Consider the following 57,671-nt stretch of genomic DNA (forward strand, 5'->3'; position numbering starts at 1 on the left):
TGGATTATATAAAATAAAGGTGGTTAATCATGAGTACTCATTTTTCGGTCAGTGTGCATTGTTTGTTGTTATTGTCACTCAGCGCGCCTGAACGAATCACGTCTGCACACATTGCAGGTAGCGTGAATACCAACCCTGTCGTCGTCAGACGTATTCTGGGCGGGCTGAAAAAGGTGGGATTGGTGAACTCCTCTCCTGGAACAAGAGGTTTTTACTTAGCGAAGCCATCAAGTGAAATCACATTAGCCATGATCTATCAGGCTGCCAAGGACGAAGGTCCATTGTTCCCGATTCACGGCAATTGTAACCCGGATTGTGAAGTGGGCTTGCATATAGACAGCTTGCTGACCAATCTGTATCAGGTTGCCGAGGCGAAGGTGGAGCAGTTCTTTGCATCCATTACACTCGAAGATATGGAACGTTCCTGTACTCAGATGCAAGCTGTTCCATCACAGACAGAATAGATTGCAATAAGACGAAGGAAAGGTGGGTTGTTATATGAAAATTGTAGTCATCTCTGACACGCATTGTTCACGTAAATCACGGAAGTTACCGACTAGGCTCCTGGATGTATTGCCGAGTGCAGATCTCATTCTTCATGCCGGTGACTGGTCGGATTGGAGTGTATACCCATTGCTTAGTGAGTATGCACCAGTTGAAGGTGTAGCGGGTAATACGGACCCGTCCGAAATCGCTGAAAAACTGGGATATTCCCGTATTGTTGAAGTGGAAGGGCTTCGTCTGGGGCTAGTGCACGGTCATCTGGGATCAAAGGGTACGGAACAGAATGCAATTCATACCTTTGCAGGCCAGCATGTGGATGCTGTGATCTACGGACACTCACACATCCCAGTGATGCATACCGTGGACAACACACTGGTATTTAATCCGGGGTCGCCTACGGATCGGCGTTTTCAGAAGCAATACTCATTTGGCATCATGACAATAGAACAGGGGAAAATACAGGCTGAACACGTTTTCTTTGATCGGGATTAGAGAGATATGCGCTGGTTGCAAGTTGGACGAGTGCAAGAACCAGAACCAGCTACTGAAGTGGCGACTTGATAACGGACAGGGAACCTTTTCCTTAAATTTCATCTTATATATATGATTATTGTACAAGGCATCTTTGAGCAGATTTTAAATCTGTTCCAGGGATGTCTTTTTTGATTTCTGATCACATCATTCTCTTGAGAAGTTATCTCTGAATGGGGAATGTGCTCTGTTCGTTATCTGTCATTCATCTGTTGGCGTTTTCCCCTATGGTGACGTTCAGTGGAGTGATACAATGCCTTTACGACATAAAATGAATACGTTTACATAAGGAGATGGATCATGATGAAACTGTCTGTATTCACCGTGGCTACCCCTGATCTGAATGCAGAAGAATTGGCATCGGCTGCGGCAGCAGCGGGGATTGATGGAATTGAGTGGAGATTCCGTGGAATTCCTGAAGATGCAATGTCTGAAGAGCCGTCTTACTGGAGAAATAATCGATGCTCCGTAGATCCGAGCCGCTGGGAAGAACAGGTTCCTGTTTTTCGTGAAGCAGCGTTAGGGCAAGGTAGAAAATCCATCGCACTTGTACCTTATCTGAACTGTGGAGATCTTTCTGCCACCGAACAGGCGTTTCAGGCTGCGGCTGGGTTAGGAGCTTCAATGATGCGTGTAGGTGTTCCTGGATATGATCGCAAGACCAGTTATCCTGAGTTGTATCGTAAAGCCGTTGATTACCTGAGCGAAGTACAGGATTTGGCCAAACAGTACAACATCAAGGCGATTGTAGAGACGCATCACCAAACGATTGCACCGACGGCATCGCTGGCCTATCGGCTTGTGCAATCGCTCGACCCGCAGCATGTGGGTGTATTGTACGATCCAGGCAACATGGTGCATGAAGGATATGAGAATCATCGAATGGGACTTGAGTTGCTGGGCCCTTATCTGGCTCATGTACATGTAAAAAATGCCGGGTGGTTTGAAGCAGAAGGGAAAGATTCGCAAAAGGCTAATGTGACTGAGAAGAGCAACGGAGTGGCTCTGAATACAGCCTGGAAATGTCACTGGACGCCGCTGACTGAAGGCATGGTCGATTGGGTACAGATGGTGCGGGATCTTCGTGCCGTTGGGTATGACGGATACTACGGAATTGAGGACTTTAGTGGTGCCTTGGAATCCAAGGCGATGTTACAGCATTTTGCAGACGTTTTCGCCGAAATTGAGCGTCGTGTGGACGAGGAGGAGCAGTCATGAGTATCGTACGAGTAGCGGTGATTGGTATAGGAAACATGGGAGCAGCACATGCCAGAACGTTGGTGGCTGGAGAAGTACCCGGTGCAGAGCTGGTCGCCGTATGTGATGTAAGAAGAGAGATGGAGAGCTGGGTATCCAGTCACCTTCCGGCAACGGTCACCTATTGGCAGGATGCAGAGCAGATGATGGCTTCGGGTACGATTGATGCAGTCATTATTGCAACGCCGCATTATGATCATCCGGAACAGGCCATTCAGGCTTTCCAGCATGGCTTGCATGTCATGATCGAGAAGCCGGCCGGTGTATATACAAAACAGGTACGCAAGATGAATGAAGCGGCCGCAGCCAGTGGCAAAGTCTTTTCCATGATGTACAACCAGCGGACCAATCCACTCTACATTAAGCTGAGAGACTTGATTGCTTCGGGCGAACTGGGTGAAGTACGGCGTACCAACTGGATTATTACGAACTGGTATCGATCCCAAAGTTACTATGATTCCGGCGGCTGGCGGGCAACATGGGCAGGTGAAGGGGGCGGTGTACTGATTAACCAGGACCCGCATCAACTGGATCTGTGGCAGTGGACCATCGGCATGATGCCGGTGCGAATGCGTGCTTTCTGTTCGTTTGGCAAGTATCGGAACATTGAAGTGGAAGATGATGTAACAGCTTATGTGGAGTATGAAAATGGAGCAACGGGTGTCTTCGTAACGACTACTGGAGAAGCACCGGGTACCAATCGATTCGAGGTCAACGGAGACCGGGGTAAAATCGTGATCGAAGATGGAAAACTTACGTTCTGGCGACTTCGGGAATCTGAGCCTGAATTCAATCAGCGGTTTACCGGAGGTTTTGGACAGCCAGAATGCTGGAAATGCGAGATTCCGATTACAGGTGTGGAAACGGGTCACCCGGGTCTGATTCGTAACTGGGTTGATGCGATTCGTACAGGCGTACCACTTATTGCTCCCGGTGAGGATGGTATACACGGATTGACGTTATCGAACGCTATGTTGCTGTCCACCTGGACGGATAACTGGGTGGATCTGCCGATCGATGAGGATCTGTTCTATGAGCATCTGCAGGAACGCATTGCTGGATCAACGACGAAGAAAGACAAGGCATTCAGTGGCAGTCAACCTGCTGATTTGAGTCAGACGTTTAAATGAAGACGATTTGTTATGTAAGACGAGTTCATTGTAATCAACATTTTATAAAAAGGATGGGATGACATGGCTAAAGACGGGATGTTTTATGCACCAAAAAGTGTTACAAAAGAGGTCGTATGTGGTCCGGGTGAGTTCACGATTGCTGCTGTTGCGCTGGATCATGGACACATCTACGGCATGGTTGGGGCATTGTTGGAGGCTGGTGCTACCCTCAAGTGGGTATATGATCCGGACCCGGCGAAGGTAGAGGCATTTCGGAAGCAGTTCCCACAGGCTCAAGTCGCTGGATCTGAAGCGGAAGTGCTTGCAGATGATGAGGTGTTATTGGTGGCAAGTGCAGCGATCCCTTCAGATCGTGCGCCGCTTGGTATGAGAGTTCTGGCCGCAGGCAAGGATTATTTTACAGACAAAGCCCCATTTACCACGCTGGAGCAATTAAAGCTTGCACGAGAAGAAGTGAAGCGAACGGGCAAAAAGTACATGGTGTATTACAGTGAACGACTGCATGTAGAAAGTGCGATCTATGCGGGGCAGCTTATCGAACAAGGGGCAATCGGCAAAGTAGTGCAAGTTATGGGTACAGGCCCGCATCGCTTAAATGCCGGAGGAAGACCCGACTGGTTCTTCAAGCATGAGCAGTATGGCGGTATTCTCTGTGATATCGGGAGTCACCAGATCGAACAATTTCTGACGTTTGCATCATGTACAGACGCTGAGGTAGGGTTCAGTCGTGTGCATAACTTCAATCACCCACAGTTCCCGGAATTGGAAGACTTCGGCGAAGCTTCTCTAATTGGTGATAATGGAGCCTCCGGTTACTTCCGAGTGGACTGGTTCACACCGGATGGTCTGGGCACATGGGGCGATGGGCGTACAGTTATTCTGGGAACGGACGGTTATATCGAGCTGCGGAAGTATATCGACATCGCAAGGGAACCTCAGGGGGATCAGGTGTACCTGGTCAATCATGAAGGGGAGTACCGCTACAATGTAAAAGGCAAGGTTGGTTATCCTTTCTTTGGTCAACTCATTCGCGATTGTCTGGACCGGACCGAGACCGCTATGACACAGGAACATGCATTCAAAGCGGCAGAACTCTGTCTGATTGCACAACATAAAGCGATGAGCGAACGCGTGGTGTGGAGTAGCGGAGCGAAGTAAATGTTTTAGGTGAAGGAGAGCAAAGGTTGATCACTAAAGGTTATCCGTAAATCTTCTTTTGTTGAGTGAAGAAAGAGCAGCCCAAATGTTAAACTGCATCCAACAGGTTAGTTATGTCTAACGAATGGAGTAGTTCACACTGGGGCTGCTTTTTTGAGTATGTTCGTGACTTCGCAGATGGATTAATATGGGTTATATTATATATGTAGTTCGGATATTGTTTGAAAAGAGAGGTGTTTACGAAGTTCGTAGATATAATGTTATAGGAAATCCATGCGAAGTTAATTCAGGAGGGACTAAAGAAGATGAACAAGAAACTATTAGAGCAGTTTGAACATTTCAATAAATTTGTAAAATCAATTGATGATGTGACTTGGCAAAAGTCGATTGCTCCTGGAAAGTGGACGGTGAAGGAAGTCGTGACCCATCTATGGAATTGGGATACATATACTTTAAATACAATGCTCCCACACATAAAAGACCAAGTGAAACTCCCAGGATTCGTCGATCATGATACCCATAACTTAAAAGCAATAGAGAAGGCTAAAGAATTTACAGACAGAGAAAGTATGATTAAAACCTTTATTGAAACTCGAACCCATTTAGTCAACCAATTCCGTGAGGTAGATCATTCAGAAATTCACTTTTTTATAGGCAATGATAAACGACCTTATACCTATGAAAGATATCTAAAAATATTCGTACACCATGATGAACATCATAAGAAACAAATCGAAAACCTATTAGCGTGATTCAGAGAAGACATGGACATCCTATAACATCATATTCACGCTGCGGACATTCGTCCTGGGTCCGGCATACGCCGGACACTCGACATGCGTCGAGTCGTGAATACAGGAACGTTATATGCAACCTGAAAGGCAGCCATATCTGAGAAGGTCAAATTTCAAAGGATCCAATTCTTGATCCGAAACTTTTTTTAGAGGCAACCAAAAGGATTTAAAGCATCAAAGCATATCCAAAGAAAGGCAGAAAAATTGCGGGAAAGATTCGGAACAATAAACGGGACAACGAATTGCTTTAGAATACGAAGAGAGTTGAGAAGGATTACAAAAGCTAAAAAAGTATTACTTAAAGATAGCAAGAAAGCATAAAATTAAATAAGAAAATGTTTGGTTAAGACCATTAGAAATTAGAATATACCAAAAATGACATACGGTTTTTATCTAGTCTTTGCTAAATAACTGGAGTATATTGGGTTATGAAGATAAAAGGGTCACATGAAACTTAAAATAATACATAAGAAATGGTTGGTGTTTTAATGAACATTGAAGAATTGGATGAGTTAAAAAAGAAAACAGTCGTAGATTTACAAAATCAAGAGATGAAAATCAATGAATTTATTAATAGATTTGATACAATAGAAATGCTATCTAGGTTAAGTTATTTTTCTTATATTACAATAGATAGTGAGAAGGGATATAAATATATTCAACCTGCTAATTTAGAACACTTAGCGGGTATTATACTAAATAGAACATTTGTAGTTAAAGAAGAAATACCAAATCCGTTAGAAATAGACGACTTAATAAAAACTATTGATCACTTCATGTCATATTGGAAGATTTCTAATTACTTACGAAAAATAGATTTTGACTTAAGTGAAAAAGAATTGAGTAAAGCAATAGTAGCAGCGAATATGACGAGCAACTATGGAATTGTTAGAGGATATTCATGGTTTACTCCTATGCAACAGCAAATAATAGATCTATTGAATAACTATGACGAGTATTTAGAAAATACTATTGGTTTTACAATAGGAGATTGTTTTGAGTTTTTTGAACATCTAACACAGCTATATTCAGAAAAACTTGAGAAATTAGCAGAAAAATCTATTACAAGAGCAAATGAAATGATACCTTTTATTCTTGAAGATTATAAAAAAGGGGAAATAAGGGATAAAAATATTAAGAAGATAGTGAAAAATTATTCCAAAAATCATAAAAAAGCGATTCATGAACTTGTTCCTTATATATTATTTTCTGAGAGTCTAAAAGATGAACTTTTGTTCTCGAGTTTTGATATAAAAGTTGATGATGAGAAACTAAAGAAATTAAATAAATTCCTTGAGTTTTTCTCTACTAATATCGCTGAAGAAGTTCAAGAATATCGTTTCCCAAGCGATGATAATATTTTTAGAGCTAAACCTATTCTCAAATATGAAGACTCTTATCTTCTGATGTTTCCTAATAGTTTAAGGTGGACTTTACAGGAACAAATGGAAAAAGTTATTCAAGAAAATGAAGAAATGTGGAATGAATATGGACAGATCAAAGGTGATTATTTAGAAAAAGAGACTATTAATGTTATGAGAAAAATTTTACCTGAAGCAGATATACATTCTGAGTTATACTACAAACATAATGGTGAAAGATACGAGCTTGATGGTCTAGTGTTGTATGACAGTAATCTATTTATAATAGAATCAAAAAGTAGAGGTTTTCACTCCCCGGCAAAAAAGGGTGGGCTTGGTCGTTTGAAAAAAAACATTCAAGAGAATATTGAATATGCATTGATACAAGCCAAAAGAGCAAAAGACTTTATTGAAAGCAAGGAAGAAGTCTGTTTCTATAATCGTAGTGGTAAGAAAGTTCTTAAACTTCAATCAGAAACTTATAAAAATAAGTTTATAATGAATACTACCTTGGATTATTTTGCGGATATAACTACTTCTTTAACAAGTTTGAAAGAGGTGGGATTATATAAAGCAGAGGAATACCCATGGTCTATATCTTTGGCTGATTTTAAAGTTATTTCTGATTTTATTGAGTTTCCCACCCAGTTCATACATTATGCTTTTTTACGTACTAGAATGAATGATAATATCGCCTTGAAATCTACGTATGAACTTGATATTTTTGGGTTGTATCTTTTTCAAGACCAGGAGGAGCGACAAGATTACCATGTTGAGGAAATTGATATTGGTAAAGTGATGAAGAATATTATTTTAGGTACTCAAGAAAATGTTTATTCTGAAGTTCTTGATTATTCTCCAATATATAACAGACATTACTATGATAAAAATGTAGGACTATCTTCAGAACCATATAGAAGAAAGTTTAACAATAAATTCAAAATAATTTTGATGGAATTAAATCAACTAAATCAATATGGTCATACTACTATTGGACTAAAATTGATAGATCTTTATATGAATGAACAGGATACCATCATTGAAATGTATGATAGAGTAGTCAAAATGACACAAAACGATGGTAATTTGCATGACATTTCAAAGCCTGTTAATTATGATAAGTTAACTGGTTCTATTTATGGAGTAACTATAATGTCAGGCTATACCAGAGATAGAGTTATTATTTTAGAAAAACTAAAAGCACATTGTGTATTTAAAATGCATCAATCACAAGCCAAGGAATGGATAGGATTATGTACGTTTCTTGATGATAGAAGAAAAATAGTGAACAATTTTGTTTACGTTGATGAAGATATGCTTTCTAGTAGTAAAAAAAATCCGGATTTTATTTCTTTATTAAACATGATTGATCAGGAGACTAAAAAAGTAGGAAGAACTTTATATAAAGCAGGTAGAAATGATCCATGCCCTTGTGGGAGTGGAGTGAAATACAAAAAATGTCATGGATCTGGTATCTAAGTGTTTTAATTATATATTTGTAATGATTTATAAAAATAAGATTGCTTATTTTGGATATATAAAGATTAATAGTGATACATGAATTAAAAGGTAAAAAATTAATATATAGTAATGATAGAAATATAAGAAAGCGCCGAATCATCTATCGGCGTTTTTTGTTTAGGGTTTAAAAATCAAAGAAAATTTAAAGCTAAAAAGACGATTAAATCAGGAGATCGGGGGTTGAAATAGGAAGCATGAAGTGGCTTCAGATCAAATGAGTAGAAAGAGAGATTGGAAAAAGAGTTTTAAGAGAAAATAGATCTAAAAAAACGGATTAAGAGTTAAAAATCATTTTAAAAAGATAGAAAGAAAGCATAAAATTGAAGAAGGAAATAATGAAATAAGATTAAGACAAATTGGAAGGTCACAGGCAGCATATAACATCATATTCACGCGGCGGGCATACGCCCTTGATCCGGCAGTCGCCGGACACTCGACATACGTCGAGTCGTGAATACGGGAACGTTAGACGAAATAGACTGTGAAAGGACATATATATATGATAACAATCTCATGTACCAAGAAGCTATTTGATGCTAGTTCTTTTGTCGAAGAACCAGACAACGAATTAGAGGACGAACTCTACAAGTGGCATGCCAATGTATTTCGAATGGCTAAAAAGAATAATTTAATTATTATGAATAATAAGACAAGGTATTGCTTTATTTTGTTTGGAATAAGAAAAGAGCACTATAAAAACTTTAAAGAGATATTTCTCCATGTACTGATAGAAAATTTAAAAGCAGAAGGAATCTCTGAACCTTTAATTAACAACTATATCAGTCATGCAAACAGCATTAAGTTCATCAAAACGTATGATAGAAGCGTCATTGGATCAATGATAGACATGGTTAAAATGACTGAATTCATGATTGAAGACTATTTACCCATACAAGAAATGAACATCATCGAATTAAATAAAATGAACAACGCGACTCCCTTAGTAAAGCTAAAAAAATTTCCAAACCAATTTATGAGGGAGGCTCTTAGTATGTGAGCCTACAGTCTACTTCGTCTAACATAATATTCACGCTGCGGACATACGTCCTTGGTCCGGCATTCGCCGGACACCCAGCATATGCTGGGTCGTGAATACAGGAACGTTAGGCGAAACCACCCAGGAGTAATTGTATAATTGTATGCGGATCAAGGAAGGGGATAAATTGAATGATATTGAATTTGGAACTAGCGGATATTTTAGAAAAATCTGAAATTAATTATATGGTTGATCGAATGACTGCAATTAGAGAACGAGGAGGAAACCCTGAGGGGATTGAAATAAAACGATTCGGGGAGAGCACGGCGTTTTATAGCAAAACCATGCCCTGGGGTCTATTTAATAATGTAAAGGGAAGAATTTCTGAAGATGTCATTGAAGATATCTTAGACTTTTATAATGAGCGGGAGAGGAATTTTGAGATTCAAGTCATCCCGGGTAATATAAATCAAGAAGTTATGAAAAAACTCCATAATAAAGGCTTTTATCAATCAGGATTTCATACAACGCTTTTTTGTGAACCAGGAAATCTAAATTCGTTTGATCATCATAAACTGGAAATTCGTGAACTACTCGAAGATGAGTTCGATACATATGCAGAAATTCATTGTTTAGGTACAGGATTATCTCTTGATGGGAAAGAACACGTAGCTGCAAATAACCGAGTACTGTTTTCCCGTCCAGGATGGCACTATTATTTGGGGTTGGATCAGGGCTATCCAGTTGCAGTAGCTGTAATGTATATAGAGAACAATGTTGCTTCATTAACATTTGCGACAACACTACCTGAATATCGAAATAAAGGATTTCAAACAAATTTATTACTTAGACGAATTCATGATACCTACAACAATTGTAATCTCATTGTTAGTCAGTGCTCATTTGGCTCGCAAAGCCATCGGAATATGGAAAGAGTGGGTATGAGAATAGGATATACCCGAGCAACATGGACAAGGAATTAATTGTGAGGAGGAATTTAGGCTGGCATCTCCTAACATAATATTCAAGCAGCGGCCCTTCGGAGCCTTGGTCTGCGAGGTGGATTTCGAAGAGGCTTTTCAGCAGACAACCCCTTCGGGGTTCGTGAATACATGAACGTTATCTGACATAAACCTATTACATTTTAGGAGCAAATAATGAATATCACTTTCTCGAAATGGGTGCAATATTATCGAAGAAATAATCAAAATCTCAAATATATTCATTGGGATGACAACTATAAATTAACAACTAATGAAAGAGAAATAATCATTAAGTCAATTCAACAGTTTCAATTAGGAGAAAACTCTGAAGGTAAATATCTAATTAAACGTGCACAAGAATATGTACATCAGACACAAGATCAGGATTACTATGAAGCGCTTATAGAGTTCATTAAAGAAGAACAAAGGCACGCTAGAGATATAGGCAGATTTATGAAGGTACAGGGAATCCCACACCTTCGTAGACATTGGGTGGACAATGTATTTAGAAGATTACGTCGATATGCGAGTTTAGAACAATCAGTCATTGTTCTATTAACTGCTGAGATCATTGCTAAGTTGTACTATAAAGCTTTGCAAAAATCTACAAAGTCAGAAGTATTAATAGATTTATGTAATCAGATTTTAAGTGATGAGGAGAAACATGTTCAGTTCCAATCTGAAACACTTCATAAATTTGCTCAAAATAGAAGCGTTCTCTTTAACAGAATAGTTTATATCCTTCGTAGAATCCTTTTTGAAGGAACGCTAATTGTAGTGTGGTATCAACATAAACCTGTATTTAAAGCAGGGGGATATAAATTCAAAAGTTATTACTATGAATGCCGCCATGAGTTTAACTTAACGAAGAAGATTATAGCTAATTCACAGTAGAGGTTTACGTCAGATAACATTATATCCAAGCTTTGGGTCCTGACGCTCCCTCGGTCAGCCCGAAGGGAATTGGCAGGGAAGTGGAATCTGGCGGACACATCCGCACCGACTAACCGCATCGCGGCCGTCTTTTGACGGAGCCTTAATTCGGTGGGACGTGGTGAATACAGAACTTTATAGGTGATCAGCGTAAAAACAGTATAACAATTCATTATTTTATTTTGTATAGGAGTGAAATCATGCTGGAAGCGGTTATTTTCGATATGGATGGTACACTATTTCAAACAAACAAAATCTTAGAGCTATCGTTAGAAGAAACATTTACTATCTTGAGGTCTCTAAATGAATGGTCGAGTGAAGCTCCAACCCAAAAATATCGTGAAATAATGGGAGTTCCTCTACCAGTAGTTTGGGAAACGTTATTGCCGAACCATTCAAATGAAATCAGACGAATTGTGGATGAGATCTTCCTTGAGAAGTTAATTGCAAATATTAATAATGGCAATGGCGCCCTATATCCGCATGTCAAAGAAATTTTTAATTACTTGAAAGATGAAGGCTATTTCATTTTTATTGCAAGTAATGGACTAAACGAATACCTCAATGCTATCGTTAACTGTTACAAGTTAAATAATTGGGTGACAGAAACCTTTAGCATCCAGCAAATAGAGACTCAGAATAAGGATGACTTAGTCGGTCATATTCTTAAAAAACATCACATCAGCAATGCAACTGTAGTTGGGGACAGGATTTCTGATTTTAATGCCGCAAAAAACAATGAGTTGAAGGCTATCGGTTGTCGATTTGATTTTGCCCAAGAATGGGAGCTTGCACAAGCGGATTTTATTATTGACGACTTACTTGAATTAAAAAATATATTTAAACATCAGGTAAAATAGAATGCTTTTGTAATTATATCGTAGAAGACGCTGACATCCTATAACAAAATGTTCACGCATAGGGCATCCGCCCTCGGTCCCAGTAGCGACTTCGGAGAGTAGTTGCTGCGGACACACCCGCTTTCGCCGAGCGTCGTGAATACAGGGACCTAAGCAGAAACCAAGGGATTCCTTAATTAAATTATAAAGATTAGATATACTATTATTAAAGGACGGGGATTAAAATGAGTAGCTTGTTACTAACATCTTGTGGTTTTTATACTGAAGATATTAAAAATCAATTTCTGGATTTTATTGATGGAGATATTTCTCAATTAAAAGTCTCAATTATTACAACAGCATCCCCTAGAAAAGAAACTAATAGATATGCACAAAGAGCAATGCAAGAGTTTAAGGACATGGGATTTCAGCATATCAATTTCGTAGATATTGAATTTGATGACCCGCAAAATCTCTTACATAGAGATGTTATATATATCAATGGTGGAAATCCATTTACATTATTGTATTACGCTAAGAAAAGTGGTGCTGATGAAATTATCAGAACACTGGCCGCACAGAATGTAATTATAGTTGGAGTAAGTGCAGGAACGTTATTACTGGGGCCGAATATTAACATTGTCGATTTCTTTACTCCACAAATGAACACAATGAATTTAACGGATTTTAAGGCATTAGGAGTAACCGACAAGCTTATTTTTCCTCACTATGATCGAGAGGACATATTTAAAAGTAGTACTAATAAAACAATTGAAGAGAGAATAGTAGAATTTGAATCCAATGAGAACTGTAAGGTGACAAGGCTTAAAGATGAAGAATATATCTCAATCTTAATGAACCAAGCACATTGAATCGAAGAAGCCCCTGAAATCTTGCAAACACCGTATTCACGCTGGGGCTACGCCCCTTGGGCTGTCAGTGGGGTTTCGAGGAAGTAGTATCCAGCAGACAACTCCTGTGAGGATAAGTCTTCGACCCAGTCGCTCCTTTAAGTCTCTCGGGTTCGTAAATACAACAACGGTAAATAAAATAACGAAGCAGTTTATATTGGGAGTTGATTCATTGAAGTATTCAACTGTAGTTCTTGACTTGGACGGAACATTATTAAATTCAAAAAAAGAAGTATCTAAGAGAAACGTAGATGCGGTCTTATCTTGTTATCAGAAAGGAATGAGAATAATATTTGCAACAGCTCGACCGCCCAGGGCGGTTAATTGTTTGCTTCCACAAGGATTAGTAGATATCGGGGCTTTTGTATATTACAACGGAGCTCAAGTGATATGTAAGGAAACCAAGATAGAAATTAATGAATCAATCCCTGCTAATGTAACTACAGAAATTCTTGATTACTGTTTGAAGTGTGACCCTCAAATTGAACTGACTATGGAAGTGAAGGATGAGTGGTTTAGTTTAAGAGAGCTTGATTATATGAGCTCAATGAACACACAATCAAACCCCATAGTAAAACCCTTAAAAGAATTAAAGCAATATGATGCCACGAAGATACTTCTGACTGGCAATAATCACAATTCTGGATTGTTTGAAAAATTCGAGGGTAGAGTGAATATACTAATTACGGATAATAATAAATTAGTACAAATCATGCCTCTTCTGGCATCTAAGGAAATGGCAATTACTAAACTCTGTGAATTATATAATGTAGAATTGGATTCCGTTATTGTATTTGGTGATGATCATAATGATGTAGGCCTCTTTAAGATGGCGGGATATTCTATTGCTATGGGAAATGCGATTAGGGAATTGAAGGAAATCGCTGATGAAATAACCGTTAATAATGATGAAAACGGTGTTGCTGTAAGTCTAGAAAGATTTTGTGGGTAACTCAAGGTTACTTTATCTAACAGTACATTCATACACCGTCGCACTTGCTCCTCGGTCGCCAAGAAGGATATCGGAGAAGTTGATTAAGGCGACACATTCAATCAGCTAAGTCTATTGACTCGTTCCCTACGGTAAGCTGCTTGAACGTCAGGAATACAACAACGTTAGCCGAAAGAAGTTCTTATTTTAGGAGGAGTCTATATGATATTAGAAAAAGTTATAAATAGAATTACAATACAAAGTGAATATAAGGATTTGGTTGATAAGTATATAGATCATATACTTAACGAATTTAAAGGTAAGATTCATAGCATTTATATGTGTGGCTCGATTCCAAAAGGAACAGCTCAACCTTTTAAGTCAGATGCAGACTTTACTATTGTATGTGCAAATCCCGAAGATATTGATTACGAAAGATTGTCAATGATTAAAGACAGGCTTTTGGAAGAATATCCATTCGTCACTAAGATGGATACGATCATTTGCTCGATTGATGATGTATTAAGTAGACCGAATGAATGGGGTTTTTGGATTAAGATCATTTGTGTTTGTATACATGGGGAGGACATTGGTGAAAAAGTACCCCCGATCATAATTTCTCCAGAATTCATTTTAGACTTAAATACAGATACCAAGGAGGAAGTAGATCGTGTACATCGTTCACTTTCTAATGTTAGTGATCACTCAATGAAAACTAGATATATTAAAGGTTACTCTAAGAGATTAATTCGTGCATTATACTCTTTGGTTTTAGAAGATACAGGGGTATGGGAAGATGAAATCATTAAGATGAAGAATGCCATATTAAACTATTGTGAGATTGACTCCGCTTTAGTTGAGTATCTATATGATTGTTACTTGGATAGCAGCAATGTACTTGTTGAAGAGTTTTTGAGAATTGCAGATGAAGTATATCGCTATTTTGAGAACACTCTAAATACAATGGCTGCTTCCAGAAATTCATTTGGCTAACAACATATTGACGCTCGTAGTCACTCTGAGAAGCGATCCAGCCCCCTAAGCACGTCGGGACGTAGTCAATACAAAACGTCTGAAACTGGTCAGATTGAAAGGAGAAAACATGATACTTGGGTTGTATGAAGCACATTTACCAGTGAGTAACTTACATCAATCGATCGAATTTTATTCTAAATTAGGATTAGAGCTGGCCTGGAGAGATGAAGATACAGCTTTCTTCTGGATTGAAAAAGAAAAGAGGTGGGTCGGTCTATGGCAAGGTGCAGAGTATCTCACTTCTTATCATCCATCATTAAGGCATATAGCATTTCGAGTGAGTTATGAAGATCTTAAAGACAGTGTGAAATGGCTTCAAACTATTGAAATAGAGCCTGTTCCATTTGGAAAAAGAGATTCAATAAATCCATTTGTAAGGCCTAATTAGGGAAATGCTTCAGTCTACTTCAATGATCCAGATGGAAATAGTTTAGAATTAATGTGTTTTGTAAGTGTCCCTGAAAACTTAAAGAATATATCCAATAAATTATCAATCGAAGAATGGGAAGACCTTTTGAAGAGATAAAAACTAAAGAATGTTTTGGGGTATTTAAAAGAAGTATCAGCATCAGATAACATAATATTCACGCTGCGGCTCCTTCGGAGTCTTGGTCTGCCAAATGAAAACGCTTCATCATACGCATTCAACTAAGTTGAACGTATGAACACAGAAACGTTAGGCGAAATAAATGCTAGTGGAAGGAGATTTAAATGCATATTAGAGGAATAATTCTTGAAGGATACTCAAATGCCGGGAAGACTTCAGTATTAAAAGCAATTAAACGATATCAATCACAAGAAGAATCCTCAGAACGGAGCGTAGTTATCCTTGGAGAACATTATTCTCAAATTTTGAATAATAAACATGGAGAATATGTGAGTCTAACGCGAGAAGAACACATTGAGTTACTTAAAGAGCGAGTTCAAATGCTCAAGAAACTTAACGATTGGGCAAGTCAACTTGGTCCTGCATCTAGAGGATCTAGGGGACTATTTTATGTTCTGGAGAGGTTTCACTTAAACCATAGAGCTGCATTTGTAGATTCGGATTTGGAAGAGATAAATAAAATAGAAGAACAGCTTGAGTCTTTAAACGCCAAGTGTATTTTGCTTACAATCTCGCCCGAAGTTGTAGAAGAAAGAATTAAAAGTAGACAACCCGAAGAATGGATCTATAAAACAGAAGAAGATGTAAGATCGTCGGTAAGTGAATTATTAAAAATCCAAAATGTATTAAGACATCAAGCTCAAATCTCAAGAGTGCCAACAATAGAAATCAATACAGATGGTAAGGATTGGGATGAGTATGTAAGGGTAATCATGGAGGGCAGCGACATCGCCTAACGAGATGTTCAAGCATCGTCGCTACTGCTCCTTGGTCGGATAGAAGCTATAAGCAGAAGAATGTATTTAGCCAGACGTATCAGGCATTCGCCGGTCGTCGTGAACACAAAATGTTAGATGAAATCAGTTAAAATCAAAATCAATACCAATATGAGGTGCGTAATGGATCGTAAGATTATTCAAACCGCAAAAGAGATTGCAATAAGAATTATTCGCGAAGCAGGTCTAATCTCTAAAGAGAAGTTTGATAACTTTGTTGACTGAGATCTAAAGATGAATTTGGGGATGTGGTTACTGAAGTAGATCATATCTGTGAAGAAATGATTATCAAACAAATCCAAGACGTATTTCCAAATCATCAGATACACAGTGAAGAGGCAGGGCTTATCGGAACTAAGCACGATTGGTTATGGTTAATTGATCCTTTAGATGGAACTAATAATTTTGCGATTGGTTTACCTGTTTTTGCGATATCAATTACCTTAATGTATAAAAAAGATCCTGTGCTTGGAGTGGTCTATGAACCTCTAACAGAACGTTTATTTGTATCTGTTATTGGTGAAGGGACAAGCTGCAATAATAGACAAATACAAATTAAGAGTAACCCTAATATTTTCAAAGGAAATATAGGTTGGATTCAAGGTCACAGAGTACAAAACGACCCACAAGCAGTAAAACTAAGACAACACATTGATATTAGATTTAAACGAATGTTAAGATTATGGGCCCCAACGCTTCAATGGTGTATGTTGGCCAAAGGAGATATTGATGGAATTATTCTGTACAATTCTGAAGGTGATGACTTGTATTCAGGTATCTTAATGGTTAAGGAAGCAGGGGGGCTTGTTATAGATTTTGAAGGAAATAAGTTTAATGGAATGAAAGAAGAACCTTATCTAATTGCATGTCACCCAGACCACAAAGAAGAACTATTGCAAATTGTAAGAGAAGGATTGAGCTAACACCTAGAAGCAACTGACTTCATCTAACATTATATCCACGTTTCGGAGCCTGACAGTTCCTCTGTCCACGAGAAGCAATCGGCAGGGAAGAGAATCAGCGGACACATCCGCCCTGACTAACCGTTTCATGGCCGGACTATTGAGGGTCCTTAAGTCGGTTGGACGTCGTGGATACAGGAACTTTATACGACAAACTCTAATTATATTTATGTGGGCTAATTGCATAGAAGCAGGGAGGACATATTAATGATTAGAACAGTTTCACTTTGTGTTATCCGAAGAGGGGATGAACTACTGTTAGAAGAGTTTTTTGATGAGGCTGTAGGCATAACTTATTATCGACCTATAGGGGGAACCGTTGAATATGGAGAAAGTAGTAAAATCACCGTAATTCGTGAAGTCAAAGAAGAAATTGATGCAGATATTTCAGAACCTATCTTGATTGGTGTAATTGAGAATATATTCAACTATCGGGATCAAATTGGACACGAAAATGATTTTATTTATGAGGCTGAACTTATGAATAGATCACTTTACGATTTGGAAGAAATAGATGGAATAGAAGGAAGTAAACCCTATAAAGCAGTATGGAAACCACTTCATTATTTTAAGGGGAACTTGACAGTAAAACTGGTACCAGATGGGTTACTAGAGTTGCTTCAAGACGGAACAGATGGAAGATATATTAAACACTTAAGTAAACGATAGCTTGAGGGATTTGAAGAAGATGGGGCTTATAACAACGTATTCACTCTGCGTGCTAACACCTTAGGCCCGGCCGAAGTTATGGCAGGGAAGTGAAAACAGCCTGACAACCCTGTGAGCATAAGTCTGGCGACCCGTTCGCTTCGGTCACTTAAGACTCTCGGGTTCGTAGATACAGTAATGTTATCTGAAATATTCGTAAATACTTTATTTTTGGGGGGCATCTCAAGGATGAGTAAAAAAACAATAATTATTGAAAATTACAACAATGAATGGCCTGAAATGTTCTCTGATTTAAAATCCATCATAGAACAAAGACTCGGGGATCTAGTACTTAGAATTGAGCACGTTGGTAGTACCGCAGTACCTGGACTAGCGGCAAAACCTATTTTAGATATTGATGTAGTAATTGATTCTATGGACTTGCTTCCAGATGTAATTCAAGGATTAGAAAGTTTAGGTTACTATCATGAAGGGAATTTGGGTGTTGAGAAAAGAGAAGCTTTTGCAAGAAAAGATGCAAATGTTCCTTATAGTATAGTAAAAATACAGAAACCTGAACATCATTTATATGTTTGTAATAAAGAGAGCAAAGAGTTATTAAGACATATATCCTTCAGAGATGCATTAATTAGCAATCCCGAATTTGTAGTCGAATATGCCAATCTAAAGAAAGAACTTGCTATTAGATATAGAGAAAATCGTCAGTCTTATACGGATGGGAAGACCGAATTTGTAAATAAAGTACTTAATGAATATGGAAAGAACTTGTAGGTTGCTCAATGGGACTAAAACATCCGATAGCAAATTAACCACGCTGCGGGGCTAACGCCCCTTGGTCTGTTAGAGATATTTCGCGGGAGTCTTATCAGACAGACAACTCCTACGATGCTAGGTCTTCGACCCAGTCGCTGGTGCCCTTTAAGCTCTCGGGTTTGTGAATAAAACAACGTTATCGAAAATCTCACAAAGGATATGAAAACGTGAATACTAAAGATTTTAGAAAGCTAATTAGGGTGTATTTTGCTCCAAAACTACATGAGGTTGGGTTTATGGGAACCGATCATCATTTTGTTAAGACAACTGATAATCACTTTATTTACACTCTGGTGATTCAGGCAGATAAATCCGGTGGATCTTGTGTTATGGATATGGGGGTGTATCTAGATTTTCTCCCTAATTCTATTGGTGAATTTAAGTCTTCAAATGAAATCACGACCTATGATTGTGAATTCAGAAAACGTCTTAATAAAAAAGCAAATTGGCTGAAGAGATTTTTTACTATGGAGCGTGAAAGATGGTTTCAATACGGAGTTATTTTTGCATCAAGGAATGAGTTATTATTCTCAATTCAATGATTTTCCTAGGATGATTACATCAATTTCATTAGTTGAGATAATAGCTGGATCTAAGAAAATTGAAGATTTTGGAGCTCCACTTGATTTAAGGTTGGCTTTGTTAATTGCACGAACACATAAATTTCAAGGTAATAATAGGGATGCGAAAGAATATGCTCAATGGGGACTAAATAATATTGGGAAAGCAACAGGACTCATTAAGGACTTTGAGGGCATAAGTTGAGGGAGTTTCTAACATTATATCCGTGCTTCGGCGCCTAAAAGCTCCTCGGTCTGCAAGAAGCAATCGGCAGGGAAGAGAATCAGCGGACACATCCGTACGACTAGCCGCATCGCGGCCGCTCCAATTGGTCGCTTAAGTTGGTGGGAGGGTCGTGGATACAGGAACGTTATGCGCCATTAAAGGAGATAATTTATGAAAGGTAAGATACTCTTATTAGTTTTTATTACAATAGTGTTTTCATCTTGCCAAAATAGTAGTCAATCGACTACCTTGAACAGCGAAACTAAATCAAAAATGAATTCTGAACTGCCTCCTGATGAAGTGAGTACAGGTAATGGAACAGAACCGAAAGAAATAACTGAAGGTCGATCAGATGCTTCTAACAATGAAGTGTTATCCATGAGCATTGGGAACTATGAATTGAAAGGAGAATTTTATGATGAAATGCTTCGAAATCCTATAGATCATGATTATGAAGTGGAATTTAATGAGGCTCAAAATTCAAAAGAGATTATTACAACAATGGAATGGGGGGCGTTGGAAAGCAAATATACAGAGATTTGGGATAAAGAGTTGAATCAAATATATAAAAAGCTTTGTTCTAAGTTGGATAGAGAACCAAGAGAAGCACTAATCGAATCGCAGAAAGAATGGTTACAATATCACTTAAAGGAAACAAAATTTGTAGAGAAGGCATTTATTAATAATGGTTACCTTGGATCAAAAGGTTCGGTAAGCCTAGGCACGGTTATACGGGAGAGAATTAGGGAAAGAACAATGCAATTATTTGAATATCGATATTTGCTAGATGGTGAAGTTGAGTTTTTATACCAAAGTAAAAAATAAAGTTGGAATCTGGATCAAAGGTTTTTAGGTGATGCCTCGAAGCAGTAACGGCACATAACAATGTATTCAAGCTGCGGGGATACCACGCCTTGGTCGCCTGCGAAGTTTCGATGAAATGAATCCATACGACACTTTAATTTTACTTAAGATAAGAGCTATCTAAGGGGAATCAAAGTCAGGAATGGACATACGTTAGGTGAAACCGCGAAGTGCATTGAAAAAAAAGGAGTTAGATGCAAACGTGGAATTAAAACTTGTCCGAGTAAATCCTGAAGATAAAAGTATACTAATCAATTTATATGAATTGTACGAGTATGACTTCAGTAAATATACAGGTCGAGATATAGATAGAAACGGAAAATTCGAAGTAAACATAAATTATTATTGGGAAGGCGACGAAAGATGGAATCCATTTTTTATAGAAGTAGCAGGTAAACTCGTTGGTTTTATAGTAGTCCTTTTTGAGAATATGGATACTGATCCAGATCCGACGCATGTGATATACGATTTTATGGTTTTACAGAAATACAGAAGATCGGGCATAGGTCGTAAAGCAGCAATAGAAGCATTTAAGATGTACAAAGCGAATTGGAAGATTTCGCAAATGGAGAGCAATCTTCCGGCAAGGACATTTTGGAGAAGTGTAATAGAAAGTTTTAAAGGAACTAACTACACTGAACACTATGCACAAGATAGAAAAAAATATATACAAGAATTTAGTACAAGAAATTAGAAAAAGAGGGTCATATAACCCTCTATATACTAGAATTCTGCAATTCACTAAATAGTTGTAGGGCATCTTTGAAACCTTGTATGTAGATACTTCTTTCTAGGATGGATTGGAGTGAGATTTGTGCGTCTTCGTAAAGAAAAACTGTATGTTGAAGTTGATCGGGCAAAGCATCACGAAGTGTTTTAAAATATTCATCTGTCTCAGCAGAAAGCTGAGTGTACTCTCTATGACACTCCAGAAGCTTAGTATAGAGCAAATCTAAACGTATTCTTATCAGTGGTTCTGTTAATGATTCTACAGTATTAATCATATTTAGTTCCTCCTTTAATTAACTCTATAAAGTTATTATATGACCTCTTAGAGTTAATTGCAAGGTGAATATTTGACTTTGTAGAGTTAAAACTTCGCTTTCTGTTGATGATTGCTAATATGAAAGATAAGATAGAATTACGGAGGGGAAAAGATGAACATAATCAAGTGTAATATACGAGAACTCATGGCAGAACATCGAATAGATGATATAACAGAATTGATGGCAAAATCGGGCTTAAGCCGGAATTCGATCAATAAACTCTATAGGGAAACAAATATAGAAACAACAAAGCTGGAAACCTTATTCAAGCTATGCGATACATTTAATTGTAAATTATCTGATTTGATCGAATACGTACCAGGAGAAAAATAAATAGTGAAGGTCCGGAGCCTTGGTCTGTGGATAGATTTTGAGAAGGAATTTCAGCAGCCCCCCCTTTGGGTTCAAGAATACAGAAACGTTATCCAATACTCCCAATCAAAACAACAAGCATAGGAGCAATATTATGACAATCATTTTCAAAGAAATAAAAGACATTGATACACACGCAATTCAAGAACTGTTTCACTCGGTGGACTGGAAATCAGGAGATTTCCCAGAAGATCTTAGACAAGCAATAAACAACTCGCATACGGTTATTACTGCATGGGATGATAACAAATTAGTTGGTTTAATAAATGCATTGTCTGACGGCGTGATGACAGTATATTTTCATTACATGTTAGTACACAAAGAATATCAATCATTAGGAATTGGAAAGAGAATGATGGAACAAATGCTTAGTCGATATTCTAATGTCAAAACAAAAGTACTTATATCCTATGATAGTGCAGAAAAATTCTATGGAATATTTGGATTTAAGCCAGAAGAAGGAACTAAAGCCATGTTTATTTCAGATATGGTATAGCATTGAAGTAAAGATTCCGATCAGATGAGAATTGATTAGATGAATTTGTTTTTGAGAAGGTCCTATATAAAGCTTCAATTCGGATATGAAGGGATACCAGATGATAAGTTATAAACCATTTCAAAAATTATTGATTGACAGGGAGATTAAGAAGCAGGATTTATTAAAAATCACGGGGATCTCATCGGCAACGATGGCAAAACTCAATACGAATGAGTATGTATCTTTAGAAGTAATTGATAAATTATGTACGGCATTGGGATGCCAGCCTGGAGATCTATTGGAGCATATAGCAGATCAATGATGGGATGATAACATCTGCTGTTAACCAAAATTGAGATTCCGTCGTATGACATAAAGCAACGGCTCCTAACGGAGCCTTGGTCTGCTAAATGGATTTCGAAGTTGATATTTTGGCAGACACCTCCGAGAGTTTGTTGAACTGCATAAAAAAAGGAAGGTGATTAGAAATCACTGCAATAAATTAAAGAGGAGAAGCTAATTATGTCTAGACCTTTAAGAATTCATATTATAGGTTCAACTGGTAGCGGAAAAACATACCTTGGTCAAGTTTTGTCAGAAAAGTTAAATATAAAAATTCACGAACTAGATACAGTCATGTGGAGCAGTAAAGTGGAGTTTTCAGGAAAGAATTCTCCAGACGTGAGAGATAAATTACTACATAAAATAATTGATAATGATAGTTGGATTGTAGAGGGAGTATATTATAAATGGCTTTCTGATAGCTTTTCAAGAGCAGATGTAATTTATTACCTAGACACTAATGTATTGATTCGACATTTTAGAATTATCATGAGATTTGTTAAACAAAGAATAGGCGCAGAAAGATCTATATACAAGCAAACATTAAGAGGACTAATTGAAATGCTTATTTGGAATCATAAATTTAATAGTACAAATCGGAAAGAAATCTGTAGTTTCTTGTCCCCTTATAAAGACAAAGTGATAATCATAAAAACCAACAGGCAAATGATAAGTTTACTCAATGAAGGCAGTGAAATCACATAACTCCGTATTTACACATCGGGATATACGTCCCTCTGTCAGCAGAAGTTTTGGTAGAGGACCAGGAGGTAATATAACAATTAAACGGTGGACATTGATCCTTGGGCCCAATAAGCAGTACACCCAGCCTACGCTGGGTCTTATATACAGAAAAGTATGTGAAATCGACGAAACTATTTAATGAGGGTGAACGATGAAGATAATAAGAGATAGGGAAGAACTTGAAGGAACTGGTTATATTGAAGTTTTACCCGGGAAGTACCTTGGGCAATGTTGGAATGAGGACTCAATTTACTTTGATGAGGAAGTATTCGGCTTTGTAGAGAAATCAATAGAAAATATATTTTCTGGATATGATCATTATGCATTTAACGAAATACATCGGAAAACGTGGGAGGTGATCCTTGAGGATTTGAAAACGTTTGCTAATCTCCTTGATGAAAAAGTAACAATTGAATTAATAAATGAACATGTGTATTTCTTCTTTGGCAGTTCTAAAGTTGAGTTTCAACAAGATTTTCTCAATAGTGTTCAGAGACTTCGTGAATTAATCATAGAGTTTGTTGTATGGATTAAAAAGCAATTAACAACTCAAGATTATGTTTCAGTTCTAGGGATTTAGCTATTCCATTCGAGGAAGAGTGGTTATTTAAAGCAGCATAGGAGGAATTAGAATGAAATTTATCGTTTCTGCTAGTGTAATCGTTCTCAATGAACATAATGAGATTTTACTCATGAAAGGACGAAGAGGTTGGGAAATGCCTCAAGGTTGTGTTGAAGAAGGAGAGACTATTAGGCAGGCAGCAGTCAGAGAAGTTAAAGAGGAAACAGGGATTGATATTGAATTAATAAAATTTTGTGGTTTGTATCAGAACATAACGCGCGGTGTATGCAACAATATATTTACTGGAAAACCGATTGGTGGAGCTTTAACTACCAGTGATGAAAGTGAAGAAGTGGGCTACTTTACTTTAGAAGAAGCTGGGCAAATGATAACATGGGGGAATTTCTATGAAAGAATTCATAATGCATTAGATGAGAAAAGCCATCCTTTTTTGATTGAATTTTCAGAATAAGGTCACTCATTATGGTAGACTCCACCTTAAAGCCGCTCCTATCTTGGTTGGTGATGTTCTAGACAAACACCATTCGACCCAAGATAGGGGCGCTTTTTATATGTTTGTACCTTCGTAACTCAGGTTTAATTGCGCTAGTTTTCTAATCAAAATACAGATATGAGAGTAGTGTAATATAAGGAGCAGCCCGAGAATACAGGTTGCTTCTTTTTTTGCTTTTACACTTCGCAAATGGAACATTGTGGGTTATATTGGATATGATTTGGTTCTATAGTAGAGAAATGGAGAGGTGGTCAACCTTGGATGAAAATGTACGCTTTCCGATAGGACACTTTGAGCCAAGTCTTAAATTCTCTAGTGAGGACCGAATCCACATCATTGGTCAAATTCCCGGAATTACGAAGACCTTAAGAGAGATTACAGAACATCTCAATAATGCTCAACTTTGTACTCCTTATCGTGATGGCGGTTGGACAATCACACAGATTGTGCACCACCTTGCGGACAATGACATGAACGCTTATATCAGGTTTAAGAGAGCATTAACTGAAGATGAACCGATGGCAAGCTCATATCGAGAGGATTTATGGGCATCATTACATGATTACAGGAATACGCCAATCGAAGATTCAATTTTGTTGATGGAGATACTGCACAAGCGATTCCTCACGTTGCTGCAAGGGCTACATCCCGATCGGTTTAGACGAAAACTCCGAACAGAAGTGTTAGGTACAATTACATTGGATATCGCTATTCAAAGATTTGTATGGCACGGGCAACATCATATTGCTCAAATTAAATCTTGTATAACATCGCAGAGGTGGTAGGGTCTTATATACATCTCAGGTGTGGAGGTAACATAATGGGAAATTGTGAATTGAATTTCTGAGGAGCCTTGGTTTACTGCTATCAATTACCTAGGATTAGTATGTAAACGGATTCAGAACTAGATGAGTGACTGCGTTTTAAATATAAAGTCAATTATAAGAAAACTAGATTAGGGGGATACAAATGTTGATTGAAGACGAAAAAGTATACCCTGATTGCGCAGTTGAAATTAAATAGTAGACGTTGGCGGTTTAACAAAACCACAGCTTATACAGAAACTGGACCAACACTCTATTTTATTGAATAAATATGGAGAACAGTTGTTAAATGATGAGAGATTTGTAGTTTCCGGTACAAAGCAAAGCTTGCAAACGGTTGAGTTGACCGTCAGACAACTTGGATTTTCGAATGGTGCTACGACTTTTCAGCTCTTTCGAAGAGCAAATGATCTTGGGCTAGAATGTTGTCCGGTTGAGTTAGGACCTTATCTAAGAATGCAATGTTTGGATCAGCCTGAGATATGTTCTACCAATATTTCAGAGGGTAACAAAGCTCCGTCCGGCTCCATTACCATAGCATCTGCAGCCCTTACGGAGGATAATGAATTTCCAAAAGGTTTTTATCTCAGACGATTAAACGACAAGTTATGGTTACGAGGATATCTTGCCGACCATTTGCATATTTGGAGTCCTCATGATCGCTTTATCTTCTGTAGGGCTCGGCTTTCTATTGTATGAGGATCAGGAAGATGTTTTGAAAGCAAAGGAGTGAAGGACCAATGGATATCAAAAACAAAAGCGGAGATGTGCTTGGAAAAATTCAAATTGAATCCTTACGCAATGATAATACGATTGACCGGATCGTCATTGACTTAAAGCCTGGTGAAGGGAAGGCGATATACACCGCAGATGTTACAGAGAACCAATTCACGCAACAGACCAATTATGCAGCTATTCCATGGGAAGACGGTTTGGAACAATTGCAGAAACATTATTCTCCATGGCAGCCGAAATTTCCGATTGATTCTGATATAGATGCCATTCATGTATTTTATGGATTTGATAATTTAACTCCGCAAGAAATCGATGAAATGATTGAAGAAAGTAACAGGTCAGGTAGAAATGTAGTGATACGAGACCTGAAGCCCAATAAGAAGGTTGTGGGCATCAGCATAACGTATAAAGAATACGGTGGTTATAAACTTAATATTTTCGGGACAACAAAGAGCCGGATCGCATTGTCTGATCATGATGGTACTAAGGTTAAACAGGTAGCCATACGTGGCGTCCAAGCATTTTATATTTTCAATAACGAAACTTCCCAATTGATATGGATCGAAGAGGATGTGCATGGGAAGGCGTTGCAATACGAGATCAATGGTAGAAACATGTCAGAAGATCTTGTGATGAAGATTGCGAAGTCAATGAACGGATAAATGATGATGTTAATCTGAGTGAGGTGCAACGATGAGTTACAAAGCTATTCTCATAGACCAATTAAACGCCTGTTATCATGACAAGAGCTGGTTTATTCCACTTCATGATATTTTGACAGACCTCAATGCGGCGGAAGCCTCTTATGTAAAGAATGAGGGAGAGCATTCCATTTGGGCGATCGTCAATCATCTTATTTTCTGGAATGAGAAGTGGCTTGAGAGATATATTGCCGAACAGGTCAACGGGCAGAATTCAGTGAATAATGAGGATACATTCGACATAGATACGTCTAACCTGAATGAAGTGGAGTGGGGCAAGACATTACATAGACTGAAAACCGTCTTTGGTGATTGGAACAGGGCACTAGAAGACAGCGAAGAACATAAATTGACCCGTGAGATCCCTTCCTATTTCAACGCGCCATGGTGGGGAGTTGTATCAAATCTATGTATTCATAATGCCTATCATATTGGCCAAATCATGCTGCTCAAAAAATCAATGAAACACACGTAGAACACGCTGTATTACATTTATAAAATTATACTTAAGCAAAGGAAGATGAACATCATGGAAAAAGGCAAAATTATATTTTTGAACGGTGTAACCAGCTCTGGTAAAACTTCAATTGTAGAGGCGATGCAATCATACGATGATCCGTTTTTCTATGTTGTGGCTAATGATTTATTTGAAAATACGATTGGTGATAAACATCTTCAGACGGATTACTGGAAGTATCTGAGTGAAGCGATTGTAATGATGTATCATACGGCAAAAGTATTTTCAGACCATGGAAAGCATGTTCTGATCGATGGCATACTTGTGGAAAGACCGGAGCTCGCGCCGCATTATGAACAAGTCAAACAGATTTTTGAAGGGTATCCACTGGATATTGTAGAACTACACTGTCCTCTCGATATCTGTCGTCAGCGGAACATCGAACGTGGGGATCGAAGAGAAGAGCAATCGGATGAGCAGTATCAAATCATGGCCCAAAACATCAACTATAGGTATTCGATTGATACAAGTATGAACACACCGGAAGAATGTGCAGAGAAGATTATTGCAGCGCTGTTCTAAACACAACGTTATGGGGGATGGTGACCATTCGTTCCGCATACTGGAGGTATTTTCTATATGTTGTTGAGCATAAATTGAACGTGCTGATCGAATGTTGGCAAGAAGGTCTGTATGTGCAAGGTTTAATTCATGATATATCCAAGTTCTTTCCGCAAGAATTTATTCCCTATGCAATTCATTTTTATTCAGAACAGAAGGATGAAGACACCCATCTAAGATGGAAGAATGCATGGCTACATCACCAAAATCATAACAAACATCATTGGGAGTATTGGATTGTAAATAGGAATACAAAAGAAGCTCTGCCCATGCCTACGAAATATTTGATAGAAATGGTATGTGATTGGAGGTCTTTTTCAAGAAAATGGGGACGTAAAGTGAAAGATTCTAATCTGGTAGAACGAATGATAAATTCACAAGATATTATTTTACATCCAGTGACGAGAGAAGAGCTTGAACAGTTATTTATTAGAAAGGATGAGAAGTTCATATGATCATGGAAGCGGATCGTTATTGCAAATAAAGATACTCGATACCGTGATAATTAAGCAAAAAGCTGAATTCCGAAACTGTGGAGGTTATGATGACCATTCATACGATTGAATTAACTCAGGAAAATCTGATTGGTTCATTTACTAATGAGGTAACCCCCATTTTGAGCGTGAAATCTGGTGATTCCATTCGTTTTCAGACGCTAGATGCGGGCTGGGGAACAGGTGTGAGTTATGTGGAACGCATGAAACCTATTGATCGTCAAGGTGAAAAAGATGGAGGTCATGCCTTAATCGGTCCGATCTATATCGATGAGGCGAAGCAAGGACAGACGTTGGAGATTGTTTTTAATGAGATCGTACCCGGGAGTTACGGGTTTACTTCCGCCGGCGGATATCCGAACTGGCAGAACCAGAAGTTACATCTAACAGAGGTTGAAGAACTGTCGCTGAACTGGACACTTGATCGCCGAACGATGAGTGGAAGCTGTGAAATAAAAGGAAAGTCCTTCACTGTATCTCTCTCGCCGTTTATGGGTGTAGTGGGCATGCCGCCAGAATCGGGAGGAATTCATACGACTTGGCCGCCTCGCTATTGTGGAGGGAACATCGACTGCAAGGAACTGGTGCAGGGAAGTAAATTATATTTACCTATCCCCGTAGACGGGGGTTATCTCGCGATTGGTGATGGTCATGCACGGCAGGGGGACGGTGAAGTCAGCTGTCAGTCAGGCCATTGAATGTCCGATGGAAGTGGTGGATGTCACGCTTAATGTGATTGATGATATGATTTTGACCAATCCTCGTGCACATACGCCATCCGGCTGGATTACCTTCGGTTTTCATGAAGATCTGAATGAGGCTACGGTTCAAGCATTAGACGGGATGCTCGATCTGATGGGTGAGTTGTACGGACTAGATCGAGTGGAAGCGATTGCACTTGGAAGCGCGGTAATTGACCTGCGTATCACCCAAATTGTGAATGGCGTTAAGGGTGTGCATGCTGTCCTTCCGCATGACGCTTTTAAGTGACTTAAGGCCTGTTATACATCGTATTAGAAATTGGGGGTCGATAAAATGAAAGGCAGACCACAGATCGTTTTAGATATCGCAGGGGTTTTGTTAAGTAATATGTCGTTAACGTGCTGGAAAGATATGAGTGAGGAAACCAACCTATCGGCAGAATCTTTGAAAGTACATTTTGCAGGAATCAAACGAAAGCTCTGGACAGGAATGATGAGGGAAGAAGAGTTCTGGCAATCGTTGAAGGAGATGTATCCCGAATTATCAATAAGCCGAGCGAAGGACATCTTATACAATTCAATTGTTCCCTTACCAGCCGCTCAATACCTTGAGCGATGGAGTGAGTTCGCAGATATCCATCTACTCAGCAATCATTGCAAGGAATGGATTGAGCCGAATCTGAGCCGTTTAAGCTCATTTACCAAAAGTGTAACCATCTCTAATCAAGTGGGTTTATGCAAACCTGAGATTGAGATATACCAACGGGTCAAAACCTTCCTGACAGCTGGAGAAGAGGTTCTATTTATAGATGATCAAGAGAAAAATTTACATTCTGCTAAGCTACTTGGTTGGAGGACTTTACTGGCTGACGAAGAAGGAGATTGGGTTAATGAAGTTGAGTCATTGCTAGGGAAGTTCATCAATGAATAACAAGTATAATCCATAATTTCCAAAAAAAACGTTCGTTTTACGAATCACACTCCAAATTGCTTTAGATGATGATCTAAATGTTTATAGATGCCTATACCCCATTGCTCAGGTGTTAATCTTCCGAAAAAAGGATGGGGGTGAGAGGAGCATTTTCTTGGACCAAGACTTTGGAAAGTTGTAATCTTTTGTTTCAGTTTCTCTTTCTCTACGATAAACTCTCTGTTGTCTTCTATAATAATTGTTGGGATGGTCGACATATTATGCGGTAATGGCTTTTCGTTATAAAACATTGGTTTGGCGAACCTTCCAACGAGCCTTCCTAGCAATCCTCTAGGTGGAAAAGCATTCCCCATGGGAATGTCTTGAAATGCCGAGCAGTGAGCCAGCATTTGAGGGACCTGCATGTTTCCCCATTCAGGCTTGGAATTTGCACTGAGTCTATCAATACGCTCTACGATTTCCACAGCATGCGTTTTAATGAAGATACTTTTCATAAGAACACCCCAATCATTGTTTTGGATTAGATTAAGCTTCTCTACTCATTCACCTTATCGCTAAACTGTGTAATTTCCTTTTCTAAAATTTGCCCGACTTGGCCGAGAGCATTCGTTATATCTAATAATTGCTTCGGATCAAGGTGAGCCATAATATACTGGTTCCATTCATCGTACTGTGTATAGATCGCTTCCAGCACTTCTTCTCCTTTCCCCGTTAATTCAAGTAACTTGGTTCGTCGGTCTGTCGGATGGTCTTTGTACATAGTGAGCCCTTCATCGGTTAATACATCTGCAATGCGCTGTACACTTTGGCGGGCTAGCCCCATATCACGGGCGATTTTGGCTACTGTCGGTGTACCATGTCCAATGCGACCCAATACCTGCCATCGGGCACTGCTCTGATGGAGTGAACGTGTAACGATATCCCCCGAACGCATCAATAATCCATGAATGTGAAAGATGTGAAGGGAAAACTTGCTTAGTGGATCTTCTATATTTTGGTTGTATTTCATATGTTTATCTTAATTAATTGACAGTGTGCTGTCAATATATCCGATATATCCTTATTGCTTCTGAGATATAGAAGGTTGTTCATGTTAAAATCAAGAATAGAAAGATAGGGGAATTTTCGTTAATCCAGAAGAGTTATATAAAATTTGAGCTATAAATAGATCAATTACGTCATGATCCAAACCATAAGGAGACAAGTTATCTATGACAAAATTGCATGTTCGTGAAGCCGTTTCTACAGATGCTCAAGCAGGGGAACAATTGAATCATAAGGTTGCCCTTTTTCTAGGGAAGAAAAAGGTCTAAGGATATATGTTTTTATTTTTCCACAGAAGAACAGGAGGGAATATATGAGTGATCCGCGTTCAACATACAGTATCCAAACGGCAGTGTTAAGTTTACAAGAGGAATTAGAGAGGTTAAAGATGCAGGCGGTAATGGGGTGGTCCAAAGAATTTCGAAATCTAGAGTGGTATGGTTTGAAAAATGGAATGCGTGTATTGGAGGTCGGAAGCGGACCAGGTTACATTACAGAGCAACTATTGAGCAGTCTGCCGGACAGCGAGCTTACCTCGCTTGAGATTGATCGTTCACTGCAAGCACAAGCCAAAGAACGGCTGAAAAATTTTCCTTCCAAGCGATTGCAATTTGTAGAGTCTTCCATCTACCAGATGGATCTGCCTGATGATTCTTTTGATTTTGTCGTGGCAAGACTTATCTTTCTTCACTTGAACAATCCTGACGAAGCTGCACAAGAGATATATCGTGTACTGAAGCCTGGCGGCCGTCTTGCCATTATTGATGTGGATGACGGCGTTTTTGGAGCAGTGAATCCTGATGTTCCTGCTTTGCATACGGTATTAATGAAAATTTCGGACTATGTGGGACAACACGGCGGTAATCGCCTAATTGGCAGAAGTCTGCCGCGTCTCCTGTCTGAGAGCGGATACATCGATGTTGACATTGATTCTGTCCTTCAACATAGTGATCTGTTAGGCATAGAAGGGTTTAAGCACCAGTTTAATCTTAATCGTTTTGTACATTTTGCTGAAAAAGGTGTGATCAGTTCGGAGGAATTTGCTCAGCTGCAACAAGCTTCTGAAGCTATAAATCATTCGCCGGAAGCCTATGCCATGATGAACTTCATTACAGCTTGCGGCACGAAGCCATTGACATAGCTGGGTTGAAACTCATTAGGGACGGAGGATGGAGATGAATATCGTTCATTCTTTTCAGGAATTAGTAGTTCGAGGGGATCATCAGGGTATGATTGAGTTACTGAAAAACTATGAACAATCCAGACCATTATCTGTTAATGAACAGGGCTGGGTCTACTGGAATGTTTCAGATGGTTATGCCTTGTTAAGGGAGCCGGAACCGCTTTATGCCAATCACCGGGAATTCTTCAAATGGGGAAAAGAAAATCTCGCCCCGGAGCAGTTACACTGGATCGTTTCGGATTCGACACAAGCGTTGTCGTTATCTCTGGGGAACTACTTTGATCATTGGATGGATTGGTACCAATATGCTTGTGATCATGCCCCAAAGTTGGATACCAACCGAGGTGTTCGATTCGAGAGCCATCGGGCTATGGGTGGTTCGCTTTGGGTTTTGGAGAGATACAGTGAAATGGACAGTGTGCTTGAAAATATGAACCAACTCATACAAGAAGATGAGACATGGTCCAATATTCTTTTTGCCCGGATTACATATAACAAACAGCGTCTGGCCTATATGCATCATGCCGGCGATTTTGCGGGAGTTGAAGCTCTTGTAAACGAAACGATGGACTGGATTGATGAAATCAATGATGGAGCAATGCCTATTTCAAGAAAAGATGAAGTGGTCGGCAGCTGGGAGGATATTAATGTCTCCAGAAATTCGCAGAGAGATATCAACATTGCGTTAAACAATTTGGCATGTATTTTAACGGATATCGAAAAGTATGAGGAAAGTGTGAAATTGTTTATGCATATACAGGAACGTGGTCACCACATGAATGCATATGGTTTTTCCAAATGGATATATTCGATCTGGAAGACAAGAGGGACTGAGGCAGTTAAAGATGCATTAGCAGTTAATGCTTCTTATGTAATAGCTGACCTTGTAAAACATACTCCTGAACTATTAGAGATCAAAGGTTTAGCATGAGGTGATTTAAGTCGCAAGAGGCCTGCACAACAACATGAAAGGAGTGATGTGATATGAGAAACAATACGAATCTGGGTAGAAGAAATAAAGTTGCCAGAGGTGTTTTTGTCTAGCGCAGAGGACCCAAGAAGGGGTTCCGAGGGATTCCTCTGTGTAATTTCACGAGGAGGAATTTCAAACTATGATTCATTTAAAACGTGTGTCGGTGGATAATTGGTATGCTTGCACTCAACTGGATGTAACGGAAGAGCAGAAAAAAAGTTTCCCCGCGCCGGTAGTATATTGGATTGCTGAATCCAAAGTAGTGGAAGACTTTCAACCCATGGCCATTTATTTTGATTCGGATCTGGTTGGATTTGCTGTGTACTCAGATCAACCGAATCATGAGGATAACTACTGGCTTCTTGCTCTAATGGTAGATACAAAATATCAGGGCAGAGGTTATGGAAGAGAAGCGTTGAGGAAGTTAATTGATCTAATGAAAGAATCGTTGAATTGCAAATGCATCATGATTGGACACAGGCCGGAAAATGATATCGCCGGGAATCTGTATGAATCACTTGGTTTTCAGAGAATAAGTGAAGGGCTGATTGATGGCGAGGTCGTTCGGCTTCTAAGATGCAAGTAGTGCCAAAACACACGCGATTTGGATTGTAAAGGAGGTAACTTGTCTTTGAAGCATGTACACATTGTTTTCTCATTACTCTTTATCATGGTAGGAATTGTGATTATTACGCTCTCGAAAATGATTGAAGAGGTGATTCCCAAGCTAGGGTATGCAGCATTCCAGTCAGCAGCAGCTGGCAGTTATGATTCGAGTGCTTATCAAGTGAATTTTGAACTGAATTATTGGATAGGCGCGATATGCATTTTGGGTGGAGTTATCTGTTTGATTAGTACAATGAATGTTGTCCGAAACTCCATCCGTGAATTGAATATAAGAAACAAAGCGTTTGATGAAACTCATAATTATGACGATACAAGAGAACTGAAATAGGTTATGATATGACATAAAAAAAGAAGGGGCGGATACACATGATTACATTCCAATACTTTGAACCGGAAGATTTTGATCAACTGATCGAATGGAGTGGGGATGAAGCATTTTTGCTCCAGTGGGCCGGCCCTCAGTTCCAATATCCACTTTCCAGAGAGCAACTATCGGATTATTTGCATGGTGCCAATGATAAGAACACTTCAAATAAGTTCATTTATAAAGTGATGGATGAATCAACTCAGGAGATTGTGGGTCATATTGCTCTTGGCGGTATCGATCGATATAATCGTTCAGGGCGTATTGGTAAGGTGCTACTTGGCAAGCCGTATCAGGGTAAAGGTTATGGGAAGCAAATGATCGATGAGGCACTTCGAATTGGATTTGAAGAGGAGAAGTTGCACCGGATCAGTCTGGGCGTATTTGATTTTAATGTCTCAGCCATCCGATGTTATGAAAAAGCGGGCTTTGTACAAGAGGGACTTATTCGTGATGCGAGAAGATATGAAGATACATTCTGGAATCTAATCGAAATGAGCATATTAGAAAACGAATGGAAAAAATGAATTCTCAGAAGCGATCATCATACTTGAGAGACATCTTTCTTGAGAAACACCTCGATGAACGGATGTAATAACTACGTGTACGAAAATTTAAAAGGGGATGTCCTACTGTCATCAGAATGACACGAGGACATCCCCTTAATTACTTCCTTCCTGGTTTATTTCAATGATCCCCGTATCAATAAATTCCTTCACAGGCACACCATCGCTAGCGAGTAACAGGGTCTCCATCATTTTGGCACCCCAGACTCCTTCATTCTGTGAAATAACGGCAGACAATTGACCGTTGAGCAACCCGTTTTCACTAGTCGGGCTATCACCGAACGCGATTAAATGCCGGTTAAGACCTTTTGCTTTCCAGATCAGGGTAGAGGCAGAGACAGAAACAAAATCGAGCCCGATAATTGCATTGAAGTGAGGGTGAGCCTGAATCATGTTCTCCATATCGGACATGGCTTGATCTTCATTCCCTTGATGATAACGAACTTCCAAGATCTCGATGTCTGTTTCACTGCGGATGTAATCAATGAATCCATTAAGCCGCTGCTGCAAACCTTGCATCTCCTCCAAACCATTCTCGACAAGAATCATGCCTTGATTATGCAGGAGTCGTGTAGTCGTCATCGCGAACTGCTGGCCAGTGCGATAGTTATCGGCGCCCACATAAGCGATTCGATGACTGGATGGGACATCTGACTCAAATGTAATGACAGGAATACCTGCAGCTTGGGCTGCATCAATAACGGGTGTAAGTGCAGCAGCATCCACAGGAGATATAGCTATCCCGTCCACATGCTGTTTGATCATATTCTCCATGATACGGATCTGTTGTTCGGTATTGGCTTCATCAGGTGCATTTACAATTAACGTGATATTGTGTTTCCCTGCATACTCCGTTGCATCCTTCGTGATCATCTCATAGGTTGGATACGTCATTGGATAGATAATACCGAAAGTTTTGCTCGCTGTAGATTTCTCTACAGGTGAAGTTGCAGGAAGTGTTGCAGCCATCTGCTGTGGGCGAATGTGTGCCGAACCGGATGAAATGATCATCGGAAACAGCAGTATTAGTGTAAGTAAAAGTGCAAATCTGGCTTTATTCATACAGTGGCTCTTTTCTCATATCTGATGATCTGGCCTGCGATTCCTCGGTTCCTTGAGTGCGGTATTCTCTTGGCGTAAAACCTGTTGTTTTCTTGAATATATTAGAAAAATAGTGAGAGTCATTGTAACCAACTTTGTAAGCAATCTCAAAGGTTTTGTTGTTGGTTGTTTTCAGCAGCTCCTTGGCTTTGCCGATTCGAATCTGGGTTAGATACTCCGTTATCGTTTGACCAGTTTCCTGACTAAAAATCTTGCTTAGATGACTTGGACTGATTCTGACGTGTGCAGAAATCATCTTCAACGAGACCTGTTCGTTATTGTATTCACGGGATACATAGGCTTTCACCTGATCAATGACATCACTGTATTTACCGGAGCAGGCTGCTCTTCTCTGCCATAACAAGTTAAGCAGGGAGCACAGATATTGGGTGCAATCCTCCCAGCACGTAATCTTCCGAATCGTCTGTTGTAGGGAAGTAATGTTCTCATCCGAATGGTCACTCATGCGGAACAACTGATTCGCGAGCCGAAACGACTCCAGCGTAAGATCATTCAACAGATAGAAGCCATACGAGGAGGACTTCCAGTCGAAGGATTGTAATGGAGCGGCAAACTCCTCCACAAAATGGTCACGCTGATTGGGGCTGCCGATTTTGAGAAATTCAAGAAACGAATTCCTGTCGAGAAAAAGAGTCGTTTGCTCATCCAGGTTATTTTCACGTAGAGAAGCTCTGTTCTGAAGGGTGAGCCGGGTAATATATTTATCCTCCTCCGCTTCCAGATACGAGACATGAATTCCTTGCAGCCGCTCCTGTTGACTGCCAATGCCCAGAATAATATTACATTTGAACGTATGCTCAAGTTCCATACGAACCCGCCCGCGAAGCTGCTCCAGATATACGGATATGCTGTCATCGGAGTGATACTTGAGCAGAAGCACCAACTCGGTCCGGCTTCGAATATAAGGAAGAAGTTCGACGTGGGGATCACGAGTTTCCTCCAGTATGGGAAGCAGTTTCTTCATCAGCGATTCCGGGTCCCGGGAGTCATCTGTTAATCGAACGTCGATAATGACAATTGTATAATACCGGGCCGAGAGTGGAAGTGAGAGTAGTTTGGCTGATTCAATCGCATCGGTTGTACCGATGAGTCCTCCGCACAGATCGGCCAGCAGTTTTTCTTTGGTGATCGTTCGGTTTGTCATGCGTTGATGTTCTTCATCCATTTGTTTGCTGACCTTATGAAGCATTTGGATTAGCTCTGCTGCACTAATGGGCTTTAGACAGTACTCGGTCACACCAAGTCGGATAGCCTCCTGGGCATAACTGAATTCATCATGACCGCTCATGATAATGATTTTGATATCAGGTTGTTGAGTGCGAACGATGGAGGTCAGTTCCAATCCGTTCATAAATGGCATTTTGATATCCGTAATCAGAATATCCGGAGCCCATTCATGAATTAAAGGTAACGCAAGCTCGCCGTCGGGTGCATCCCCGCAATAGTGAAAACCTTCCTTTTCCCAATCGATGCAGCTCCGTATATTCTCCCGAATTCCAATTTCGTCATCCACAATCATCACCTTTTTCAACGGTTAACCTCCTTGCTTTTGGGGATACGAATCATAAATGTGCTGCCTTCCATATAGGTACTTTCCATTTCAACGCCATAAGCTGGTCCAAAATAGAGTCGAATCCGGTGATGTACATTGAGCAGACCAAATCCGCCTTCCTGCTCGGCATCTTGGGGTGAACGGGAACCGGCCGGCTTCTCCAGCTCTTCACGTAATTGTGCCAATCGATCCGCAGACATGCCGATTCCGTTGTCCTGTACGGTGAGAATGATGCTATTGTCCTCTACATATCCGTGAATGGATATCAGCCCTTGACCGCGTTTGTTCTTGATCCCATGGTAGAGCGCGTTTTCAATTAGGGGCTGCAGCGTCATTTTCAAAATGGGATAATCCTGAAGCTCACGATCAACGCTGATCTCGTAGGTGAGAATATCGTGGTACCTCATCTGTTGAATAACCAAGTAACTCCGCGCATGTTCAAGCTCGGTTTGAATGGATACCCAGTCGAATCCTTTGTTCAGACTCAAACGAAAGAACTTCGAGAGGGCTTGCACAAGTTTGATTACATTTTCTTTTTTCTCTGCTTCAGCCATCCATAGGATGGATTCCAACGTGTTATAGAGGAAATGAGGGTTGATCTGAGCTTGCAGCGTACGTAGTTCAGCTATTTTCACCTGTTCATTCTCTCGAATGCTCTTTTCGATTAGCATTTTGAGCTTATCCAGCATCACATTGAAGCTTTTGCCCAGATCAGCAATTTCGTCCGAGCCGTGTGGTGTGACTTTGGCTTCCAAGTAACCGTTTGCAGCTTTACGCATCTTGTTCATCAGAATCCGGATGGGAAGAATCAGTCGATTATTCAGGAAAAAATATAACGATATCGCAAAGAAAGCACTTAACAAAACCGTAATGATGATCAATTGGCGAATGCTATTGGCCTCTGCAATGATTTCCTGATAAGGAGCTACCCCGATCATTTTCCATCCGGTCTGTTTTGAGGTGCTGTATACAACAAACTGGGGCTTGGATCCTGCAGACAGGATAAAGCTGTCGTGCTGTAGATGTAAAGGGACCGATCGGATCTGATCCATCATGGTTATGGATGCCGGGGTGACATCCGGCCTGAAGAGTGTATTTCCGTATTGATCACTAATATAGAAAAAACCGGAATCCTTAATGGGGGTATTCGTCAAAAAATCATCAATGAATGAATCATTCAAATCAATCACTATGAACCCGATGACCTCATGCGTAATTCGCTCTTTGACCGTGGTTATAATTGAAAGCGCATTCTGTTTAGGGTAAGCAAACCCATCCAGCCTGTTATATTCCGCATAGGCTGCAGAATGAGGGATGCGCAGAATGGCATCCGGATACTGTATCAGATACTTGAAGTACGGGTTACGCAGCGGATTTCGTTCCAGCTTGAACACGCCTTTTCGTTCACTTATGCCTTTTCCATAAAAATTCACGAATGAGATATTAAGTACCTTGTCATACTTGTAGGTTTCCCGATAAAGATTGTATGTCTGAAGGATGGCTTTGGCTTCTGGGTAGGACTCCGATTGAGAATACAAGTATTGAAGCACTTGCGGGTTCTTGCCCAGTTCGAGCAGCCGTTCCGTATCCTCAAACAAGATGTCAATGTTCCTGGCAAGCTGGTCGGCAACCAGCTGTGTCGAGGCCTTGTTATGATTGGATACGACAGTATAGGATTTGTGGTAAGAAATCAATCCAACCACGATCAGTGGTACTGAACTGAGGATGATAAACATGCTGAGTAATTTAAGCCTGAGGCTTGAAGCAATCCATTGAATGAGTTTCAACGTATTCCACTCCATCTGAAGGGATCAAAAATGTATCATTAGTATAACATGATTTTCTAATATGTAAGAGAATCGCTAAATACTACACAATTAAACAAAGAAATTACACTTTTTAAACTCCATTTTTTGAAATTACTAAATTATTACATAAATAAAGTATGAGACTCCATATAAGCTCGGAATGAAAGCGTTCTATAATGTGGTCACACCACAAGGTGAAACGAAAAAAGGGAGGATCACAACATGCGAACCAAAAAAAAGTGGGGACTTGCCATAACATTGGCTATGGTGATGCTGGTCAGCACGGCATGTAGCAGTACCAATGGAGGAGCAGGCTCCGATAATGAAACTTCAACGAGTGGGAATGGCAGTACACCTGCCAGCGCCAAAACAATTACGCTTGGTTTTTCGCAGGTTGGTGCAGAGAGTGGCTGGCGTTCGGCGAATACCAAGTCGATTCAGGATTCAGCCAAAGAAGCAGGTTATGATTTGAAATTCTCCGATGCGCAGCAGAAGCAGGAAAATCAAATTAAAGCTTTGCGATCCTTCATACAACAGAAGGTGACGGTCATTGCTTTTTCCCCTGTTGTAGAATCCGGTTGGGATACCGTATTGAAGGAAGCGAAGGATGCAGGAATTCCCGTGATTTTGACGGACCGTGCTGTGGATTCGCCGGATAAAACCCTCTACAAAACCTTTATTGGCTCCGACTTTGTAGAAGAAGGACGCAAAGCAGGTCAGTGGCTTAGTGACCAATACAAAGACACACAAGACGAAATCAACATTGTTGAGCTGCAGGGTACGACAGGCTCCGCACCAGCGAATGACCGTCAAGAGGGCTTTATGGAATTGATTGCTTCCAATTCGAAGCTTAAAGTGATTGCTTCACAATCGGGTGACTTCACACGTGCCAAAGGCAAAGAAGTCATGCAAGCTTTCCTCAAAGCACATAAAAAAATAGATGTTCTCTATGCACATAATGACGATATGGCACTTGGGGCAATTCAGGCCATTGAAGCGGCAGGATTGAAACCAGGCGTAGATATTACCATTATCTCTGTGGATGCCGTGAAGGATGGGATGCAGGCTGCTGCTGATGGCAAAATCAACTTTATTGTTGAATGTAATCCGTTGTTAGGACCTCAATTAATGGAAGCGGTTCAATCGGTAGTGGACGGGAAAGACATCGAACCCCGAATCGTTACGGATGAGACCACCTTCACATCGGAGCAAGCCAAAGAAGCATTGCCAACACGTGAATATTAAAAGCAGATTCGTATAACACCGAAAAGTCATTTTTCGACCAGGCTGTCGCTAAATGACTTTTTTCCATAACAAAGGAGAGGGTTATATGGCCGAGCAAGCACCCATTTTGCAAATGACAGGCATCACTAAACAATTTCCTGGCGTTAAAGCGCTATCCAGCGTCAGCTTTCGCTTGTTTCCGGGCGAGATTCATGCCTTGATGGGTGAGAATGGAGCGGGGAAGTCGACACTTATTAAAGTTCTGACTGGCGTTTATTCCATTGATGAAGGAACGGTAACCATGGATAACCGGCATCTTTTGATCTCCGGTCCGCTTGAAGCGCAAAAGGCGGGAATCAGTACCGTTTATCAAGAGGTCAATCTTTGTCCGAACTTAACGGTCGCTGAGAATATTTTCATCGGGCGGGAGCCGATGCGATTTGGCAAAATCAATTGGAAGCAAATGAACAAAGATGCGGAGAACATTTTGCGAGACAGATTACATCTGTCCATCGACGTTAAGGCTCCTTTACAGACCTACTCGGTCGCGATGCAACAACTGATTGCAATTGCAAGAGCGCTCAGCATCTCGGCAAAAGTGCTCATATTGGATGAACCCACATCCAGTCTGGACAAAAACGAGGTTCAGCAACTGTTTCGTATTATGCACAAATTAAAGAGTGAAGGTCTCGCAATTCTTTTTGTTACTCATTTTCTTGATCAGGTATACGAAATGTCGGATCGTCTAACGGTGCTCCGTAACGGGGAATTGGAAGGAGAGTACATAGCCGCAGAACTTCCACGCATGGAACTGGTTCTCAAGATGATCGGCAAGGAACTCGAGGTGCTTGAGGAGCTTCCGAAGGAAGCGGATGCTGCCCAGGCGGAGTCGGGAGAACTGTTAATTACCGCTGAGGCACTTGGACGCAAAGGAGCAATTGAGCCATTTGATCTGGACATTCGCAAAGGAGAAGTCGTGGGCTTGGCTGGGTTATTGGGGTCTGGTCGTACCGAGATCGCTCGCCTTTTCTTTGGTGCAGATCGTTCAGATGTAGGCAAGCTGCTCGTTGTAGATACAGGAAGTACGGTCAAGTCTCCGCGTCATGCAATTGATCAGAATATTGCTTTTTGCTCCGAGAACCGTAAAACCGAAGGCATAATCGATGATTTGACCATTCGGGAGAACATTATTCTGGCTTTACAAGCGACACGAGGCTGGTCCAAACCCATCTCACGCAAGAAACAGGATGAGATCGCCGAAAAGTACATCAACCTGTTAAATATCCATCCGAAAAACCCGGAGCATTTAATTAAAAATCTGAGCGGCGGTAATCAGCAAAAGGTGTTGCTTGCACGGTGGCTGCTGATGAACCCCGATCTGTTGATTCTTGATGAACCTACGCGTGGAATTGATATCGGTGCAAAGACTGAGATACAGAAGTTGGTGCTCTCTCTGTCGAAGCAGGGCATGGCCGTGCTGTTCATTTCGTCCGAGCTGGAAGAAGTGATTCGTGTCAGCCACCGGATTGCCGTAATCCGGGACCGCAAAAAAGTGCAAGAACTTAGCGGGGATCAGATCCATCAACAGCAAATCATGAAAGCAATGGCAGGAGGTTAAAGAGATGGCGGGCAAGATGCGTAAACATCATTTGTTTTGGCCGTTATGTATGCTTGGTTTACTTTTAATCTTTAATTTGCTGTACTCTCCGGATTTCTTCTCCCTCGTCATGCGTGAAGGGAATCTGTATGGCAGCTTGATTGATATTCTCAATTTTGGAGCGCCCTTAATTCTGGTATCGATCGGTATGACACTGGTGATTGCGACCGGAGGTATCGATTTGTCCGTGGGCTCCATTGTAGCGATCTCCGGTGCCGTGGCTTGTATGAGCATCAGCAGAGGAGTGGATCAGAGTTCGCTCTGGCTTGTGTTGGGTGCACTTGGATTATCTATAGGTCTCTCACTGATCTTGGGCATATGGAACGGGGCGCTGGTTTCGGTTGCCCGAATCCAGCCCATTATTGCAACGCTTATTCTGATGGTAGCTGGACGTGGGATTGCGCAATTGATTACGAGTGGACAGATTATTACTGTATCCAACGCGAATTACGCCTATATCGGGGCAGGTTCGCTTGCAGCATTGCCTTTTTCCATCTTCATCGTATTAACTGTGCTGCTAGTTGCCTCATTGTTGACGAAAAAAACGGCACTGGGACTGTTTATCGAATCGGTTGGAAGTAACGCAAACGCGAGCCAACTGGCAGGTATTCGTTCAAAAACGGTTATTCTTACGGTATATGTCTTCTGTGGTCTGTGTGCCGGCATTGCCGGGCTTATTCTCAGCTCGAATGTATCCAGTGCGGATGGCAATAACGCAGGTCTGTGGTATGAACTTGATGCCATTCTTGCTGTAGTCATCGGAGGTACTTCGCTCAATGGTGGTCGTTTCTATCTTATGGGTACCGTCGTTGGAGCACTCATTATCCAAACCTTAACAACGACGATCTATATGATTGGAGTCCCGCCAGAAGTTACGTTGGTTGTCAAAGCCTTTGTTGTACTGGCCGTATGTTTGATTCAATCCGATTCATTCCGCAATTCCATGGTGATCCGTTGGAAAAAACGGAAGTTTCCAGCCGAACAGGGGGTTAACCGCCATGTTTCTTAATCGTAAGTATCTCCCGGTCTTTGTCACCTTCGGTTTGCTGGCCGTGATGTTTGCCATAGGCTCTTTCCGCTATACGGGGTTCTTCTCCACTCAGGTACTGCTTAATCTTCTCATTGATAACGCCTTTCTGATTATCACGGCGATTGGCATGACTTTTGTGATTGTATCGGGAGGAATCGACCTGTCGGTAGGTTCTGTCATTGCGCTGACGACCATCATTAGCGCAAGTCTGGTCGAGAAGCAAGGGTGGTCGCCTGCGATTGTTATACCTATGGTGCTTGTCATGGGTGCGTTGTTTGGCACAGTCATGGGTGCGATCATCCACTATTTCAAAATCCAGCCTTTCATCGTGACACTGGCAGGCATGTTTTTGGCGCGGGGGCTGTGTTATGTCATCAGTCTCGATACCATTACCATTACGAATCCGTTTTACACACAAGTTGCGCAGGCGAAAATTTCCCTGCCAGGGGGCAGCTTTGTCTCCATTAATGTGATTATTGCACTAGTTATTGTACTGCTCGCGATCTACCTGGCACATTACACCCGGTTTGGGCGCAACGTTTACGCCATCGGCGGAAGCGAGCAATCCGCGCTGCTTATGGGACTGCCGGTTGCACGTACCAAAATCCTGGTGTACACGTTCAGCGGTTTGTGCTCCGCGCTTGCCGGTGTTGTCTTTACCTTCTATATGTTATCCGGTTATGGATTACACGCCATGGGTCTTGAACTCGATACCATCGCGGCTGTTGTAATAGGAGGCACCTTGTTAACAGGTGGTGTAGGGTATGTGGCGGGAACCTTTATTGGTGTATTGATCCAGGGGGCTATCCAAACTATAATTAGCTTCGAAGGTACGCTCAGCTCATGGTGGACCAAGATTGTGATTGGCCTGATGCTGTTTGTTTTTATTTTGTTCCAGCGACTTCTTAGCGGGCGGCGAGTATCCTCGAAATCACTGCATTAAGTTGATCGAATTAAATGATATTGAACACGGATACCGAAACAATGATATAACAATATGCGCTCTGCATGGGTGAATGCTGAGCGTAACATGGAGATGGGGGATACGTGAGTGAGAAGACATTTGAACTGGTTGTGTTTGTTCATTCTACTGCTGCTTGTCGGCTGCACAACCCCTGAGTCTGAATCTGTTCCTCCTCCCATCTCGTCTAACAACTTCGAAACTCTTCCCTCCGTTGAGGAATGGATGGAATCAGCAGTAGCAAGGGATATCTCTACGAAACCGATTGTCTTGGGTTTTTCACAACTGGGCAGAGAGAGTGCCTGGCGTCTGGCAAACTCCACGTCTATTCGCAATGCTGCGGCTGAATCGGGAATCTCCCTTGTAATAAAAAATGCAGAACAGTCTCAGACGAAACAGTTCGAGGCTGTTCGGTCGTTCATCAGGCAAAAGGTGGATGTCATTGCCATTGCACCTGTCGTGGAATCGGGCTGGGATGGTATTCTTCAGGAGGCCAGGGATGCAGGAATACCCGTGATTATCGTAGACCGGTCAGTTGATGTCAAAGACACTTCACTTTTTGTGACAACGATTGGATCGGACTTTTATGAGGAAGGTGTGAAGGCTGGGAAGTACATTCAGGATCGGATGCGAAATCATCCGGGTTTGATACGGATTGCCGAACTGCAAGGCACGAGTGGTTCTACACCCTCTATCCAGCGTGGCGAGGGATTTAGAAGCATTTTCGAAACCAGAGCAGATATCATCTTCTCACAAAGTGCTCCTGCCGATTTTACGGAGGACAATGGGAAACAAGTCATGAAAGAATTCCTTCAGGTCCCGGAAGACAAACGGCCGCAGGTTCTTTTTGCCCATAATGATGAAATGGCTTTTGGCGCTATACAAGCGATAGAAGAAGTTGGGCTGAAGCCGGGAGAGGACATTATCATTGTCTCGGTGGACGGCTCCCGCAAAGCACTTGAAATTCTGGCGAGTGGGAAAATCAACGCTGTGGTGGAATGTAACCCGCTGCTTGGTCCTCAGCTTATGCAGGCTACAAAAGAAATTATTGCAGGGCGTACACTCCCGAAGCGCATGGTGCCCCCGGAGGACATTTTTACACAGGAGAGTGCTAGACGGGAGATGTACAACAGGCGATTCTAGAATTCGTGAAAAAAATAGAATATTTTGGATTAAATTCAATTTACTTTAAATAAACTTATCGTTTATACTGAACTCACCTTGAACTAAAAGCTCTTCTCTATGAGAAAGGACGTAGCGGATTACATACTTTTGAAAGCGCTTTTTTCGAGGGGTGAGAGTTCGATAAAGAGAGGGAGTGTAGAAGGTATTATGCTGTGAATATATTATGAGGAGGTAATTTTATGTTCAAAGTTAAGCTGGCAAAGGCGGTAATATCTCTCGCTCTTTTCGGTACCTTGTTTTCTATTCCGGGGGTGCCTGATGCTCGTGCTGCAGATGCAAGTTGTCCGAATGGTTATGTAGGTCTGACGTTTGATGATGGCCCATCTGGAAATACAACAAACATGCTTAACGCGTTGAAGCAGGCTGGCTTACGGGCAACGATGTTCAATGTTGGGCAAAATGCACAAAATAATAAATCTCTGGTTACTGCACAAGTAGCAGCTGGTATGTGGATTGGCAATCATTCCTATACACATCCAAACATGACTACATTGAACAGTTCTCAGATGTCGTCAGAGATTACTCGGACACAACAGACGATCCAGTCTATTACCGGAAGTTCACCTAAACTGTTCAGACCTCCTTACGGTGCGACAAATGCGACCTTGAAATCCGTTGTGAGCCAAAACGGTCTGAAGGAAGTGCTGTGGAACGTAGATTCCCAAGACTGGAATGGTGCCAGCGCAACCCAAATTGTAGCAGCTGTGAATACGATGAAAAGTGGTGACGTCATACTAATGCATGATCAGTACCAGACGACACTTCAGGCCATTCCGCAGATTGCACAAAATCTGAAGAATCGTGGTCTTTGCTCCGGCATGATCTCATCAACTACCGGTCGGGCAGTCGCACCCGATAATAACACTACCAATCCCCCGAGTAACGGAACTAAAGTGGAAGCTGAGAACATGACCAAAGGTGGACAATACACCGGCAATATCAGTTCTCCTTTCAATGGTGTGGTCCTTTATGCCAACAATGATTTGGTTAAATACACTCAGAATTTTGCAACGAGCACTCATAATTTCTCGCTTCGTGGAGCTTCAAACAATGCCAACATGGCTAGAGTTGATTTGAAGATTGGCGGACAGACGAAGGGAACCTTTTACTTTGGCGGAAGCGCTCCAGCGGTTTATACCCTGAATAATATCAGCCATGGGACGGGAAATCAGGTCATTGAGTTGGTTGTAACAGCCGATGATGGGACATGGGATATATATATCGATTACTTGGAAATACATTAACAAGCTAAGGTTGATTGAAAAATAATGCACTATAATGAAATCCCGTTGGGTTGACCCAATGGGATTTCATTATGTTTTTTGCCATTTTGTAACACAAAAGTGGAAGGAAAACATTTATAATGGATGAAATTGTATGTGAAGAATCTGGTTTCTATTGAAAAATTTCATTGAATGGGAGTGAAATCATCAAATGATCATCATGATTAATGGAGCGTTTGGTTCGGGAAAAACTTCTGCAGCAGAAGCACTTCAACCTTTGATTGCCAACAGTATGATCTACGATCCTGAAGAAATAGGTTATATGCTCAGAAAACTTCTCCCTGAGAATTGTAGAGAGGAAAGGGAACGTACGGATGATTTTCAAGATATCGATCTATGGAAAATTCTAACCGTAAAGACGGCAAAAGAAGTAAAGCAGAAATACAACAGACACTTAATTATCCCCATGACCATCTATAAAGAGGAAAACTTTCATTACATCTATAACGGGTTGAAAGAGATCGATCAGGACATTCATCATTTTTGCCTTACGGCTACAGAAGAGACGATTTATCATCGTTTGGCTAAACGTGGAGATGAATATGGAGGCTGGCAGTATCAACAAGCACCAAAGTGTGTTGAAGCTTTCAAGGATGAACAATTTCAAACTCGCATTATTACCGATCATCTGGAGACTAGTGAAATCATAGAACTCATATTGAAAAAGGTCCTATCCAAATAATTATCATTTGTTTTTAATAGGAGGGTTTTATGAAGATGATTGTACATGTACTCTCAAGAAAAGAGTGGGAAGCCGCGTTGATCAATGGGATTCTAAAATAAAATGCAAAGTTGTATGGGAATATCTGTATAATGAAGGTAGGGAATATCCTCATATTTACGGTGAGTTAAATCTAGACGCGGTATTTCATACATACGATGAAGAAATGAACTGAAGAGGATGGAACGTAATTGACGACTGTGACTTTTGAAGAGGTAACCGAACAACACCTCCCTGAAATTAGAGAGATTTATAACTATTATGTAATGAATACAACGATTTCATTTCATACGGAGGAATTAGATCTTGATCAGATTAAATCCTCTGTCATGAACAAGGATACACGGTATAAAACTTATGTAATTCTTGAAACCGATCAAATGATGGACTATGTTCTGATCACCCAGTATAAGAGTAAACAGGCATATGACATTTGCGGTGAAGTCACCATATATCTAAAGCCCGATATTTTAGGAAAAGGTTTGGGGAAACAAGCACTACACTTTATAGAGAAGATTGCAAAAGAACAAGGATTCCATACCTTAATTGCGACGATTTGTATGGAGAATACAAGAAGTAAATCCTTATTTGAGAGAAATGGTTATGAACAATGTGCTCTGTTTAAAGAGATTGGATATAAATTCGATAGAAAACTGGATATTGGAAGTTTCCAAAAGATATTGTAAGGAGAATACGAAATGAGTAGAAACCTGTATATTATATCTGGACCCCCTGGAGTAGGGAAATCTACAACTTCCAAGCTGCTAGTTCAGACTTTAGATAAAAGTGCCTACATTTCTGGAGATACGGTTAGTCACTTTCCGGTCAAAGGGCGAGGTAAACCCTGGCTTGATAAGGATACAAACGACTTAACTTGGAAAAATATATCTAGTCTGGTGAAAAACTTATTGGATTATAAATACGATGTTGTTCTGGACTATGTGGCCCTTCCGGAAGACATTGATGGATTAATGACAGAATTGGCAGACTATCATGTTGGCATAATCTATGTTGTATTAATGGTTGATCGTCAAACCATTATTCGTAGAGACCGTCTAAGAGCAGAAGAATATCAAATGAAAGAAAGAAGTATAATTCTGCTGAATGACTTTGAAAATTATCCGGACCTGAAAGTAGACAACAAGCTGTATACTAATCATTTTACAGAAGAACAACTACCTGAAATAGTAAGTGAAATTATAAATAATGAGAAGTATCGATTGAAATAACTGTACTGTTATTATGCTTCGAATTGAAAAAATGCACGAACGTGAGGTAGAAAAAATCATTAGATTTTATTAAGAATGGTGCAAAAGAAAAAAGATTCGCTGGGGGGATTATCGATGTCTCGTATTTATGGAGAGCGAATTGTGTTAAGAGAATACCAGGATTCTGATTTAGATTACATCAAAAAATGGGTGAACAACCCAGAAATCACAGGGACATTATCAGATAATTTTTTGTATCCCCATTCGAGTTATGAGACAGAAGTCTTTTTCAGGACAATGGTTGAAGGCAAGTCTTCAAATAAAAGTTTTATTATCGGGTTAAAGGATTCGCTAGATTATATAGGTCAGATTGATTTGTACAAAATTGATTATAAAAACCGCTTTGCATGTTTAGCAATTGTAATAGGGAGAAAAGAATTTCTAGGTAAAGGTTATGGGAGTGAAGCAATCCGTTTACTACAGAAGTTTGTCTTCGAAGAGCTGAATTTAAACAGATTAGAACTTGAAGTGTACGAGTATAATGAGATTGCTTACAAATGTTATTTAAAATGTGGCTTTAAAGAAGAAGGAAGATACAGAAAGAAGATATATAAAAAGGGGAAATACTGGGATAGTGTTTGCATGAGTATCTTGAAAACTGAATATGAGCAGTCATAGTCTCAAGAGGAATAAATTTGAAAGTCAATCCCAATAGTTTTGTGCAGTTGTATTCTTTATTAATTTCGATTACGTTTGTGATCCAAAAATCAAAAGATTAATGTACTAATATATATGCGTAAAGAGGGTGAGTAGATGAACAGAGGAATACGTTTTGAAATACCAAATGCCTATGGTCGCTTTCTTGGGGAGATTTTAAAACCAATGGAAGTATCTAATTTCGATTGGTTTATTGGTGAGGAGGAGTCCTATTTCGTTGTTGATGATACGTTAGGAGGTGATCTTTTTCCAGATATGATTATGGGTATGAATGGAGAAGAATTACAGAAGATTATTGATAACAACGAGTATTATTTAATATTTGCGAATTTAAAAGCATTTCCAAAAGGCACACAAATAACAGATATTATCACCTATGAAGATTATGTGGAGAGTGACTGTCAGATGGTTCTTCTTGTGATCGATAGTACCTACGTCACGGTTTATTGTAAAGATTTAGAGAAAGTCGAGGAATTATATAATCATATAAATAGACAGGGATTTGAATCTCTCGAATATTTGACGGATGATAATGATACGAGGACAATACTATCGGTCTGGTGATAAAGGAGCATGGGATTAATAGCGATGAGTTTAGGTGTTAACGCTAACGAACCTGACACATCTTATTCGGGAATTTGAAACGCCCTCCGAAATCTAAGGAACCTGAGACACGCTATACCAGGTAAATAGCCTTTTGTAGCGTTTTTATCAGATGATTTTGGAAAATAAGATGTGATGTCTCATGTTCCTTACAATTTTAAAAGAGGACGTGAAGGCCGAATAAGATGTCCTGTGTTCCTTAGAAAATTGCCTGGCGATTCGCCAGCATCAGTCACTCTGAACTTCAGCAATTTTCGGACGGTAAGCTGGCACTCATCACTGTTTACTTGCCTGAGTTTGAAGACACGCTCTAGTCCGTTTCCCTATGATATTTGAATGTTTATGAATACGATTACATATTTATGAAGCAGGGGAATTGCCTTGTCTGATTACTATTGGGATGACCAAATTGAATATCTGAGAAATATGCGGTGGCTTTACTATAACGATGATTATCTTGAATTTTTGTTTTTGGTTCAACGTGTATGGAAGATTGAAAATTTAGTAGATATTATCAACTTGGTTAACCTATGCTCCGAACATGAAAATTACATCGGAAATTGTGACGAGATAGTTGTACTGCTTCTATTACACATAAGGAGGTACACATGATGATATATAGGAGAAAAACCTATATTATTGCGACTTCTTTTGTAGAAGAGTTTAATGCTCTATTTAATGATATTTTGCTGCCATCCCAGTTGAAATACGGATCAAAACTTATTGGGAGATGGCACACACCAATCGATGATGAAACTAGCGAAATTTTTGCGATGTGGGAATACGATACCTTTGAACAATACGAAGAGATTGAGAAAAAGATAAAATCAGATACAGAACACGTGAAGCGAGTTCAAGATCGTTTTGATCAGATTGGAAGACATCGGTATAAAGGAGTATTTCGAGAAGAGATTAGGCAAGCGTTTTTCACATCGACAGTAGAGCGCGAACAAACGATTTTGAAGTGAATGAAGAAGGAGTTGAGAGAAAGATGGAGACAGAACGACTTATATTTCGGAAATATACCAAAAATGATTTCGATTTACTTTTTGAGATGACTTGTGAGCCAAATATGATGAAATTTATAAGACATGGAGGACCCTGGACCAAGGAAGAAACCATGCAAAGCCTGGAAAAGTTCATCAACTGGAATAAAGATGATAAAGGACTGTTCCTCGCATTTAATAAAGAGGATAACAAGTTAATTGGAACCTCTGGACTGATTCCTCAAATCATTGAAGGCAATGATGAGCTTGAAGTTGGTTACTGGGTTGTAGAGCAATACTGGGGAATGGGTTATGGTTATGAACAAGCAAAAGCGTGGAAAGAATATGGCATGGATCACTTGAAGCAGAAAAGATTAATATCGTTAATTCAACATGGCAATGTGGGTTCTATGAAAGTCGCGCAAAAGAATGGCATGAAACACGAGAAGGACGTAGATATAATTGGGAAAAATGTAGCAGTATACTCGATTGAGGTGAAGTGAATATGACTCCATTTCCTGAGCTAGAAACCAAAAGATTGCTGTTAAGAGAGATTAAACAGAGTGATTCCCAAGACATATTTCAATATTTTTCTTCAGATGAAGTTACAAAGTTCTACGATGTACAAAGTTTTACAACTATAAAACAAGCAGAAGAACTTATACAAAGGTGGAAAGAACGATTCGAAAATGGTCAGGTCATCCGCTGGGGAATTGCTTTGAAATCGGACAACAGAATTATTGGAACATGCGGATTTCATGGTTGGATGAAACAACATTATAAAGCTGTGATGGGATATGAGTTAGCACCGGAGTTCTGGCGGCAGGGTTACATGACCGAGGTAACTCGGAGAATCGTTGAATACGGATTTAAGAACCTTGAATTAAACAGAATTGAAGCATTTGTAGAACCAGAGAACGCGGGATCAAGGAAGTTGCTTGAGAAAATTGGTTTCAGTGAAGAAGGCATATTGAAAGAACATTTTTATTGGAAAAATCGATTTGTTGATAATGTCATCTATGCATTTTTGAAGAAAGAATATGTATGAGAATACGAATTATTGGATCTTGCGGTAGTGGGAAATCAACATTAGCCAAAGAATTGTCGGATAAATACGGTATTCCTTCCTATGAATTAGACAATCTCATATGGGACAGAAGCGCCGAAAATCTGAGATATCCTGAAAGTGTTAGGGATGACTCGATCCAATCTATTATCAGTTCAGAGGCTTGGATTATAGAAGGAGTGCAGTGCAAAGATTGGACCATTAAGTCCATCCAGGAAGCGAATTTGATTTTTGTATTAGCTCCAAATGTTTTCATTAGAGATTATCGGATTATAAAAAGGTTTGTATTGTCCAGACTGGGTTTGCAACCGTGGAATTACAAGCAGTCATTCAAGAACTTATGCAAGATGATTGTGAAATGGAACCATCAATATAATATAGAAGAAGTTATATGTACAATTAACAAAAACCATAAGACTGCAACAATCACGAAGAATAAAAAACAAGCGATACAGTTGATTGAACATCATTTGGAAGTGGTTGTAAGTGAAATTGAAAAGAACTTTAGAATCAAACAAGGATTGTCGAAAGAGGAGATGCAGTGGTGAATATAAGAATACAACCAGTCACCCGAGAGAATTGGGAAGAGGCGCTGAAGATCTCTTTGTATGAACACCAATTGTCATTAGTTCCATCTGTTATTGAGGGGATCGCTTACGCCTATATAAAACCGTGGGATGAAGCATTTGATCCTTACGTACTTGAGATTGATGGTAAGGTATTTGGTTTCTTTTATCTGAGTTATACGCCAGATAGTACAGATAATTACTGGATTGGTGGTTTTCAAATCGATCAATCCTATCAAGGCAAAGGAATGGGAAAGAGCGCTATAAGAGCCATTCTAGATTACATTACAAAACAGCATCCGTTGTGCAAGGTTATTTCATTAACGGTTGAACGTGATAACGAAATAGCACAGCATTTGTATAAGAGCATGTCCTTCATTAGTGAGAACAGAACCAATTCATATGATGAAGTGATCTACAGGTTGGCAATAGAATGATAGACCCAGCATTTCAGAGGGCAATATATCTTTGTTAACCAAAAGCGAGGATTGGTTGCGGTATTCACAACGATTATATCCGATGATAGCTTGTTACCACTTCAATGGTTTAACAATTATATATTGAAAGAATAGTTGTTTATGGGAGAGATAACATGAGCCACTGGTTTGATCTAGATGAACTTGATCCGGAGTTAATCAAATTTGCAGTTATGATCGCTATGAGTTACCTGAAATTAAAATAAGCTAGTTTTAGTTGGAGGAACTCTGTTTTGAAACTAAAGGAGATGAAAAGAACTAGTGAATAAGAATAAGGGACTCATCATGTCACTATTACTTTTATTGCTTTTAATTTTGTTATGGAATTCCTTTCGAACTTCAATTTTTGAAGCAGTTACTGTTCAAAAGATTAGTGAAAATGAAATGACTGTAATTAATTTTAATAATCTTGAAAGAACAATAGCCGTTCCAATGGATATGTCAAAACTAATTGAAGAGAACAAGGAATACACTATTTTGTACGATAAAAGGGTCTTTGATAAATACAGACTTCGATCAATAAAGCCATAGGATCTTAGAAATAACATGGGGAAGGAGAGATGCAACAATCATGATAACGTATAGAACGTTGACCCTTGATGATGTGAATCAGCTGCAGGAAATAGATCGCTCGGAACATATTGATCTCATTTATGAAATGAGGGAGAACCGATTGGTTGAACTTGAACAAAATCATGAATGCTCAAACTGGGATGAGATGCTTTTGAAAGAGATTCAAAATCGATATGTGTACGAATTAGAACAAGGTGGCATGGCATATGGTGCGTTTGCTGACGATCAATTAATCGGATTTGGTGTGCTGGCACATCAATATAGAGGAAAAGAACGAAATCAATTACAAGTTGACTTGATGTATGTCTCACGCGGGTACAGAAGACAAGGTATTGGTAAACGTATTCTAAACGAGTTAGGTGAAGAGGCTAAGAAACGTGGTGCACAGTATCTGTATATCTCCTCCACAGAGACGAAATCAGCGGTATCCTTTTACAAAAGTCAGGGCAGTCAGATTGCAAGCGAGATTGATCAAGAACTTTATGACAAAGAGCCGAACGATATACATATGATAAAGGAGCTGGGCACATGACAACGGTTGGGATACTCGGAACCATTCATAATCCTGAACTCAGGGAGCGATATCATTGTTCTCTTTCCCTTTACAAGAATGTGATAACTGAGTTTAAACCAGATCTCATTTGTGGTGAAGTTCATCCGCAGAGTTGGTTGAGGTATCTGAAGGACAAACATGATAGAGGATACTGGGGAGAACCAGCCAGTGAGTATTGGGAATTGGTCTTCCCTTTATGCGAGGAGCATAACATCCCATTTGTCCCTATTGACTGGTTTGAATTGGATGTGTGGAATGCTTTTGATCCATTCAACGGTTATTCGGACGTGGAACGCAAAGAACTTGAACAACGGGATGATCATTGGTTTGCAGAGCAAATGGAGACGTATCAGTTTGGCGAGATTCCTTTTAATTCAAAGGAGTTCGATCGTGTAACCAGACAAAAATATGAATGGTTGCATCAGGTAAACGCGAAGGCACAGAACTTTCGCTGGGTGGTCCGTAATCAGATTATGATTCAAAGAGTCAAAAATACAATTGAAGCTCATCCAGGAAAACGAATCCTCTGTATCGTTGGAGCCGATCACAATTACATCTTCCAAGAAGAGCTGATGATAGAACCTGTTGAATTGTTGTATCCGTTACGATAAAGGAACCGTTGGTAGAATTACAAATGAAACTTATTATTTAAGGAGCATTACATGCGCAAAAAAATACGTAAAACACTCAAGTACAGCATATTCAGTATTATTTTAATGGTTATAGTAGCTCTGATATTTCCCACATGGACACCCAAAATTAAAGGTGAAAACAGCATCAGCATGTTAGAACAGGTCGAAATTAACGGTACAGGACATGAAGTCATGATCAGGGGTGTTGATCGGACTAACCCTATCCTGATTTTTGTGCATGGTGGGCCAGGATGCTCGGAGATTCCATACGTAAGGAAGTATCAGAAAGAGCTTGAGCAACACTTCACGGTGGTGCATTACGATCAACGTGGGAGTGGAAAGTCCTATCACTTTTTTGAAGATTACTCGAATCTCACAACAGATGTATTAGTAGATGATTTGTTAGCGTTAAGGGATTATGTATCTAAGGAGTTAGGTCAAGAGAAGGTTATATTAATCGGTCATTCATTTGGTACATACATCGGGATGAAAGCTGCGGCTAAAGCACCTGCTCAGTTTCACGCTTATATAGGGATTGGACAGATGGCTAATACACTTCAGAGCGAACTGGAAAGTTTGGAGTACACGTACGAGCAAGCGAAACAAGCCGGTAATGAAGATGATGTTAAAAAACTGGAGCTAATCCGCAGCTCGATCGAGCAAGGAAAGGAACTTACGCCTAGAATTTTGTTGCAAAAGTACGGTGGTGCAGCCAGACTCATCAACGAGAATAGAGATTATATTTCAGGATTCCTTTTAATTCCCGAATATAATGGGCTGGATATGATTCGCTTTTATTCAGGGATGTTCAGTTCACAAGACATCTTACTGAGGGAAGCATTTGATCAAAATTTACCTGATATTGTTGATCATCTGGAGATTCCTACCTATTTTGTAACGGGTAAATATGATTATATGACCACTGCAAATGCAGCACGTGATTATTTTGACGTATTGGATGCACCGATCAAAGACTTCATTGTATTCAACGAGTCGGCGCATTACCCACAGTTTGAAGAGAAAGAAAAATTCGTAAAGTGGTTAAATGAGCTATTTTAATATGCATTGAGAGGAGCAAGATCATATTGTTAAATGAATTCATTGAGCTTGAAGAAGAGAGTGATGAGAGTTACCGGTGTTACACTCTGCAAAATACTGTGCAAATATTTAAACACTGCATACAGGATGAGGATTTAAATGACGTTCGAATATATGTGTCTACTAATACACCGTTAGATTCAGTTGTTCATAATATAGAAGACTACATTAAGTGGTTTTCAACGTGTGAGACTGTCTTTCGAGAATATTATGAGAATGAACTTCATGAAAAGGTACATCAGAATTGGTTTAATGAGATTGAAGTCTATCGTGTGGATATCACATTTAACAGTATAGCCGATTACGGCGCAACAATATCTTGCGGAGATCATATTTTGCGCGATCACATTATGATTATTGATTTTGATAGAGAACAAATCCAAGCAATCCACTTAAACGGATAGATGGATTATTTTGCAGTAAATAGTCACAAAAACAACAAATATATCGCTTTATTTTCCATAAATGTGTTATTATGTTGATGTTGGACGAAGAATTCATTTGTTTGATCGATTAGAGAGAGGAGGCACGTATTCTCGAATCATTCAATCTGTATGCATAGATTAACTGCACTGCTTGTTAAAAATAATAGAATAAGCGGAGGTATGGTTATGTTCAAAAAATGGAAGAAATTTGGCATCAGCAGCTTGGCACTGGTATTAGTGGCTGCGGTAGCTTTTACGGGATGGAGCGCTAAAGCATCAGCAGCAGACGCTTCGCAAGTAGTGGCTGAGATGGGTGCAGGATGGAATCTCGGCAATCAGCTGGAAGCAGCGGTGAACGGTACACCGAATGAGACAGCTTGGGGTAATCCTACAGTAACTCCAGAGTTAATCAAAAAGGTAAAAGCGGCAGGATTCAAATCCATTCGTATTCCCGTTTCCTATTTGAACAACATTGGAAGCGCTCCCAATTATACAATCAATGCGGCATGGCTGAATCGAATTCAGCAAGTCGTGGATTATGCGTACAATGAAGGTCTGTATGTGATCATCAATATTCATGGTGATGGGTATAATTCCGTACAGGGTGGATGGCTGCTCGTGAATGGTGGCAATCAGACTGCCATTAAGGAAAAATATAAGAAGGTGTGGCAGCAGATTGCCACCAAGTTTAGCAACTACAATGACCGTCTTATTTTCGAATCCATGAACGAAGTATTCGATGGTAACTATGGCAATCCAAATTCGGCCTATTACGCCAATCTGAACGCATACAATCAAATCTTCGTGGATACGGTTCGTCAGACTGGAGGTAACAACAATGCCAGATGGTTGCTGATTCCAGGCTGGAATACCAATATTGACTACACTGTTGGTAATTATGGCTTTGCTCTTCCGACAGATAATTACAGATCCACGGCTATTCCTAGTTCGCAGAAGAGAATCATGATCTCGGCACATTATTACTCTCCGTGGGATTTTGCAGGTGAGGAAAACGGTAATATCACACAGTGGGGTGCAACTTCTACGAATCCTGCCAAGAAGTCTACTTGGGGCCAAGAGGATTATCTTGAATCGCAGTTCAAGTCCATGTACGACAAATTTGTGACTCAGGGCTATCCTGTAGTGATTGGTGAGTTCGGTTCCATTGATAAAACGTCCTACGATTCCAGTAACAATGTATATCGTGCTGCTTACGCCAAAGCAGTTACCGCAAAAGCTAAAAAATACAAAATGGTTCCTGTTTATTGGGATAATGGGCATAACGGTCAACATGGATTCGCATTGTTTAACCGTTCAAACAAAACCGTGACGCAGCAAAATATCATTAATGCCATCATGCAAGGTATGCAATAAATTACTGTCTGGCTGTATCCGTGTAAACGGCGTGTTCCTGTAAAAGGGACATGCCGTTTTTTTGTGCTACCGGAGATGAAGATGAACAACATTTACCAATGCATTTTACATAAGCCACATACAGAATTCATTAAATCCCACAATAGCTTTTATATAATTAATTTGCTTGATATAGCGAACTAAAAGGACTAGGTGGTAGACAGAATGTTAAAAAAACGTGATTTGCAG

Annotated in this window: 70 protein-coding genes and 2 pseudogenes (1 of these 72 only partly in view); 66 read left to right on the forward strand and 6 right to left on the reverse strand. The window is 40.0% G+C overall.

What is annotated here, in order from left to right; genetic code table 11:
* Positions 1-29 precede the first annotated feature (29 nt).
* The 23 genes and pseudogenes from EL84_RS18000 (at position 30) to EL84_RS18110 (ending at position 21,038) form a co-directional block, all read left to right on the forward strand.
* Positions 30-464, forward strand: a complete 435-nt coding sequence (locus EL84_RS18000) for an Rrf2 family transcriptional regulator (protein WP_036670452.1) — start codon at positions 30-32, stop codon at positions 462-464.
* A 34-nt stretch (positions 465-498) separates the two neighbouring features.
* On the forward strand, positions 499-996 hold the full coding sequence (locus EL84_RS18005) for a metallophosphoesterase family protein (RefSeq protein ID WP_047842548.1): 498 nt from the start codon (positions 499-501) through the stop codon (positions 994-996).
* A 342-nt stretch (positions 997-1,338) separates the two neighbouring features.
* Positions 1,339-2,253 carry a sugar phosphate isomerase/epimerase family protein gene (locus EL84_RS18010; RefSeq protein WP_047844257.1) on the forward strand — a complete coding sequence of 305 codons (915 nt, stop codon included), beginning with the start codon at positions 1,339-1,341 and terminating at the stop codon, positions 2,251-2,253.
* Positions 2,250-3,422 (forward strand): Gfo/Idh/MocA family protein, encoded by a 1,173-nt coding sequence (locus EL84_RS18015; RefSeq protein ID WP_036609172.1) that lies wholly within the window; start codon positions 2,250-2,252, stop codon positions 3,420-3,422. Before EL84_RS18010 ends, EL84_RS18015 begins: the two co-directional genes overlap by 4 nt.
* A 63-nt stretch (positions 3,423-3,485) precedes the next feature.
* Entirely contained in the window at positions 3,486-4,583 is a 1,098-nt protein-coding gene (locus EL84_RS18020; RefSeq protein WP_047842549.1) for a Gfo/Idh/MocA family protein, read from the forward strand.
* Between the two features lie 305 nt (positions 4,584-4,888).
* Positions 4,889-5,335, forward strand: a complete 447-nt coding sequence (locus EL84_RS18025) for a DinB family protein (RefSeq protein ID WP_051447118.1) — start codon at positions 4,889-4,891, stop codon at positions 5,333-5,335.
* A 530-nt stretch (positions 5,336-5,865) separates the two neighbouring features.
* Positions 5,866-8,217: a YecA family protein gene (locus EL84_RS32570; RefSeq protein ID WP_047842550.1), complete on the forward strand. Its 2,352-nt coding sequence runs from the start codon at positions 5,866-5,868 to the stop codon at positions 8,215-8,217.
* Positions 8,218-8,758: 541 nt separating this feature from the next.
* Positions 8,759-9,256 carry a DUF6933 domain-containing protein gene (locus tag EL84_RS18035; RefSeq protein ID WP_047842551.1) on the forward strand — a complete coding sequence of 166 codons (498 nt, stop codon included), beginning with the start codon at positions 8,759-8,761 and terminating at the stop codon, positions 9,254-9,256.
* A 170-nt stretch (positions 9,257-9,426) separates the two neighbouring features.
* Complete coding sequence (locus EL84_RS18040) at positions 9,427-10,218, forward strand: GCN5 family acetyltransferase (protein WP_053061523.1); 792 nt, start codon at positions 9,427-9,429, stop codon at positions 10,216-10,218.
* Positions 10,219-10,392: 174 nt separating this feature from the next.
* Complete coding sequence (locus tag EL84_RS18045; protein ID WP_047842552.1) at positions 10,393-11,112, forward strand: ferritin-like domain-containing protein; 720 nt, start codon at positions 10,393-10,395, stop codon at positions 11,110-11,112.
* A gap of 239 nt (positions 11,113-11,351) precedes the next feature.
* The gene (locus EL84_RS18050; protein ID WP_047842553.1) at positions 11,352-12,011 is read left to right on the forward strand and encodes an HAD hydrolase-like protein; all 660 of its coding nucleotides are present in this window, start codon (positions 11,352-11,354) and stop codon (positions 12,009-12,011) included.
* Between the two features lie 224 nt (positions 12,012-12,235).
* A complete protein-coding gene (locus EL84_RS18055) occupies positions 12,236-12,862 on the forward strand; it encodes a Type 1 glutamine amidotransferase-like domain-containing protein (protein ID WP_047842554.1) in 627 nt (208 codons plus the stop codon).
* A 211-nt stretch (positions 12,863-13,073) separates the two neighbouring features.
* Positions 13,074-13,853: a Cof-type HAD-IIB family hydrolase gene (locus EL84_RS18060; RefSeq protein ID WP_161799435.1), complete on the forward strand. Its 780-nt coding sequence runs from the start codon at positions 13,074-13,076 to the stop codon at positions 13,851-13,853.
* A 201-nt stretch (positions 13,854-14,054) separates the two neighbouring features.
* Complete coding sequence (locus EL84_RS18065) at positions 14,055-14,825, forward strand: nucleotidyltransferase domain-containing protein (protein ID WP_047842555.1); 771 nt, start codon at positions 14,055-14,057, stop codon at positions 14,823-14,825.
* 109 nt (positions 14,826-14,934) lie between these two features.
* Positions 14,935-15,393: pseudogene (locus tag EL84_RS18070) on the forward strand (VOC family protein).
* A gap of 185 nt (positions 15,394-15,578) precedes the next feature.
* The gene (locus EL84_RS18075) at positions 15,579-16,211 is read left to right on the forward strand and encodes an AAA family ATPase (RefSeq protein WP_047842556.1); all 633 of its coding nucleotides are present in this window, start codon (positions 15,579-15,581) and stop codon (positions 16,209-16,211) included.
* Between the two features lie 287 nt (positions 16,212-16,498).
* A complete protein-coding gene (locus EL84_RS18080) occupies positions 16,499-17,173 on the forward strand; it encodes an inositol monophosphatase (RefSeq protein ID WP_321163445.1) in 675 nt (224 codons plus the stop codon).
* A 246-nt stretch (positions 17,174-17,419) separates the two neighbouring features.
* Positions 17,420-17,881, forward strand: coding sequence for an NUDIX hydrolase (locus EL84_RS18085; protein WP_047842557.1), 462 nt, complete (start codon positions 17,420-17,422; stop codon positions 17,879-17,881).
* 228 nt (positions 17,882-18,109) lie between these two features.
* Complete coding sequence (locus EL84_RS18090; RefSeq protein WP_047842558.1) at positions 18,110-18,652, forward strand: GrpB family protein; 543 nt, start codon at positions 18,110-18,112, stop codon at positions 18,650-18,652.
* A gap of 209 nt (positions 18,653-18,861) precedes the next feature.
* A complete protein-coding gene (locus tag EL84_RS18095; protein WP_047842559.1) occupies positions 18,862-19,236 on the forward strand; it encodes a DUF4304 domain-containing protein in 375 nt (124 codons plus the stop codon).
* A gap of 10 nt (positions 19,237-19,246) precedes the next feature.
* The gene (locus EL84_RS18100) at positions 19,247-19,459 is read left to right on the forward strand and encodes a hypothetical protein (RefSeq protein WP_036609144.1); all 213 of its coding nucleotides are present in this window, start codon (positions 19,247-19,249) and stop codon (positions 19,457-19,459) included.
* A 192-nt stretch (positions 19,460-19,651) separates the two neighbouring features.
* Positions 19,652-20,305, forward strand: a complete 654-nt coding sequence (locus EL84_RS18105) for a lysozyme inhibitor LprI family protein (protein ID WP_047842560.1) — start codon at positions 19,652-19,654, stop codon at positions 20,303-20,305.
* A gap of 241 nt (positions 20,306-20,546) precedes the next feature.
* Positions 20,547-21,038 carry a GNAT family N-acetyltransferase gene (locus EL84_RS18110; protein WP_036609140.1) on the forward strand — a complete coding sequence of 164 codons (492 nt, stop codon included), beginning with the start codon at positions 20,547-20,549 and terminating at the stop codon, positions 21,036-21,038.
* 22 nt (positions 21,039-21,060) lie between these two features.
* Here the strand turns inward: EL84_RS18110 and EL84_RS18115 are convergent, their stop codons facing one another.
* Positions 21,061-21,348 carry a hypothetical protein gene (locus EL84_RS18115; RefSeq protein ID WP_036609138.1) on the reverse strand — a complete coding sequence of 96 codons (288 nt, stop codon included), beginning with the start codon at positions 21,346-21,348 and terminating at the stop codon, positions 21,061-21,063.
* A 153-nt stretch (positions 21,349-21,501) separates the two neighbouring features.
* Between EL84_RS18115 and EL84_RS18120 the strand changes: the two genes are divergently transcribed.
* The 15 genes and pseudogenes from EL84_RS18120 (at position 21,502) to EL84_RS18180 (ending at position 29,866) form a co-directional block, all read left to right on the forward strand.
* Positions 21,502-21,723, forward strand: a complete 222-nt coding sequence (locus EL84_RS18120) for a helix-turn-helix domain-containing protein (RefSeq protein ID WP_179086413.1) — start codon at positions 21,502-21,504, stop codon at positions 21,721-21,723.
* A 133-nt stretch (positions 21,724-21,856) separates the two neighbouring features.
* Positions 21,857-22,258, forward strand: coding sequence for a GNAT family N-acetyltransferase (locus EL84_RS18125; protein WP_047842561.1), 402 nt, complete (start codon positions 21,857-21,859; stop codon positions 22,256-22,258).
* A gap of 100 nt (positions 22,259-22,358) precedes the next feature.
* Entirely contained in the window at positions 22,359-22,562 is a 204-nt protein-coding gene (locus tag EL84_RS18130) for a helix-turn-helix domain-containing protein (RefSeq protein WP_036670472.1), read from the forward strand.
* Between the two features lie 200 nt (positions 22,563-22,762).
* Positions 22,763-23,287, forward strand: a complete 525-nt coding sequence (locus tag EL84_RS18135; protein ID WP_047842562.1) for a hypothetical protein — start codon at positions 22,763-22,765, stop codon at positions 23,285-23,287.
* Positions 23,288-23,477: 190 nt separating this feature from the next.
* Entirely contained in the window at positions 23,478-23,906 is a 429-nt protein-coding gene (locus EL84_RS18140; RefSeq protein ID WP_047842563.1) for a hypothetical protein, read from the forward strand.
* A gap of 52 nt (positions 23,907-23,958) precedes the next feature.
* Positions 23,959-24,360 (forward strand): NUDIX hydrolase, encoded by a 402-nt coding sequence (locus EL84_RS18145; protein ID WP_047842564.1) that lies wholly within the window; start codon positions 23,959-23,961, stop codon positions 24,358-24,360.
* 299 nt (positions 24,361-24,659) lie between these two features.
* Entirely contained in the window at positions 24,660-25,187 is a 528-nt protein-coding gene (locus EL84_RS18150) for a YfiT family bacillithiol transferase (protein WP_235431544.1), read from the forward strand.
* A gap of 184 nt (positions 25,188-25,371) precedes the next feature.
* A pseudogene (locus EL84_RS32575) lies at positions 25,372-25,925 on the forward strand (helicase).
* 41 nt (positions 25,926-25,966) lie between these two features.
* Positions 25,967-26,623 (forward strand): DUF4367 domain-containing protein, encoded by a 657-nt coding sequence (locus tag EL84_RS18155; RefSeq protein WP_047842565.1) that lies wholly within the window; start codon positions 25,967-25,969, stop codon positions 26,621-26,623.
* Positions 26,624-26,654: 31 nt separating this feature from the next.
* Complete coding sequence (locus EL84_RS18160; RefSeq protein WP_047842566.1) at positions 26,655-27,137, forward strand: DinB family protein; 483 nt, start codon at positions 26,655-26,657, stop codon at positions 27,135-27,137.
* Between the two features lie 54 nt (positions 27,138-27,191).
* Entirely contained in the window at positions 27,192-27,701 is a 510-nt protein-coding gene (locus tag EL84_RS18165) for a phosphotransferase-like protein (protein ID WP_047842567.1), read from the forward strand.
* Positions 27,702-27,718: 17 nt separating this feature from the next.
* Positions 27,719-28,195 (forward strand): DUF5662 family protein, encoded by a 477-nt coding sequence (locus tag EL84_RS18170; RefSeq protein ID WP_047842568.1) that lies wholly within the window; start codon positions 27,719-27,721, stop codon positions 28,193-28,195.
* A gap of 86 nt (positions 28,196-28,281) precedes the next feature.
* Entirely contained in the window at positions 28,282-28,932 is a 651-nt protein-coding gene (locus EL84_RS18175; RefSeq protein WP_321163446.1) for an acetamidase/formamidase family protein, read from the forward strand.
* Positions 28,904-29,224 carry a hypothetical protein gene (locus EL84_RS32850; RefSeq protein ID WP_321163447.1) on the forward strand — a complete coding sequence of 107 codons (321 nt, stop codon included), beginning with the start codon at positions 28,904-28,906 and terminating at the stop codon, positions 29,222-29,224. Before EL84_RS18175 ends, EL84_RS32850 begins: the two co-directional genes overlap by 29 nt.
* Before the next feature lie 45 nt (positions 29,225-29,269).
* A complete protein-coding gene (locus tag EL84_RS18180; RefSeq protein WP_047842569.1) occupies positions 29,270-29,866 on the forward strand; it encodes an HAD-IA family hydrolase in 597 nt (198 codons plus the stop codon).
* A 44-nt stretch (positions 29,867-29,910) separates the two neighbouring features.
* On the opposite strand, the gene EL84_RS18185 is transcribed toward EL84_RS18180, so the two are convergent.
* Together EL84_RS18185 and EL84_RS18190 are read right to left on the reverse strand one after the other, a co-directional pair.
* Entirely contained in the window at positions 29,911-30,360 is a 450-nt protein-coding gene (locus EL84_RS18185; RefSeq protein ID WP_047842570.1) for a DUF1569 domain-containing protein, read from the reverse strand.
* Positions 30,361-30,401: 41 nt separating this feature from the next.
* A complete protein-coding gene (locus tag EL84_RS18190) occupies positions 30,402-30,875 on the reverse strand; it encodes a MarR family winged helix-turn-helix transcriptional regulator (RefSeq protein WP_047842571.1) in 474 nt (157 codons plus the stop codon).
* A 348-nt stretch (positions 30,876-31,223) separates the two neighbouring features.
* Between EL84_RS18190 and EL84_RS18195 the strand changes: the two genes are divergently transcribed.
* The 5 genes from EL84_RS18195 to EL84_RS18215 all read left to right on the forward strand — a co-directional run bounded on the left by EL84_RS18195 (position 31,224) and on the right by EL84_RS18215 (position 34,584).
* Positions 31,224-32,051, forward strand: a complete 828-nt coding sequence (locus EL84_RS18195; RefSeq protein WP_047842572.1) for a methyltransferase domain-containing protein — start codon at positions 31,224-31,226, stop codon at positions 32,049-32,051.
* Between the two features lie 34 nt (positions 32,052-32,085).
* Positions 32,086-33,024: a hypothetical protein gene (locus tag EL84_RS18200; RefSeq protein ID WP_047842573.1), complete on the forward strand. Its 939-nt coding sequence runs from the start codon at positions 32,086-32,088 to the stop codon at positions 33,022-33,024.
* 181 nt (positions 33,025-33,205) lie between these two features.
* On the forward strand, positions 33,206-33,652 hold the full coding sequence (locus EL84_RS18205) for a GNAT family N-acetyltransferase (protein ID WP_082219055.1): 447 nt from the start codon (positions 33,206-33,208) through the stop codon (positions 33,650-33,652).
* Positions 33,653-33,697: 45 nt separating this feature from the next.
* On the forward strand, positions 33,698-34,021 hold the full coding sequence (locus EL84_RS18210; protein ID WP_047842574.1) for a hypothetical protein: 324 nt from the start codon (positions 33,698-33,700) through the stop codon (positions 34,019-34,021).
* A gap of 38 nt (positions 34,022-34,059) precedes the next feature.
* On the forward strand, positions 34,060-34,584 hold the full coding sequence (locus EL84_RS18215; protein WP_036670493.1) for a GNAT family N-acetyltransferase: 525 nt from the start codon (positions 34,060-34,062) through the stop codon (positions 34,582-34,584).
* Positions 34,585-34,719: 135 nt separating this feature from the next.
* Here the strand turns inward: EL84_RS18215 and EL84_RS18220 are convergent, their stop codons facing one another.
* From EL84_RS18220 to EL84_RS18230, 3 genes are read right to left on the reverse strand one after another with little or no spacing between them, the layout of a single operon-like run.
* Complete coding sequence (locus EL84_RS18220; protein WP_047842575.1) at positions 34,720-35,685, reverse strand: sugar ABC transporter substrate-binding protein; 966 nt, start codon at positions 35,683-35,685, stop codon at positions 34,720-34,722.
* The gene (locus EL84_RS18225) at positions 35,678-37,267 is read right to left on the reverse strand and encodes a response regulator (RefSeq protein WP_235200752.1); all 1,590 of its coding nucleotides are present in this window, start codon (positions 37,265-37,267) and stop codon (positions 35,678-35,680) included. Before EL84_RS18225 ends, EL84_RS18220 begins: the two co-directional genes overlap by 8 nt.
* A 5-nt stretch (positions 37,268-37,272) precedes the next feature.
* Positions 37,273-39,084, reverse strand: a complete 1,812-nt coding sequence (locus EL84_RS18230) for a sensor histidine kinase (protein WP_047842576.1) — start codon at positions 39,082-39,084, stop codon at positions 37,273-37,275.
* A gap of 243 nt (positions 39,085-39,327) precedes the next feature.
* Between EL84_RS18230 and EL84_RS18235 the strand changes: the two genes are divergently transcribed.
* The 23 genes from EL84_RS18235 to EL84_RS18350 form a co-directional block, all read left to right on the forward strand.
* Complete coding sequence (locus EL84_RS18235; RefSeq protein WP_017689009.1) at positions 39,328-40,350, forward strand: ABC transporter substrate-binding protein; 1,023 nt, start codon at positions 39,328-39,330, stop codon at positions 40,348-40,350.
* An 85-nt stretch (positions 40,351-40,435) separates the two neighbouring features.
* The gene (locus EL84_RS18240) at positions 40,436-41,947 is read left to right on the forward strand and encodes a sugar ABC transporter ATP-binding protein (RefSeq protein ID WP_047842577.1); all 1,512 of its coding nucleotides are present in this window, start codon (positions 40,436-40,438) and stop codon (positions 41,945-41,947) included.
* Positions 41,948-41,951: 4 nt separating this feature from the next.
* On the forward strand, positions 41,952-42,995 hold the full coding sequence (locus tag EL84_RS18245) for an ABC transporter permease (protein WP_082219056.1): 1,044 nt from the start codon (positions 41,952-41,954) through the stop codon (positions 42,993-42,995).
* Positions 42,985-43,959 carry a galactofuranose ABC transporter, permease protein YjfF gene (gene yjfF, locus EL84_RS18250; RefSeq protein WP_017689006.1) on the forward strand — a complete coding sequence of 325 codons (975 nt, stop codon included), beginning with the start codon at positions 42,985-42,987 and terminating at the stop codon, positions 43,957-43,959. The genes EL84_RS18245 and yjfF overlap by 11 nt, the downstream gene beginning before the upstream one ends.
* Positions 43,960-44,067: 108 nt before the next feature.
* Positions 44,068-45,120: an ABC transporter substrate-binding protein gene (locus EL84_RS18255; RefSeq protein ID WP_053061524.1), complete on the forward strand. Its 1,053-nt coding sequence runs from the start codon at positions 44,068-44,070 to the stop codon at positions 45,118-45,120.
* A gap of 221 nt (positions 45,121-45,341) precedes the next feature.
* Positions 45,342-46,406 (forward strand): polysaccharide deacetylase family protein, encoded by a 1,065-nt coding sequence (locus EL84_RS18260; protein WP_047842578.1) that lies wholly within the window; start codon positions 45,342-45,344, stop codon positions 46,404-46,406.
* Positions 46,407-46,596: 190 nt separating this feature from the next.
* A complete protein-coding gene (locus tag EL84_RS18265) occupies positions 46,597-47,127 on the forward strand; it encodes an AAA family ATPase (protein WP_047842579.1) in 531 nt (176 codons plus the stop codon).
* Positions 47,128-47,191: 64 nt separating this feature from the next.
* Entirely contained in the window at positions 47,192-47,341 is a 150-nt protein-coding gene (locus EL84_RS33110) for a DUF952 domain-containing protein (protein WP_414855716.1), read from the forward strand.
* A 25-nt stretch (positions 47,342-47,366) separates the two neighbouring features.
* Positions 47,367-47,852 (forward strand): GNAT family N-acetyltransferase, encoded by a 486-nt coding sequence (locus EL84_RS18270; RefSeq protein WP_235431620.1) that lies wholly within the window; start codon positions 47,367-47,369, stop codon positions 47,850-47,852.
* 12 nt (positions 47,853-47,864) lie between these two features.
* Positions 47,865-48,395 carry an AAA family ATPase gene (locus tag EL84_RS18275; protein WP_047842581.1) on the forward strand — a complete coding sequence of 177 codons (531 nt, stop codon included), beginning with the start codon at positions 47,865-47,867 and terminating at the stop codon, positions 48,393-48,395.
* 114 nt (positions 48,396-48,509) lie between these two features.
* Positions 48,510-49,052: a GNAT family N-acetyltransferase gene (locus EL84_RS18280; protein ID WP_047842582.1), complete on the forward strand. Its 543-nt coding sequence runs from the start codon at positions 48,510-48,512 to the stop codon at positions 49,050-49,052.
* 135 nt (positions 49,053-49,187) lie between these two features.
* Positions 49,188-49,655 carry a DUF2691 family protein gene (locus EL84_RS18285; protein ID WP_047842583.1) on the forward strand — a complete coding sequence of 156 codons (468 nt, stop codon included), beginning with the start codon at positions 49,188-49,190 and terminating at the stop codon, positions 49,653-49,655.
* A gap of 650 nt (positions 49,656-50,305) precedes the next feature.
* A complete protein-coding gene (locus tag EL84_RS18295) occupies positions 50,306-50,662 on the forward strand; it encodes an NIPSNAP family protein (protein ID WP_047842585.1) in 357 nt (118 codons plus the stop codon).
* A complete protein-coding gene (locus EL84_RS18300) occupies positions 50,659-51,183 on the forward strand; it encodes a GNAT family N-acetyltransferase (protein ID WP_235431546.1) in 525 nt (174 codons plus the stop codon). Before EL84_RS18295 ends, EL84_RS18300 begins: the two co-directional genes overlap by 4 nt.
* 2 nt (positions 51,184-51,185) lie before the next feature.
* Positions 51,186-51,728, forward strand: coding sequence for a GNAT family N-acetyltransferase (locus EL84_RS18305; RefSeq protein WP_047842587.1), 543 nt, complete (start codon positions 51,186-51,188; stop codon positions 51,726-51,728).
* Positions 51,725-52,294: a hypothetical protein gene (locus EL84_RS18310; RefSeq protein ID WP_047842588.1), complete on the forward strand. Its 570-nt coding sequence runs from the start codon at positions 51,725-51,727 to the stop codon at positions 52,292-52,294. Before EL84_RS18305 ends, EL84_RS18310 begins: the two co-directional genes overlap by 4 nt.
* Positions 52,291-52,749 (forward strand): GNAT family N-acetyltransferase, encoded by a 459-nt coding sequence (locus tag EL84_RS18315; RefSeq protein WP_047842589.1) that lies wholly within the window; start codon positions 52,291-52,293, stop codon positions 52,747-52,749. The genes EL84_RS18310 and EL84_RS18315 overlap by 4 nt, the downstream gene beginning before the upstream one ends.
* Positions 52,750-53,359: 610 nt before the next feature.
* On the forward strand, positions 53,360-53,893 hold the full coding sequence (locus tag EL84_RS18325; protein WP_047842591.1) for a GNAT family N-acetyltransferase: 534 nt from the start codon (positions 53,360-53,362) through the stop codon (positions 53,891-53,893).
* Positions 53,890-54,525 (forward strand): hypothetical protein, encoded by a 636-nt coding sequence (locus EL84_RS18330; RefSeq protein ID WP_047842592.1) that lies wholly within the window; start codon positions 53,890-53,892, stop codon positions 54,523-54,525. Before EL84_RS18325 ends, EL84_RS18330 begins: the two co-directional genes overlap by 4 nt.
* Positions 54,526-54,576: 51 nt before the next feature.
* The gene (locus EL84_RS18335) at positions 54,577-55,605 is read left to right on the forward strand and encodes an alpha/beta fold hydrolase (RefSeq protein ID WP_047842593.1); all 1,029 of its coding nucleotides are present in this window, start codon (positions 54,577-54,579) and stop codon (positions 55,603-55,605) included.
* 26 nt (positions 55,606-55,631) lie between these two features.
* Positions 55,632-56,048, forward strand: coding sequence for a hypothetical protein (locus tag EL84_RS18340; RefSeq protein WP_053061525.1), 417 nt, complete (start codon positions 55,632-55,634; stop codon positions 56,046-56,048).
* Between the two features lie 207 nt (positions 56,049-56,255).
* Complete coding sequence (locus EL84_RS18345) at positions 56,256-57,443, forward strand: glycoside hydrolase family 5 protein (protein ID WP_047842595.1); 1,188 nt, start codon at positions 56,256-56,258, stop codon at positions 57,441-57,443.
* Between the two features lie 204 nt (positions 57,444-57,647).
* Positions 57,648-57,671, forward strand: the beginning of a protein-coding gene (locus EL84_RS18350) for a GNAT family N-acetyltransferase (protein WP_047842596.1). 516 nt of this gene lie beyond the right edge of the window; the window shows 24 of its 540 coding nt (coding positions 1-24); its start codon is at positions 57,648-57,650; the stop codon falls past the right edge of the window.

Source organism: Paenibacillus sp. VT-400 (assembly GCF_001029205.1).
GTDB lineage: Bacteria > Bacillota > Bacilli > Paenibacillales > Paenibacillaceae > Paenibacillus > Paenibacillus amylolyticus.

Excerpts from the sequence above, each read along its gene's own strand:
- EL84_RS18000 (WP_036670452.1), top strand. The coding sequence starts at position 30 with ATGAGTACTCATTTTTCGGTCAGTGTGCATTGTTTGTTGTTATTGTCA.
- EL84_RS18005 (WP_047842548.1), top strand. The coding sequence starts at position 499 with ATGAAAATTGTAGTCATCTCTGACACGCATTGTTCACGTAAATCACGG.
- EL84_RS18010 (WP_047844257.1), top strand. The coding sequence starts at position 1,339 with ATGAAACTGTCTGTATTCACCGTGGCTACCCCTGATCTGAATGCAGAA.
- EL84_RS18015 (WP_036609172.1), top strand. The coding sequence starts at position 2,250 with ATGAGTATCGTACGAGTAGCGGTGATTGGTATAGGAAACATGGGAGCA.
- EL84_RS18020 (WP_047842549.1), top strand. The coding sequence starts at position 3,486 with ATGGCTAAAGACGGGATGTTTTATGCACCAAAAAGTGTTACAAAAGAG.
- EL84_RS18025 (WP_051447118.1), top strand. The coding sequence starts at position 4,889 with ATGAACAAGAAACTATTAGAGCAGTTTGAACATTTCAATAAATTTGTA.
- EL84_RS32570 (WP_047842550.1), top strand. The coding sequence starts at position 5,866 with ATGAACATTGAAGAATTGGATGAGTTAAAAAAGAAAACAGTCGTAGAT.
- EL84_RS18035 (WP_047842551.1), top strand. The coding sequence starts at position 8,759 with ATGATAACAATCTCATGTACCAAGAAGCTATTTGATGCTAGTTCTTTT.
- EL84_RS18040 (WP_053061523.1), top strand. The coding sequence starts at position 9,427 with ATGATATTGAATTTGGAACTAGCGGATATTTTAGAAAAATCTGAAATT.
- EL84_RS18045 (WP_047842552.1), top strand. The coding sequence starts at position 10,393 with ATGAATATCACTTTCTCGAAATGGGTGCAATATTATCGAAGAAATAAT.
- EL84_RS18050 (WP_047842553.1), top strand. The coding sequence starts at position 11,352 with ATGCTGGAAGCGGTTATTTTCGATATGGATGGTACACTATTTCAAACA.
- EL84_RS18055 (WP_047842554.1), top strand. The coding sequence starts at position 12,236 with ATGAGTAGCTTGTTACTAACATCTTGTGGTTTTTATACTGAAGATATT.
- EL84_RS18065 (WP_047842555.1), top strand. The coding sequence starts at position 14,055 with ATGATATTAGAAAAAGTTATAAATAGAATTACAATACAAAGTGAATAT.
- EL84_RS18075 (WP_047842556.1), top strand. The coding sequence starts at position 15,579 with ATGCATATTAGAGGAATAATTCTTGAAGGATACTCAAATGCCGGGAAG.
- EL84_RS18085 (WP_047842557.1), top strand. The coding sequence starts at position 17,420 with ATGATTAGAACAGTTTCACTTTGTGTTATCCGAAGAGGGGATGAACTA.
- EL84_RS18090 (WP_047842558.1), top strand. The coding sequence starts at position 18,110 with ATGAGTAAAAAAACAATAATTATTGAAAATTACAACAATGAATGGCCT.
- EL84_RS18100 (WP_036609144.1), top strand. The coding sequence starts at position 19,247 with ATGATTACATCAATTTCATTAGTTGAGATAATAGCTGGATCTAAGAAA.
- EL84_RS18105 (WP_047842560.1), top strand. The coding sequence starts at position 19,652 with ATGAAAGGTAAGATACTCTTATTAGTTTTTATTACAATAGTGTTTTCA.
- EL84_RS18115 (WP_036609138.1), bottom strand. The coding sequence starts at position 21,348 with ATGATTAATACTGTAGAATCATTAACAGAACCACTGATAAGAATACGT.
- EL84_RS18120 (WP_179086413.1), top strand. The coding sequence starts at position 21,502 with ATGAACATAATCAAGTGTAATATACGAGAACTCATGGCAGAACATCGA.
- EL84_RS18125 (WP_047842561.1), top strand. The coding sequence starts at position 21,857 with ATGACAATCATTTTCAAAGAAATAAAAGACATTGATACACACGCAATT.
- EL84_RS18130 (WP_036670472.1), top strand. The coding sequence starts at position 22,359 with ATGATAAGTTATAAACCATTTCAAAAATTATTGATTGACAGGGAGATT.
- EL84_RS18135 (WP_047842562.1), top strand. The coding sequence starts at position 22,763 with ATGTCTAGACCTTTAAGAATTCATATTATAGGTTCAACTGGTAGCGGA.
- EL84_RS18140 (WP_047842563.1), top strand. The coding sequence starts at position 23,478 with ATGAAGATAATAAGAGATAGGGAAGAACTTGAAGGAACTGGTTATATT.
- EL84_RS18145 (WP_047842564.1), top strand. The coding sequence starts at position 23,959 with ATGAAATTTATCGTTTCTGCTAGTGTAATCGTTCTCAATGAACATAAT.
- EL84_RS18155 (WP_047842565.1), top strand. The coding sequence starts at position 25,967 with ATGGATATCAAAAACAAAAGCGGAGATGTGCTTGGAAAAATTCAAATT.
- EL84_RS18160 (WP_047842566.1), top strand. The coding sequence starts at position 26,655 with ATGAGTTACAAAGCTATTCTCATAGACCAATTAAACGCCTGTTATCAT.
- EL84_RS18165 (WP_047842567.1), top strand. The coding sequence starts at position 27,192 with ATGGAAAAAGGCAAAATTATATTTTTGAACGGTGTAACCAGCTCTGGT.
- EL84_RS18170 (WP_047842568.1), top strand. The coding sequence starts at position 27,719 with ATGGTGACCATTCGTTCCGCATACTGGAGGTATTTTCTATATGTTGTT.
- EL84_RS18175 (WP_321163446.1), top strand. The coding sequence starts at position 28,282 with ATGATGACCATTCATACGATTGAATTAACTCAGGAAAATCTGATTGGT.
- EL84_RS18180 (WP_047842569.1), top strand. The coding sequence starts at position 29,270 with ATGAAAGGCAGACCACAGATCGTTTTAGATATCGCAGGGGTTTTGTTA.
- EL84_RS18185 (WP_047842570.1), bottom strand. The coding sequence starts at position 30,360 with ATGAAAAGTATCTTCATTAAAACGCATGCTGTGGAAATCGTAGAGCGT.
- EL84_RS18190 (WP_047842571.1), bottom strand. The coding sequence starts at position 30,875 with ATGAAATACAACCAAAATATAGAAGATCCACTAAGCAAGTTTTCCCTT.
- EL84_RS18195 (WP_047842572.1), top strand. The coding sequence starts at position 31,224 with ATGAGTGATCCGCGTTCAACATACAGTATCCAAACGGCAGTGTTAAGT.
- EL84_RS18200 (WP_047842573.1), top strand. The coding sequence starts at position 32,086 with ATGAATATCGTTCATTCTTTTCAGGAATTAGTAGTTCGAGGGGATCAT.
- EL84_RS18205 (WP_082219055.1), top strand. The coding sequence starts at position 33,206 with ATGATTCATTTAAAACGTGTGTCGGTGGATAATTGGTATGCTTGCACT.
- EL84_RS18215 (WP_036670493.1), top strand. The coding sequence starts at position 34,060 with ATGATTACATTCCAATACTTTGAACCGGAAGATTTTGATCAACTGATC.
- EL84_RS18220 (WP_047842575.1), bottom strand. The coding sequence starts at position 35,685 with ATGAATAAAGCCAGATTTGCACTTTTACTTACACTAATACTGCTGTTT.
- EL84_RS18235 (WP_017689009.1), top strand. The coding sequence starts at position 39,328 with ATGCGAACCAAAAAAAAGTGGGGACTTGCCATAACATTGGCTATGGTG.
- EL84_RS18240 (WP_047842577.1), top strand. The coding sequence starts at position 40,436 with ATGGCCGAGCAAGCACCCATTTTGCAAATGACAGGCATCACTAAACAA.
- EL84_RS18245 (WP_082219056.1), top strand. The coding sequence starts at position 41,952 with ATGGCGGGCAAGATGCGTAAACATCATTTGTTTTGGCCGTTATGTATG.
- yjfF (WP_017689006.1), top strand. The coding sequence starts at position 42,985 with ATGTTTCTTAATCGTAAGTATCTCCCGGTCTTTGTCACCTTCGGTTTG.
- EL84_RS18260 (WP_047842578.1), top strand. The coding sequence starts at position 45,342 with ATGTTCAAAGTTAAGCTGGCAAAGGCGGTAATATCTCTCGCTCTTTTC.
- EL84_RS18265 (WP_047842579.1), top strand. The coding sequence starts at position 46,597 with ATGATCATCATGATTAATGGAGCGTTTGGTTCGGGAAAAACTTCTGCA.
- EL84_RS18275 (WP_047842581.1), top strand. The coding sequence starts at position 47,865 with ATGAGTAGAAACCTGTATATTATATCTGGACCCCCTGGAGTAGGGAAA.
- EL84_RS18280 (WP_047842582.1), top strand. The coding sequence starts at position 48,510 with ATGTCTCGTATTTATGGAGAGCGAATTGTGTTAAGAGAATACCAGGAT.
- EL84_RS18285 (WP_047842583.1), top strand. The coding sequence starts at position 49,188 with ATGAACAGAGGAATACGTTTTGAAATACCAAATGCCTATGGTCGCTTT.
- EL84_RS18295 (WP_047842585.1), top strand. The coding sequence starts at position 50,306 with ATGATATATAGGAGAAAAACCTATATTATTGCGACTTCTTTTGTAGAA.
- EL84_RS18305 (WP_047842587.1), top strand. The coding sequence starts at position 51,186 with ATGACTCCATTTCCTGAGCTAGAAACCAAAAGATTGCTGTTAAGAGAG.
- EL84_RS18310 (WP_047842588.1), top strand. The coding sequence starts at position 51,725 with ATGAGAATACGAATTATTGGATCTTGCGGTAGTGGGAAATCAACATTA.
- EL84_RS18325 (WP_047842591.1), top strand. The coding sequence starts at position 53,360 with ATGATAACGTATAGAACGTTGACCCTTGATGATGTGAATCAGCTGCAG.
- EL84_RS18330 (WP_047842592.1), top strand. The coding sequence starts at position 53,890 with ATGACAACGGTTGGGATACTCGGAACCATTCATAATCCTGAACTCAGG.
- EL84_RS18335 (WP_047842593.1), top strand. The coding sequence starts at position 54,577 with ATGCGCAAAAAAATACGTAAAACACTCAAGTACAGCATATTCAGTATT.
- EL84_RS18345 (WP_047842595.1), top strand. The coding sequence starts at position 56,256 with ATGTTCAAAAAATGGAAGAAATTTGGCATCAGCAGCTTGGCACTGGTA.